Genomic DNA, 57671 nt, shown 5'->3' with positions numbered 1-57671 from the left:
CTATTGATTGTTGTATGCATCCAATTATAGAAATCAACATCTTGAATAAGTCCATGTTTTATTGCTTCAGCAAACCCCGAACGAAGCTCTTTTTCTGGTAACGACTGCAATAAACTCCAATCATAGAATACTGCCTCAGGTTGATGAAAAGCTCCTACCATGTTCTTTCCAAGCGGGTGATTGATGGCTACTTTTCCACCAACAGCACTATCATGCGCTAATAAAGTGGTAGGAATTCCGATAAAACGAATTCCTCTCATAAAAGTAGCAGCAACAAAACCTGCTAAGTCTCCAACTGCACCGCCACCTAATGCTAATATGACTGATTTACGATTTACATTACCCTCTAAACCATCTCGATGACATTGCTCGAATACAGAAAATGATTTCGCACTTTCACCACTTGGGACAACACTTACAATAATATCTTTAAAATGCGGAGCCAAAATATCCTGCAGTTTTGCAAGATATAATGGTGCCACTGTAGCATCAGAAATAATCCAAATCTTCGATAACGGTTGTAGATTTGTGTTAATAAATGCAGGTAGTTCTTTCAATATATCGCTACCGATTACAACCGGATATGTTTTAGATGATGTTTCAATCGTTAGCTGATTCATTATTAAAACTCCTTTAATTGTTGTCGATACTGCTCAATATAACTAGCTAATCCTGAGAATGTATCACTAGGGAATTGATCCACAATGGCTGCTGCAAGCTCCCATGCGATAACAGCTTCAGCAACAACTGCCGCCGCCGGTACTGCACAAGCATCTGAACGTTCGATACTTGCTGTGAATTCTTCTTTTGTATTAATATCTACACTACGTAAAGGTTTGTATAATGTCGGAATTGGCTTCATAACACCTTTCACAACAATCGGCATACCAGAAGTCATACCACCTTCAAAACCACCGAGTCTATTGGATAAACGATAATAGCCTCTTTCCTTACTCCAAGCAATTTCATCATGTACTTCACTACCGAAGCGATCTGCAACCTCGAATCCCATGCCAATCTCTACACCTTTGAAAGCGTTAATGCTCATAATTGCAGACGCTAATTTAGCATCTAGCTTGCGATCATAATGCACATAGCTTCCAACTCCTGCTGGCATACCTTCTACTACTACTTCCACAATTCCACCAATTGTATCACCATTTGCTTTTGCATTATCTATCGCATCCATCATAGATTGACCCGCTTCTGGATCTAAGCAACGTACAGGAGATTCTTCAGTAATCTGTTGTAATTGTTCGATACTATCATAAGCGACGTTCTTCGCTTCCACTCCACCTATTTTCACAACATGAGAACCTACTTTTATCCCAAGTTGTGATAATAATGTTTTAGCTACTGCTCCAGCAGCAACACGTACAGTCGTTTCACGTGCAGAAGAACGCTCTAAAATATTTCGCATATCACGATGGCCATATTTTAATCCACCATTTAAGTCTGCATGCCCCGGACGAGGTCTTGATACCGTACGAGCAATTGTTTCAGCTTCCTCATCTGAAATAGGCTCGATACCCATAATTTTTGTCCAATGCTTCCAGTCGTTATTCTCAACAACTAGACAAACTGGAGAACCAAGAGTCTTCCCATGACGTATTCCAGCCGTAATATTAGCTGTATCCTTCTCAATAACCATTCTTCTTCCACGACCATGCCCTTTTTGACGACGAGCTAAATCAGCATTTATATCTTCAGCAGTAATTGATAGTCCTGCTGGTAAGCCTTCAATAATTGTAGTTAACTGTGGTCCGTGTGATTCACCAGATGTTAAATAACGCAATGAATTCATCCCCTTTTTAGCACTTTAAAGCTTTTATGTAACAATATAACATAAAGTAAAGTTTGCTGTAATAAAAAAGCGTAAAAATTTAAATAAATATACCTCTTTTTACCTCTTTCTATAAAAAAATGTATCTTCTGTTTCAAGATTATACTGAGTAGCACTAAATATTTGCTCTGTACTCCCTACAAAAAATATACCATCCGTCTTTAAAGCATTGCTAAACTTTACATACAGCATATCCTTTGCATCTTCGGTAAAATAGATTAACACATTTCTACATACTATTAAATCAAAATTATTCTCGAAAGAATCAGCTAACAGATTATGTTTTTTAAACGTAACCGCCTTCATAATCTCGCTATTAACTTTATAGTAGTCACCGTTCTTCTCAAAGAATTTTCTCTTCATATCTACTGGAAGCTCGTTAAGAGACCTTTCATGATATACTCCCATTTTAGCGCGAGCAAGAACTTCCTCATCTAAATCCGTAGCTAAAATAGAAACTTTCGAAAGTGGCATATGCTTCGCAAGAACCATTGCTAAAGTATAAGGCTCTTCACCAGTAGAACATGCCGCGCTCCATACCTTTAAACGATCGTTTTTCTGAATTAAGCGTGGTAATATCTTCTGATCAAGCACATCCCAACGTTTTCCGTTTCGATAGAATTCTGAAACATTAATCGTCATTCGATCTAGAAATTCATTCAAACCATTTGAATCACTTGATATGTATTGGAAATACTCCCCGAAATTACGATATCCTTTTTTCTCATAAAGTGAAGTTAATCGTCGTTTCATTTGTGCTTCCTTATATAGCTGTAAATTAATCCTAGTTAACTTCTTTACTCTCCCGATAAAATCTTGATAATCATTAATCATCAAAACCTCACTCTCCTAATCATCCAATTGAAAGTGCTCTCTATACTATAACGATAAATAAGATTTATTTTTTAAAATTTTCTATTAATTTAATCACTACCACAACTTACTATCTCTATCATAATATATTTAAATCCATTTTCGCCATATGTATTAAAGGTTTTTTAGAAATTATACTAGGAAAGCTGTCACTGTCCTTTTTACTGTCAATTAAAAAAAGAGGCTACCAAAAAGTGCACCTTTTTGGAAAGCCTCCTTTTTCGTTATAATTAATAAATCCACTCGTTCATTAATTTAGAATAATCTACTAATTCTTCTTCTTTGAAGAATAAGCCAATTTCACGCTCTGCGCTTTCTGGCGAATCAGATCCATGAATAATATTCTTTCCAACAGTTGCTGCATAGTCCCCTCTAATTGTGCCTGGTGCAGAATCTTTTGGATTAGTTGCTCCCATCATTGTACGAGCTGTAGCGATTACATTTTCACCTTGCCATACCATAGCGAACACTGGACCAGATGTAATGAATTCTACTAGTTCACCGAAGAAAGGACGCTCTTTGTGCTCACCGTAATGTTGCTCTGCTAACGCAGTAGGAATTTGCATTAATTTAGCTCCTACTAATTGAAAGCCTTTCTTCTCAAAACGTGCTACTATTTCCCCTATTAATTGACGTTGAACTCCGTCAGGTTTTACCATTAAAAAAGTTTTCTCCATGTTGATACCACTCCTTAAACAAGTATGAGTTTTTAGAAAATACGAAACAATCCACAAAAATAGTAACATTCTTTCACAATTTTCGCAACTCAGGAGGAGTATCAGCTTAAAACTTTCGTTTTCCGATATACTTCGCTATATCATTTAAATTCTTTCGAGCTTTAATATTAGGTAATCCTTCTAATTCTTTAAAAGCTTTCTGTAGATATCGTTCACTCATCTCAACAGACTGTTTTATAGCTCCCGATTTTTTTATAGCCTTAATAACGCTCGCCATCGCATCATCATCAATTCCTTCGTGCACCGTTTCTATTTGTTTTCTTAGCTCTGGATCACGAAGAGCAATTAGCGCAGGTAATGTAACATTGCCTTGCTTTAAATCCCCACCAGCAGGCTTGCCCAGCACTTTTTCTGTAGCAGTGAAATCTAAAATATCATCTGTAATCTGGTACGACATACCTACATAATACCCAAAACGAAATAACTTCTTGTGAATATCTTCACCAGCACCTGCTGCAATAGCTCCTAATTGACAACTAGTTGCAATTAATAAGGCAGTCTTACGCTTAATTCGTCTAAAATATGTTCGTAAATTTTGATCAAACATATACTTATCACGAATTTGCTCTATTTCACCCAAACATACTTCTACAATTGTTTTAGATAGTAACTGATGGGCTTCTGGTCTTCTTACCTCTGTAATCAATTCTAACGCTTGAGCAAAGATATAATCACCTGTGTACATTGCCACTTTATTATTCCATTTAGATTGAATAGTAGGAGCACCTCTTCGCATTAATGCTTCATCAATTACATCATCATGAACAAGTGAAGCCATATGAATCAATTCTAAAGAAACAGCTACTTTCTTTATCACATCAATATCATAATCCCCAAATTTAGCAGCTAATAACACAAACACTGGGCGTATACGTTTTCCTCCTGCCTGCAATAAATGCAAACAAGCCTCTTGTAAAAGGGGATCTTCCGCTTGGATGCTTACTTCTAGCTCTCTTTCTATTGTTTGTAAATCACCGTTTAAAAAAGAAGACAACATTTTATATTTCATACATTCCACCCAGCTCTAATTTCATCGAAATACATTATTTTTTTACTTTATAACCGTAGTGAGTAGCAGCTACTCCACCCGTATGTGCTTTATAAGTTACTTTTTCAAAGCCTGCTTTTTTAAACATAGCTGCTAATTCTTTCATACCTGGAAAATCCGATGCTGATTCTTGAAGCCATGAATATTCATCATAACTTTTCGCAAACATTTTTCCGAACAAAGGCATAATATGTTTAAAATATAAATAATATCCTTGTCTAAACCCAATCATTGTAGGCTGAGATGTTTCTAAACAAACAGCTAATCCACCTGGTTTTAAAACTCGATTCATCTCTTTCAATACCTGTAGATAATCTGGTACATTTCTAAGACCAAAGCCGATTGTTACATAATCAAATGTATTATCTTCAAATGGTAGTTCCATCGCATTACCATGTATAAGCTCTACGTTGTTTAATTGTAGTTGCTTAACTTTCTCTTCACCAACGCTTAACATATTCTTACTAAAGTCTAAACCCGTTACATGACCTTCTGAACCTACAGCATTTGCCATCGCTATTGTCCAATCAGCCGTTCCACAGCATACGTCTAGAGCCTTCGATCCACGTTGCACATTCATAGTTTTCATCGTATTATTACGCCATTTAACATGCTGTTGAAAACTAATTACCGAGTTCATTTTATCGTAATTTTGAGATATTTTTTCAAAAACTTTGTGTACTTTTTCTTCTTTTGTTTGTTGCATAACTTTACCCTTCCTCCGCCAATGAGTTTACTTTCCACTCATCTTCCAAAAGTGTTGTTTTGTATAAAGATAATGTACTTGCTTTTGTCGATGAAAGCACATTTAATTCTTCAACACAAGCCTGATAAATCTTGTTAATATGTTCATCTATAACAGAAACCAATGAAGATCTTTCAACTTGTGAAAGTTGTGTTTCTCCTTTAGAAAATAAAATTTCTGCAAACATGTTATACACATAAGAAGAACGATTTGATTTAAATTTTTCTTTTTCTGTTTGTAAACGATTTAATAACAAGAACTGTTCAATAAATCTTGTATTGGAGGTAATCTTGAAGCACTCCGCTACTTTCACAATAAGTGATGACTCAATTACCTGAATAGTTTTTAGCAATGCTTCTTCATCAGTAAAATGATGCTGATGATATACAATCTTTTGTTGATTAATATCTTTCGTTCCTTCTGCTAATGAACGAATCAAATTAATATTCTCTAATTGTGCCAAAATATAATAATACAAACCACTATAGTAATCTCCAGCTAATACTGTTAATTGACGATTTTTTAGCATTTCAGGATTTCCATCTACTGAAGACAGAGTCACATTATCATGCGTATCTAAAGCTGTTTGAATAAGCATTGTCGCCGTAATATATTGATCTCTTTCTTCATCCGTAATATCCAGCTCTTGTAATAACAAAATAAGCAGCAATAATTTTTTCTCTTCAATCACTGGTTCGTATAGAAAACGACGAAGATAAGGATGAAATGCTTTACTGATGATATGGTTATGTATTTGTTTACTATAATTGTAAATATTGTTCAATGATTATCACCCTTATTACCATGAAGGTATTTATTCCTATCTATTGTGAATTCCTCACATATATAACGCCAAACGACTTTTTAAAAAGGTCCCAATTATTTCATTTGAAAAGTACATGTAATTATAACATAAAAAAACCGAACCATGAAACATGCATACTTTAATCTATAAACAATAAAAAGAGCAGGGGATACCTGCTTTATTTACGCGTACTTTCAATTTCTCCAAAAGGTGTGTAAATCTGCGCATTGCCACGAACTTTTATCGCTGATGTATGTTCTGTAAATTGAGCAATCATTACTTCGCCACTATCAAGCTTTTCAGAATGATGAAATCTCGTATCTGACCCACGCGTTAATCCAATGACATTCACTCCATCTTCTTTCGCTTTTATAATGACATATTCCGTATTTTTGTCCGCCACTTTCGTCACCTCTTCTGCTTATAATTCCTCTAAACTCCATTGTACAACAACTGCACTACAAGAATGAAGTTTTCTTCTTTACAAACTGAAACTTTATCTATGTATTACTCATGTATTTCACTTTCAATCTAAAAAACGAAATACATGAGTAAATGTAATTTATTTAATTAATGATAACACTTCAGCACGCGCTCTTGCATCACTTGCAAAAATGCCACGTACAGCCGATGTAATTGTTTTAGCACCTGGCTTTTTAACGCCTCTCATTGTCATACACATATGCTCAGCTTCGACAACAACCATAACACCATGTGGCTCTAACATTTCAAGAATACTATCAGCAACTGTTGAAGTAATCCGTTCCTGAAGTTGAGGTCTTTTAGCTACTGCTTCGACAGCTCTAGCTAATTTACTCAATCCTGTTACTCTTCCATTTCTCGGGATATATGCAACATGAGCGTTACCATAAAAAGGTACTAAATGATGCTCACATACGGAGTGGAATGGAATATCCTTTACTAATACTAGTTCTTCATGTTCTTCCCCAAAAACAGTCGTAAAATATTCTCTTGGATCTTGATGCAATCCTGAAAATATCTCCTCATACATACGTGCTACTCTTTGAGGTGTTTCTAAAAGTCCTTCTCGATTCGGATCCTCTCCCACTGCTTCGAGTATCATCTTAATTGCTTCTTCTATTTTTGCGTGATCTACTTTACTCAATTGTATTTGCCTCCAGAATTAATAAACAAAAATTACACTCTCCCCATTTTAAAATATTCATAAATGAATTAATACTATAACGCACACGATTCTAACAAGGAGAGGTCAAAATATTATTTTTATATTAACATATTTATTCCATTAACAAGAATAGAATATTTCAACTATTTGTCTTCATTTACAAATAAATGAACAATATATATAAAATACAATAAAAAAACAACTTATAAAAGAATTGACTTTATAAGTTGTTTTTTATTCACCTAATTACAGTCGCGCTATCTAGTTAATGATATATTTTTACGCTTATAAACCTAATGCGTGTGTTAAAAGTGGAATAGAGCATATTGCGATTAAAATATTCACCACTCCACATACTTTTGTAAGTGCAGGATATTTATCATACCATGCGAATGGTAATAAAATTGTTAAAACATTAATTAATAATAATACCGTACCTAATGGCCATCCCTTTCCAATCTCAAATGCTTTATATGCATACGCTGCAGATAATAAGAAGATTGCTAAAAAGAAATGAGCATAAACTTTTTTATCTCCTGGATTATAAAAATGCATCGCGACTACAACCCAGAAAGCTCCATAAGTAGCAAAAATCATCCCTAAAAATTGTCTAGTTCCTGGATCGATTCCTAAATCAAAGAACCATAATGAAAGCGCTGTAAATAGTTGACAAAAACCACCAAAGATTAGTGCGATATTTGCTAAAGAACGACTTACTTTAGTCATATCACTATTCTTATTTACCCCGATACCTATTTGCTCAAGACCAAAAACAAAAACTGTTACAATTAGACCAAAAACACCGATTGCTTCCGGATTTACCATATTAAACAAATAAATTCCCCCTTTTTGAAAACCTTTCCCCAATTTCCCTTTGTACTTTAATCTAGATAGCATACAACTTTTAAACATTTTAATAGATATTTCAACAATAATCTACCTATTTTTAGAATTTTTAATTTTTTTCAAAATAAGATGGTTAAACCTTGATTTTTACACTAATTTACTTCTTGTAAACGTTCTCTCTCTGTTTTAATAAACTTTTATTCTTTTTCCTAAAAATATAATAATGATACATACACGATTTATGAAAGACTTATAGCTATAGTAAAACTCAGAATCGCAATATATATCAAAATCCATACTATACCAAACAACAAAAAAGCCTACCGTTTAATAAAACGATAGGCTTCTCGTTCTAAGTGAAATCACCTTTACAATCGAGGTACAAAACCTCAAATCATATTAGCTACTTCACTCATACATATTAAGTTAATATGTAAATTATTTAACTGCGTCTTTAAGTGCTTTACCTGGTTTGAATGCAGGAACTTTGCTTGCAGCGATTTCGATCTCTTCCCCAGTTTGTGGGTTACGACCTTTACGTGCAGCACGTTCACGTACTTCAAAGTTACCAAATCCGATAAGTTGTACTTTATCACCAGATTTTAACGCGTCTAAAATAGTATCAAAAACAGCATCAACAGCTTTAGTTGCATCTTTCTTAGAAAGTTCACTAGCTTCTGCAACTGCATTAATTAGTTCTGTCTTGTTCATGCCATTCACCTCCTCCCAACGGGAATTTCATTTTCAACATACTCAATCATTCTTTGCTCATGTTGCTTAATGAAAATTGTATTGATTAATTGATTTATTTCTAACTTTTGAACAATCTATATTACAAAAGCCGTTTTTTCATCCTACTCTATCTTTCGCAAGAAATCAAGAAGAAAAAAGAAATGGCGAATGTACAAAAGCTAAAACACTGTAGTAAAACGGCAGAATGGCGTCTTCTTAGCTCATTTACTGTAAGTAGATTATCATAATCATTTATCGTTATCAAGAGAATTCAATAAATAATGGTAATCTTTTAATGAATTGTTACATATATTTTTAATTTACAACGTTTATTAGCAATCGTGTCCAATTTTCTTACATAATATACCCTATTCTATTACATTTTTGTGACAAAAAAAAAGGCGTACCAAAAGTGATAAAAAAATCACTTTTGGTACAACCTTTATAAAATAATAGCAATTAAACCGCCAGATCCTTCATTGATGATTCTTTCTAACGTTTCTTTCAATTTGTATCTTGCATTTTCTGGCATCAGCGATAGTTTTGCCTGTATTCCTTCACGAACTAGGCTACTTAAAGAACGACCGAATATATCTGAACTCCATATAGAAAGAGGATTATCCTCAAAATCTTGCATTAAATAGCGGACTAGTTCCTCACTTTGCTTCTCAGTACCTATAATTGGCGCAAATTCAGACTGCACATCCACTTTAATCATATGAATAGACGGTGCAACTGCTTTTAAACGAACGCCAAATCTAGGCCCTTGACGAATGATTTCCGGTTCATCTAAACTCATGTCAGCAAGTGATGGAGCAGCTATTCCATATCCTGTTTGTTTGACCATTTTTAAGGCATCAGCTACTTGGTCATACTCGGCTTTCGCATGGGAGAAATCTTGCATTAATTCTAATAAATGATCTTTCCCTCTAATTTCAACTCCAACAATTTCTTGCAAAATCGAGTCGTACAGCTCATCTGGCGCGAATAAATCTATTTCAGCAATACCTTGCCCCATCTCCATACCAGCTAGGCTTGCATCCTCAATGAATTCAAAATCTTTAAACTGATGAACAACTCGATCCACATCTCGCAAACGCTTAATGTCTTTAACCGTTTCTCTAACTGCATCTTGATAACTTTCTCTTAACCAATGATTTTCTCGTAATACCATTACCCAGCTTGGTAAATTTACATTCACTTCAAGAACAGGGAATTCATATAGCGCTTCTCTAAGTACATTCATGACGTCCCCTTCACGCATGCTTTCAACACTCATTGATAACGCAGGTATATTATATTGTTCTTGAAGCTGCACGCGTAATGCTTCTGTATCAGGATGATACGGTTGCACAGAGTTTATAATCATAATGAAAGGCTTGCCAACTTCCTTCAATTCTTCAATAACTCTCTGTTCTGCTTCAAGATAATCACGGCGTGGAATTTCCCCTATTGTTCCATCTGTTGTAATCACAACTCCGATTGTAGAATGATCCTGAATAACCTTTCTAGTACCTATCTCTGCCGCTTCATGAAACGGAATAGGTTCTTCATACCAAGGCGTACTAATCATTCTTGGACCATTTTCGTCTTCATAACCTTTAGCCCCAGGAACAGTATAACCAACACAATCAACTAGGCGAATATTTACCTCTAAACCATCTTCAACCTTTATAGATGCAGCCGCATTCGGTACGAATTTCGGCTCAGTTGTCATAATTGTTTTGCCAGCTGCGCTTTGAGGAAGTTCATCTAAGGCTCTAGCTCGATCTGCTTCATTAGCCATATTTGGAAGTACTACTAATTCCATAAATTTCTTTATAAATGTAGATTTGCCAGTTCGAACCGCCCCCACCACACCTAAATAGATGTCACCGCCAGTCCTTTCTGCAATATCTTTGAAAATATCTACTTTTTCCACGAGATTCCCTCCCGATATTAGAGTGCTTGGGATATAATATCCATTTGTATAAATTAAGACATCTTATATTTATGATGTTGTCCGATAAAAATATGCTATTTTTATAATTTTTTCTCCTTTCTTTCAGAGAGTCGTGTATAGTTTCAGCATTTGCGTAATTTTCAAATGACGTTTCTTATTTTTTCATAATAAAGATGCTGAACCGTGGTAGATTAAATTCTTCATCTTAGAATTACAAAAAATAAAACCCTTCTCCTACAATATATTTTGTAAGAGAAGGGTTATGACTATTTTGTCATAAAAACCGGTTCATCATTTTCATTAACCGTATAAGGAAGGGAAAAAGCAGGGGCGAAAATTGAATTTTCAGTCAATAAAACTCTGATATCGTCTCCTGGTTTGAACTTACGATCGCTTTCTTTTAATGCATTCATTAAGTCTGGCGTATAGTCAATATACAATTCGCTTTTTGAATTCATTATTATCCCTAATTCAGCTTGTGAATACGGACTGTTCACAACTGGCAATTGATTAAAGCCTAATTTTTTATAATCCAGAGTAAAAACATATGTATCTAATTGATCTTTATACGGTGGATATTTATTCTTATCCTTAAACATTTGTAATCGTAAACCATACTCTTGAATGGAATCAACCATTCTAAGATCAAAAATTTTCACAGTTGGGTTCGTCTCTACATCAATCAGTACATATTGAAATACGCCCCCACTTTCATAAGCATTTCCTGGAGGATCGGACATGTATTTACCCACTAATTTAGTAAAATCAATTGGATATTTTTGATAAATCGGCACGGTTGCTTCATTGGTTTTTATCGGTAATAATCCATTTTGATCTTTACGATATTGATCCACTGCTTGTTGGACAAGTTGTACTTGATCTTCGTAAGGTATTTTATTTTCTGTTCTTTTACTTTGTGGATACATACAACCCGAAAGAACGATGAAAGCTATCAACATTATACTAATAATTTGAAGTATTTTTCTCATTTTAGCTGCTCCAATTTATGAATTTGTCGGTCCACTCAATACTACAAGAAAAACAATAATACCGGCTAATACCATTAAGACAAATGCAATAATTGTCGTTACTGCTTTAAAAAACCCCTTGAGCTTAAAACGACTAAAATAAATTGAAACGATCGAAATGGTCATGAATATCATGGCCGCAAATGAAATCCACATTTTTTGCAATGCTGGTGTCATTTCTCCTCTTCTCTCCCATCGTTGTTTTTTTATGTATTCTTTCTCACCTTTTATATATGTACTTTTCTATTATAGTACAATCCTTCTTTTAAGAGTGATTAAAATGCTAATTTTTTGTATAAATGTTAAAAAGCTTCAATAACGGAAAGTATTTATTTCGAAAAAAAAAACAGAAGAAGGCAATAATTGCTTTCTTCTGTCTAATGACTAAATTACCATTATAGGTTTTTAGGTCTTGTTTCTTCCCTAGCATTTTATGCATACATTTACTCCGCGTATCATCAAATGCCTATTTTTTAAAAATATTTTCACGAATTATTTAGTAGCTTGTAAAATATTGACTAAATCGTCCATCTCTGACTTTCGATCTCTCGACATCAAAGCATCTACTGCACTTCTTACATCTTGATTATTAAATAACACATTGTATAAAGCCATAGTAATAGGCATTTTCACGTTATACTTCTCTGCCAGCTGATAAGCTGCTTTTGTTGTGCGAACGCCTTCTACGACCATTCCCATGCTATTTAACACATCTTCAAGCTTTTGCCCTTTACCTAGCATATTTCCAGCTCGCCAATTACGTGAATGAACACTAGTACATGTAACAATTAAGTCACCAATACCTGTTAATCCCGCAAAAGTTAAAGGATTTGCTCCCATTACTGTACCTAATCGAGCAATTTCTGCTAGACCACGTGTAAGAAGAGCTGCTTTCGCATTGTCTCCATAACCAAGACCATCTGTAATACCTGCAGCTAAAGCGATAATATTCTTTAGTGCCGCGCCGATTTCCACCCCAATAATATCAGGATTTGTATATACTCTGAAATTATGATTGATGAATAAATCTTGAATCTCCTCAGCCGCTTTCATATTTTTCGATGAAACAGAAACAGTTGTAGGATGTCTAAGACTTACTTCCTCAGCATGACTAGGACCAGATAGCACAACGATGTCTTTTAGAATATTAGAATCACCATCTTGCTCAATCATTTCAGATATGCGCATAAGCGTATCTGGTTCAATTCCTTTACTCACATGCACAATTGTAATAGGTTGTTTCGCAGTCGCACATATCTTCTTGACTACTTCTCGAATAGCTTTCGTAGGTACTGCTAGAATAACTGTCTCTACACCTTCTAAAGCTTCATCAAGTGAAGTTGTACCGATAATTGCTTCAGGAAGCTTAATGTCAGGCAAATAAGTCGAATTCATATGATTTTCATTAATATCGTTAATTTGCTTTTCATTATTACCCCACACAAATACGTTATGACCATTATCAGCAAGAACCATAGCAAGTGCCGTTCCCCAGCTTCCAGCACCAGCGACTGTGACCTTTTTCTGTGTTTCCATGCTCATCACTACCTTCTTATTTTCTTTGACGTGCAAATATTTTAATAGGAGTACCTTCAAATTCGAAAGCTTCACGAATACGATTTTCTAAGAACCTTGTATATGAGAAATGTAGAAGTTCAGGATCATTTACAAACACAACAAATGTAGGTGGTTTAATCGCTACTTGAGTTGTATAGAATATTTTTACACGTTGACCTTTATGTGTTGGTGTTGGATTCATCGCAACAGCATCCATAATTACTTCATTCAATATATTCGTTGGTACACGTAACGCATGATTTTCATTTACTTTATCGATGATTGGCATAACTGAATGAATACGCTTCTTTGTCAGTGCTGATAAGAAAACAATTGGTGCATAATCTAAGAATAAGAAGTGCTCACGAATATTTGTTTCGAATTCTTTCATCGTCTTCTCGTCTTTTTCAATAGCGTCCCACTTGTTTACAACAATAATAACGCCTCGTCCTGCCTCATGAGCATATCCAGCGATTTTCTTATCTTGCTCACGAATACCTTCTTCTGCATTTAGAACAACTAAAACAACGTCTGAACGTTCAATAGCACGTAGGGCACGTAATACACTGTATTTCTCAGTGCTTTCGTACACCTTCCCTTTCTTTCTCATACCAGCAGTATCAATGATGACATACTCCTGTCCATTATATTTATACGGAGAGTCAATTGCATCTCGAGTTGTTCCTTCTACATCACTAACAATTACACGGTCTTTCCCTAATAATGCATTTACTAAAGAAGATTTTCCTACATTCGGTCTTCCAATTAAAGAAAACTTCGTGATTCCTTCATCATACTCTTGACCATTAAACGTAGGGAAATGTTTAGCTGCTTCATCAAGTAAGTCACCTAGTCCAAGACCATGAGTACCTGAGATTGGGAATGGCTCTCCAAATCCAAGTGCATAGAAATCATAAATTTGTTCACGCATTTCAGGATTATCAACTTTATTTACCGCTAACACAACAGGCTTTTTAGAACGATACAAAATTTTTGCCACTTCTTCATCAGCTGCTGTTACACCCTCACGACCATTTGTCATAAAAATAATAACATCTGCTTCATCAATAGCAATTTCTGCTTGTTGACGAATTTGTTCTAAGAAAGGCTCGTCTCCTAAATCAATTCCACCAGTATCAATAATATTAAATTCATGAGTAAGCCATTCTCCCGAACTATAAATACGATCTCTAGTTACTCCCGCAACATCTTCGACAATCGATACGCGTTCTCCTACAATTCGATTGAAAATAGTAGATTTTCCTACGTTTGGTCTACCTACTATAGCAACTACAGGTTTCGGCATCACAATCACCCTTTCATTGTATTCCTCATACATCCACTCTTTTTTTAGCACATGTACAGTAATCTCTAGTTTTAATTTTTACGAACTTCCTTCTTACAATTACAATCAAAATCGATTATCTATAATTATATAAGCATTTTATCTATTTACATTTTTACTTCTTTTATAAAAATCTCGGAAGGAAGTATCAATTTGTTACATGCTTTACAGTTTGTCCTCTATATCTACATAATAAATATGTATTACTTTGTCCATAAAATCAAATAATGGTCGCATCTGCAAAACAACCCTTCTTATTTATTAAGAAGGGTGTAACTATCCTATATTAACAAATTTTTTTCTATCCAACAATAACATCACAACTAATGCTTAACGATTATATAGACATCATCGCTTAATTTATGAGCAATTCCGTCTAATATAGCTTCTAAATTAGCAGCAAAACTATCCATTTCTTCTATTGTATCACAGTGAAATAATGCGGGCGCTATTGGTACTTTAGATTTATTCATAGTAACAGCCGCTAATATATATTTTTCGAGAACCATCTATAGAATTCCTTTCTTATCCACATCTATTTTACTCGGTAATCGAATTGCATTCTCCAATGTTGGGACATTACCTATTACTTTTCTTGCTTTTTCTATATTTTTTTCTTGCGGCAAAATAAAAACACCTACTCGTCCATCATCTAAATCTCTTTTTGCTAATGGCACAAGTGCAGGTGTGCCCGAATCACGATAAACACCCATCGCCACAGATACATCATGTAGTATAGCTTGACGTTGTCCTAGATTAGCAATCGTCGTTCGTACGTTAAAGTTCTTTGGCTTTAATATAAATCCCATACCATTTCGTAAAATCTCTTCTTGACGCTGTGGAAGCCCAATATTCATTATATAAATATTATCGATATAAAGACCCGCTCCATCAAAGCGTAGTTCACAATACTCAATATCACAAATATCTCCTAACGTTGAACCAGACATCAATACACGGCTTATAAATATGCACAATATAACGACTCCGATTGAAGCCCATATATTGATAAATAAATAAGCGGCAGTCGTTAACATACTAGTAAAGATAACTAAATAATTTCTACCTTCAAATGCAATTGCGATTCCTTCTATATATGTATTACCACGTTTCACTAATTCATATTGATCCAAGCCAGTAAGCGTGTTTCTCTCCATATTTCGAACGTCCCTAAACTGAGAAGCAGCCAATGTTAAAAAAGTAATCGCTGTATAATCTTTCAAAAGTAATGCAGGCACAATAATACTTCCTAAACCAGCCGCAATGACTCCAAGCGCTAAATGAATAATTTTCCCATGCAAATATGTTGGATATTGACGATAATCACTCTTTAACATAAAAACTCTCGTAATGATACCCGCACAAATTCCAACTACAATAGGTAAAAAGTAGTTATCCATCCATATCAAACCTCTTTCTTATGGTAATGTTTACTCTCATCAAATAAATAATTCCCAATCGATTCAATCGTATACCAAACGAGAAGAGCTAACGCTACAATCGCAATATGATCAAACCATGATAAAGAAAATAATTCATACGGTAATCCTATTCGAAAATAAACAATAAACAGTAATAAATCACTTATTACCATACCCATAAAGAGAGCCATCATACGCTGCCCATTATCCTTTAGAAGTAAAATACTAATGTATAACATCAAGAAACTACTACCCCACATCGGAATCCAAGCAAACCATAGCGGCTCCAAAGTTAAAAAGAAATAATAACTTCCCTCACATAAAGCTAATATAAACGAAGCAATCATAACATGAAATTGTGCCTTATATGGTAAACATCCAATATATCTACAAACAATAATGACCAAATAAATAAATGCAGCATTCAAAAAAATAGGGTCTAATGACACATAGAACTGAGAAAGAAAAATCATAATAAGTAAATGAGCGATTAACGGAGAAGATACTTTATGATGTAGAAAGAAAACAAATACTACAAGTAGAATCCAACTTCCCCAAATGAAAATTAAACCTTCCATTTAATCAACTCCTTTCTATCAACCAGTATTGACAGGAAGAGTGGAATTAAACAATGCTATTAGCTTATACGAATAATTTCAATAAACAATGAAAGATTAATACTAAGAGGAGGTGTAAACGATGGGCAAAGACCGACAAGAAAAAAAGCTAAAAAACAGCAGAAGAGTAGAATCCGATCGTGATCAATCTCTCCATTACAATGGTGCAGCGAGACTAGACACACCAGAAGAAGCACGACAGCAGAACCAGCATAACTAGAAACAGTGTTAACCCCCTATTAAGTAATTCACAGAGATTAGACACCTTGGACCCGTTCAATCTCAGGAGTATGAAATAATCCATCTGCGTTTATCAATACTTTACCTGCCCTATTTACTCATGACACACAAAGAGGCTGACCAATGGTCAACCTCTTTCAATCATATACTTTTATATTTATAAGGTGTCATCAAGGGGAATTAATGGCATCAGATAAAATTCTAAATTACTTACTACTTTTTATCAAATAACTAAGATTATTGAACGAAACGTCCACGTTGACGTTGTAATTCACGATATAACTCTGTGTTCTTTTCGAACGCTGCACGTCCATGTAACCAGAATAGATTATTAACCATTACTAAGTTTCCTACTGGTAATTTCAATTCGATAACAGCTTCGTCTGCTTCCATTGAATCAGATAGATTACTTAAGTATTTAGCTTGTTCAATTGTTTCTGGATAAACGAATTGATCGATAAAGCAAATACATGGTTTATTGTTTTGTTTAAAGAAAGTTGTTCTGTCAATTTCTTGACCTACATTTTTTGAACTTGGCGCTTTGTATGTGAATTTATGTGAACCAATTGTATCATTCGCATATTTATCAAGCTCTTTCCAATCATCAAGGTGTAATAGACGTGATTCTCCACCTACAGCATTTCTTTCTTCTAGCTTCATCATTAATAACCAATCAGTTGGCTCATCTACGAAAGTACCATCTGTGTGAAGTGTAAATAAACGATAAGCTTGACGAAGGTAAGAGTCACTGTCATCAGTATCTTTAACGCTGAAGTTAGCGTAATATTTACCAGTCATTGAATCAAAGTTTGGCATACCTGCCATGTGAGAGAATGCAGTTGAGAAGAATAAGAACTCTTCTTTATCTTCAGTTACATCTTGCATTCCAACAGTGAATCCGCCAGAAGCACGATCGTTAAGGATTTCTCTTACGATGTCTCCTAATTCATAACCTGTAAGTGTTAATAGACGATCCGTTACTAATTGACGTGCAAACGGAGTATACTCAAGGCGTTGAGAAGATACGCCATCTTCTTTCATGATTTCTAAAAATTTCTTCACAATGTCAGCGCTAATTTCAATATGATATAAGCGATTACTTTGTGGATGTGGTAGGATTTCAAACCCTTCTGTTTTTTGAACAAATTTCATTGCACTTTTTTCGATAACAGTCATTGATAAAACCTCCAGTGTGATATTATAGTGTCTGTTAACTTTTTAGAACAAAAAATAGCCAGCTATACCATGCTTAAATAAGACATAGTACAACTGGCTATTATTTACTGTCTTGCCCTAGACAAATAGAGTCATAGTAAATATTACAGTTTAAGTATAATTGTTTTAATGTTGAACAGCTCTATAAAATATTATTCACGTTTTTGAAAAGGAAAGTTATTCAGAAGGCGAATATATATTTTTTAACTATCCATAGTTTAACACAAAGTTTTCATTGTGTAAATATTAAAAACTTTTAATCTACTATTTTTATTTCAGCTTTTTTTTGATGGAAATGAAGATCTAAATCTTTTAGCGCTGCCACTAATGCATTTGTTGCTTTACCACGATAATAATGCTGAACTAATTCAATCGGCTTCTCAATTCCATCATTCAAGCTAATCCCTCTAAGTAGCTGATTAATAAAATTTCTACCATGATCTGTTGCCAAAGTACAAGATGCCTCTAATATTACACCATATTTCAAATCCACTTCCGCTGTAATTGTTAACGTATCAAATACACTTTTGGCTGCCATCCCTTGTGGTAATCTTGCGTGACCAGCAATAAACATGATATTTGGATTCATTATAAAATACACCCCTTTAACTTGTTCGCTAACGAATAGTACTACTTCGCATTCCCATTTTACTACTCGTACCTATTATGCCTCAATTAAATGAGCTTGAACCGGAATACGTCTTACTACTTCTTTCCCAATTTCAATAGAAGCTGTCGCTGCTGGTGAAGGTGCGTTACATACGTGAATACTGCTTGCACCTACAATAATATGGAAATCATCCACCATTTTCCCGTCATCAGATAATGCCTGTGCACGCACACCTGCAGGTGCCGCGATTAAATCATCCGCTTGAATTTCAGGAATTAATTGTTGTAAGCTTTCAACGAATTTAGCTTTACTGAATGAACGAACATACTCATCGAATCCTTCCTTCACAAAACCGCTTGCCATCTTCCACAATCCTTTATAAGTTACAGATTCAGTGAAATCTCTTAAATTGAAATCTGTTTTCTTATATCCTTCTCGTTTAAAGCTAAGTACCGCATTCGGACCAGCATCTACTTCACCACTAATCATACGTGTAAAGTGAACGCCTAGGAATGGGAATTTAGGGTTAGGTACAGGATAGATTAAATGTTTAACAAGATGTCTTTTCTCAGGAACTAATTTATAATACTCACCACGGAAAGGAAGTATCTTCATGTCTGTTTTATAGCCTGCAGATTTCGCAACGCGGTCACTATGAAGACCCGCACAATTGATGATCATACGTGCTTTGATCGTACCTTTACTTGTTTCAATTGTTACATCATCTTTTTTCTCATCTATTTTTTCAACTTTTGTTCCAAGTTTGATTTCTCCACCATTTGAACGAATAATTTCAGCAAACTTCTCACTAACTTGGCGGTAGTTTACTATACCAGCCATCGGAACACGAATTGCACCTAATCCATTAACATGAGGCTCAATTTCATGAAGTTCTCCTGCGCCAATTTTTTGAATTTTTAGTTCGTTTTCAAGCCCACGTTCATACAAGTTATCTAATAATGGTAGTTCTTCTGGTGTTGTAGCAACGATAACTTTACCACAAATATCATGATCAATATCATGCATTTGACAGAATTCAGTCATTGATTTACTTCCCGCTTTAGCAAATCGAGCTTTGAAACTGCCTGGCTTATAATAAATACCTGAGTGAATAACGCCACTATTATGACCTGTTTGATGATCAGCAACTGCATTTTCCTTTTCAATAACTACCACTTTAGCATTAGGAAAACGCTCATATAATGCCATCCCTGTAGATAAACCTACAATTCCCCCACCAACAATCGCAAAATCGTACATAAAAAAATCCCCCATCTATTTATACATTTTTATTATTTACTAGTTAGTTCTACATCATTTTTCGCATTTTTTAACTGCTCCATATAGGAGATTAAGTTATTTTTCGTTCTAAAAATATGATATTCTGTTACAGCACGTAATTCTGCTGCATCATTTCTCATAACAGCTTCATATATTAGCCGATGCTCCTTTTGTGTTTCCTCATAATAATCAATCAATATACTAGGTGCTATCGGCAAAATCCCAAAAGTTTCAACCATATTTCTAACTCTAGACCACGGACAACCTTCACTTAACTTCTTGTGAAAACGATCATTCAAATGAATATAGAGATCATTCGTATCTTCTGTGAAGTCCAAATTCTCCATCTCTACTAATAAAGATTCAATTTCACGCTTGTCCTCTTTCGTTAAGTGTGGCAACGACTTCTCCACTGCTACTCCTTCTAAAATCGAGCGGATATAATATATTTCCTCAATATCTTCAGTAGTAATTGGCGTCACAACGGCTCCTTTATGTGGTTCAATCTTAACTAGACCTTCCATTTGCAGTTGTCTTAAAGCTTCTCGAACAGGCATACGACTAACATTTAGCTTCATTGCCCATTCTTCTTGAATTAACCGCTCTCCCCTTGTTAATGTTCCATCAAGAATTGCTTGCCTTAAGTTTTTTGTTACGTAATGAAGAACCATAACTTTATCTTTAGGCAAATTTTCTCCCATAGCGGCACCTCACTAACACAAATAGTTGAAATATTGGATACAATCTGAAGTTTATCATATCCAAAAACCATTTTCAAGAATTATTAGAAGATTTTAAATTAAATGAATAATTTTAGGATTTATTGTTATTTCAAGGGTTAAAGACACATGATACGTCGTATTGAAAATAAATTCTATAGATTTCTGTATCCAATCTACTTTTCATTTGGATACAATGTTACATTTCATAAAAACACAAACGTTACTTTTTATTTTTAATAGAATCATTAATAAGAGAAGATTATTCAGAGTTTTTCATCCCATTCAAACTGTCACTCACATCAAATCCCCAACATGGTAGTAAAACATAGATTAAACGAAAGTCAAGAACCCTAATATACATGAAACGGAGAAACACAAGAATATAGAATAATGAGGTTTTTTCAAAAGACATCCAGGTTAGTAGGTAAAATCGAAGTCACTTAACCTACTTTTAAATACTAAAAAAAGCATAAGAGGCGTGCAAAAAGTGATTGAAACACACTTTTAACACGGCTCTTTAGCTCTCTAAATATTATTTAGTAGTAATAGTTACTGTTTTGTATGCTGTAAAGAATTCCATAGCGGCAGTACCTTGCTCACGTGTACCAGAACTAGATTCTTTCATTCCACCAAACGGCGCTTGTGGTTCTGCTCCACCAGTCTCACCATTGATTTGAACTAAGCCTACTTCGCTGTTTTTAGCAAAGTGGAATGCTTTATTTAAGTCAGTTGTGAATAAAGAAGCACTTAAGCCATAAATCGTATCGTTAGCCTGAGCTAAACCTTCTTCATAATTTGCTACTTTAATAACAACAAAAACAGGTCCGAAGATTTCTTCTTGAGCAATTGTCATGTCATTTGTAACATTTTCAAAGATTGTTGGCTCAATAAAGTAACCACCATTATACTCAGGTGCATCAAGTGTTTTACCACCATAGAATAAAGTCGCACCTTCCTCAAGACCCTTCTTAATATAAGAAGTAACCGTCTCAAATTGGTTTTTAGATGCAACAGGTCCCATTGTAATAGCCTCTTGAATTCCATCCCCAACTTTAATATCTTGAACAAATCCAAGAACTTTGTCCATGAAAGCATCATAAATCGCTTCTTCAACAAATACACGACTTGTTGCTGTACATCTTTGACCAGATTGTTTCATACAACCTTCAACCGCTGCTTTTGCTGCTGCATCAAGATCAGCGTCTTTTAAAACAACAAGTGGGTTCTTTCCGCCTAACTCAAGTTGATATTTTTTTCCTGTTTCAACAGCCTTAGAAGCAATTGTCTTACCAACAGCATTAGAACCTGTAAATGAAACTGCTTTAACATCAAGATGCTCAACAAAAGCATTCCCAATTAAGCTTCCACTACCATTCACTAAATTCAGAACACCTTTAGGAAGGCCTGCTTTTTCAAAAATCTCAGCAATTTTAACAGCAGTAATAGCTGTTTCTTGCGAAGGTTTCCACACTACCGTATTTCCATACACTAGTGCAGGAGCAATCTTCCATACAGGAATCGCAACAGGGAAATTCCAAGGTGTAATCATTGCCACAACACCAAGTGGCTCACGAACTGTATATAATGTATTATTAGGATTCGAAGATGGAATTACATCTCCAATTTTTCGTGTACCCTCTTGTGCATAATAACGTAAGATAGTGGCAGCACGAAGAACCTCACCACGCATTTCAACAATACGTTTACCCATTTCTTTCGTAGCACAAGCCGCAATTTCTTCTACATTCGCTTCTAATAAATCCGCAGCTTTACGTAAATATTCTCCACGTTCTACTGATGAACGATTTTTCCAATCAGCAAAAGCAGTGTTAGCTACTTTTACCGCCTCTTCCGCATCTCCAAGAGATGACATTTCAGTAAACCCAAGACTTTCAGATGGATTAGCTGGATTAAAATGCTCGTATCTATTTCCAGTAGAACCTTCAGACCAACGTCCGCCGATATAATTAAGATTATTCACCATTATTACCCCCCTATTAAATTATTACTTTAACTTTGCAGCTTCTTGAACTAGAACGTTTTCTAAAATAGATAATCCTTTATCAAGTTGCTCTTCCGTAATCGTTACAGGTGGTAAAAAGCGAAGAACGTTGCCATTAATACCAGCACTTAAAGAAATTAAACCTTGTTTCCAAGACTCTTTAACAACAGCATCTACTAATTCTTTATAAGGTTCTTTCGTTCCTTTATCTTTTACTAATTCAATAGCGCGCATTGCACCTAAACCACGAGACTCCCCAACGAAGTCGAATTTAGCTTCAAACTCATCAAATTTAGCTTTGATTTTCTCTCCAACCCAAGCTCCTCTTTCAACAAGCTTTTCTTCTTCAATAACTTCAAGAACAGCAAGTCCAGCAGCACATGAAAGTGGGCTACCTGCGAAAGTACCACCAAGTTGTCCAGCAAGAGGCGTATTCATAATTTCTGCGCGACCTGTTACTGCACTTAAAGGCATACCAGCTGCTAAAGATTTAGACATTGTCATTAAATCAGGAGCTACATCAAAGTTTTCAATTGCAAATAATTTACCTGTACGACAGAAACCAGTTTGGATTTCATCAGCAATGAAAAGGATATTGTTTTCTTCACAGATTTGTTTTAACCCTTGAACAAAACGAGTTGAAGGAACGATGAAACCACCTTCACCTTGTACTGGTTCTAAAATGATTGCAGCAATATCATCTGTAGATGCTTCTGCTTTGAAGAAGTGTTTGAAATCTTCTAGAATCATATCATCTACACGGTCATTGCTGATTCCTTCTTCACTACGGTAGTAGTAAGGATATGGCATACGATAAGTATCAGTTGGGAATGGACCAAAACCATGTTTGTAAGGTCTTACTTTACTTGTTAAACCTAATGTTAATAATGTACGACCATGATAAGCACGATCAAAAGAAATAACACCTTTTTTACCTGTATAACTACGAGCAATTTTGATTGCATTTTCAACAGCTTCAGAACCACTGTTTACAAACAATGTTTTCTTTTCGAAATCTCCTGGTGTTAATTCATTTAATTTTTCAGCTAAAGCTACATAGCTTTCATAAGGCGCTACATGGAAGCATGTATGAATAAATTTATCTAATTGATCTTTAACTGCTTTCACTACTTTTGGATGGTTATGACCAATATTTTGGATACCGATACCACCAGCGAAATCAATATATTCATTTCCGTCCACGTCTTTAATAATTGCACCTTGTGCAGTCTCTGCATAAAATCCTGTTACATGATATGGACCTTGTGGTACAGCTTTCTCACGTCTTGCCGCTAATTCAGCCGATTTTGTTGTAATATTTGTATTTCCCATATTTAAACCCTCCTAAAATAAATAAAAGCTTCGCAAAAAATAAAAAAACCAATTACACCAACAAATAAAGCACCATATTTATGGTGGGTTATTCATTAATATAACTGGTCCTTGATCTAGGCATGCCCTGCTTATCCAACAGAGTCAATTAGATTTGACAGTTAATTATATTAATTAGATTAAAAACAAAGCACGATATGTACCAACAATGTTTTTAACATCTTAATGTTATTAATATAACAACTATCAAACCAAATTGTCAATAATTTTCTGACTAAAAAAAATAATTTAACCGCATATAATCCTAATTGCATTGGTTTTATTGTAGTCCTCTACATTTTCATTTACCAAATAGAATTTTATACCAAAATATCAAAATAATCAGAATGTTCATTATTTAAACTGAGACATTTTATCATCCCTATTTATTTACTTTTTCCGTTACCTTTACTTGAATTTTTGCATCCTCCACAATTTTTGCAACCAGCAGCAAGTATACTTTGACACATAGCTTTTTCCTCCTAATTATTAAAGATTTTGTATGATTAACCTTCTACATTAAGAAAAACTGGTTCAAAAAAAGCCAGTAATATCCCGTCTTATAAAAGATAGAGATATCACTGGCCTTGTCTCTGCGGATATGCTTCGATTTCTCGAAAGTTTAACAGATTAAGCAGTCTTTTTTAAAGTTCATTACGTTCATTCATTTTACTTGATCTGATAAAAGGCTATTTCTATCAGAAAGTAAATTTAATATGTTTATTAACTCTATAACCATAATAAGGTAATGCAATCAAAATGTCAATAGTTTTTCTCATTTTTCTAAATAGTTAATTTCAAATACTATAACGTTAGCTTTCTTTCCTTTAACCAATGGTAGGTGTCACCTTTGATTACTTTTTGTACTTGTTTAAACTCATCAATACCTTTAATACCTAGAGCAGTCATAATAATCGCTAAATCTTCGTGCACAGTGTTGATTTCGTTCACTAATGCCTCTACACCCTCATCCCTATATACTTTAAGGAAATATCCAGCAATACCAACTCCATTCGCTCCAAGCGCTAAACACTTGGCAACATCCATTCCATTTTGAATGCCACCAGAAGCAAGAACATGAACGGACGGAATTTGAGTAGCTTCCACAATTGATGCAGCTGTTGAAATCCCCCATGAATTAAAGTAATTAAGTAGACGCGCTCGACGTTGATTTTCGATTTTTGCAAAGTTCGTACCGCCAAAGCCACTTATATCTACATACTTAACACCGACATCCACTAATGAAGCGACTGTTTCACGACTCATTCCAAAACCTACTTCTTTCACTATAACAGGAACTTGAAGTTGTGAAGTAATGCTTTCGATATTCTTTAAAACATTAGTAAAATCTCGATCACCTTCTGGCATAACGAGTTCTTGAATGACATTGATGTGAATTTGAAGTGCATTCGCATCTAACATTTCCACCGCTCTTTTGGCTTGCTCTAAATTTGCTTCACCACCAAGATTACCAATTACTACTCCCTTTGGATTCTCTTCGCGAACAATACGATATGAAGATTGTTGAGAATCATCCTTGAGTGCCGCCATTTGTGAACCAACAGACATAGCAATTCCTGTTTCTCTAGCTGCTATAGCCATATCACGATTGATTACTTTTGTTTGTTCTCCACCGCCACCCGTCATCGCATTTACAAAAATTGGTGAACTCAAAGTAAGTTCACCAATTTTTGTACGAAGATTGACATCATCAAGAGACATTTGCGGTAAGCTAACGTGAACGAATTGTATATCATCCAAACCTGTTAATCTACTTTGCCCCGTTTGAAGGGCATATTCAATATGTTCTAACTTACGTCTCATTCTTGACAAATTAAATCACCATATTATTTTTTGAATTTTTTCAATTGGTCTCCAATAACGTCACTGAATTGGAAACCCGTTGTTTCTTCAGGTAGCTCATAAGAAAAATTTTCTTCTGAATCATTTTCCTCTAATGCTTTCATACTTAGAGATAATCTTTGTTCTTGTTCATTTATTTCCAATACTTTCACTTGGACAACTTGACCCTCTTTCAGTACTTCATGAGGAGTTGCGATATGCTTATGTGAAATTTGTGAAATATGAACAAGTCCTTCAACACCTGGGAAAACCTCAACAAATGCACCAAACGAAACAATTCGTTTAACTGTACCTTCTAGAACTGTATCTTTTGCGCATTTTTCGCTAATTTGATCCCAAGGTCCAGGTAAAGTATCTTTAATCGATAACGAAATTCTCTCTTCTTGAGGATTTACAGCTAATACTTTAACTTTTACTTTGTCACCTTTAGCAACAACATCTGATGGTTGATCTACATGTTGATATGATAGTTGAGAAATATGAACAAGACCATCTACTCCACCAATATCAACAAATGCACCAAAATTTGTTAAACGTTGAACTGTACCTTCAAGAACCTGCCCTACTTGAATTTCTTCTAATCGATGTTTCATTGATTTATGCTTTTCATCTTGTACAACAGCACGATGAGACAAAATCAAACGATTATTTTCTTTTTCTATTTCAACAATTTTAAATGTTAACGTTTTGCCTTTATAATCAGTAAAGTCTTCAACAAAATGATCTTCAACTAATGAAGCAGGAACAAATCCTCTTACTCCAAGATCAACGACTAAACCACCTTTAACAACATCTTTCACTTCGGCTTCAATAATTTGTTGTTGTTCAAATTTTTGATAGAGAGTTTCCCATGCTTTCGCAGCATCAACTTTACGTTTTGAAAGGATTAAGCTTTCTTCTTCAACCTTCGTGACTTCAAGCTCTAATTCTTGGCCTTCAGAAACTACTTCCGACGCTTTCTCTACATGTAGACTACTTAATGCACTAATTGGAATAATACCATCACATTTACTGTTTTCAACTGCAACAATAACTTGCTTATCCTCCACCTTAGTTACAATACCCTTTACAACTTCGCCTACTTGATAGTCTTTCACTACATATTGTTCATCCATTATATGTACTCCTCCTTACCCATGACTGCTAAAAGTGTTTTCAATACTATTGATTTTGTTTTATCTCCTAACACCAACAAGTCAAATTCTTAATCGGCATGTTACATTCTCTAGTATAAACTAAAAAATGAGAGATTGCTTCAATAGCTGTCATATTTATCGGAATCAACATCCTATTGTTTAAAATTCTTATACTTTAGTATTTTTGTCAAGTGAAGTGACTCACTTATTCGTCTTTATTAGTATGGCAATTTCATTCATAATAATTTCAGTAGCTTCTTCTGCATTTAATTTTTTACCTTCTTTTTTATAAGTAGATAAGTCAATTGGTTTACCATAAACCACCTTCAATCGCTTAAAACGTTTATACGGTCCAATGATTGCACAAGGAACTACAACTGCATCTGTACGTAAAGCAAAAAAACCTGCGCCAGCCAGCCCTTTACCTAATTCTCCAGTCTCACTTCTCGTCCCTTCAGGAAACAACCCTAATACTTTCCCTTCTTTTAACAACCCTAAACCTTTTCTTAGCGCTTCACGATCACTCATCCCCCTTTTTACAGGGAAAGCGTTTAAGCCTGGTAACAATTTTCCTAAAACAGGTGCAGAAAACAATTCTTCTTTCGCCATAAAATGAACAGGTCTTGGAGCATTAATTCCAACTACAGGTGGGTCTAATGCAGAAATATGATTCGAGCAGAGAAGAACACCGCCCTCTTTAGGAAAATCTTCCTTCCCAATCACCTTGAAACGATAAATCGGCTTTAGAAGTGCGTACACTAAATTTTTAGCAAAAGAATAAAGATTCATATTACAAAGCCCTTTCTTTTATAAGAGACTTAATATACTCCGCAACTTCTTGAATATTTAAAGAAGTAGTATCAAGTAAAACAGCATCTTCCGCTTGCTTTAATGGAGCAACTTCTCTTTCAGAATCGAATTTATCACGAGCAGCAATTTCTTGCTTAAGCTGGTCTAAATCAGAAGGAAATCCTTTAGATACATTTTCTTGATGACGTCTTAACGCTCTTTCGTCAACACTTGCTACAAGAAAGACTTTTAGTTCTGCGTTCGGCAAGACATGCGTTCCAATATCTCTTCCATCCATAATAATTCCACCACTTGTTGCTAATTCCTGCTGAACTTTGACCATTTCTTCACGTACAGCTGCGTGTTTAGCCACAGCTGAAACAGAATTCGTTACTTCAGCACTACGAATTTCATTAGTAACATCCTTGCCATCCAGGAATACCAATTGACCTGATTCACTTGGTTTTAAATCAATTTGACTGTTAAGTAAAACTTTATACAATGCTTGTTCATCATTCACATCTATATTATTTTGTAGAGCCTTTAAAGTAAGAGCTCTATACATAGCACCTGTATCAACATACACAAAAGAAAAATACTCTGCTACAATCTTAGCTACAGTGCTTTTACCAGCTGCAGCTGGTCCGTCGATAGCTACTGATATATTTTTTTTCATAATTCCTCCTAATGCCTAATACCTAATAAGGTAATCTTAAAAAATCCTTTATCTATTCTAACATAAAACTATATTTTCATCAGTGCGTTTTTCAAAACACTTATGATGAGCTTATTATTAATATAACCAAATAAAGCCTCAGCAGTAACTTCGCTGAGGCTTTATTTATCAACATTATTTTGCAAAACATCTACAATTAAAGAATAGTTATCAATGTAAACGCCTTCATATTTCGCCAGCTTTTTAAGTTCAAGAAAGGAGTCAGTACGGTGAAATACAAGTTGAAAAAACAATAAAAATAGAAATTGTATAATGATTAGCTTTGCTATAATAGCTTCGATTTTTTTCACGTCTTCACCAACTTTTTTACATTTCAGTATGGTAAAGAAACGTTGTTAATATACACTTATCTGCGCGCTTTATTTCGCAACTCCAATTGTTTATCAAAACAAAAACGAATTAATAATTGCTGGTCGTCATATTTGTTATTCAAAAATTGAACTGCAAGCACATTCTTTTTATAATCTGTTTGCTCTACTAATCTAATTACTTTACAATCAACTTCGATTGTTTCCGTTTTACCTGATTTCATTGGTAATAAAAAAACAACTGAGATAATTGTATCAGGATGCAAGCGTAGGTTTTTTGAAATATAAATTGCAGCTCCTCCCGCACTTATATCTTTCGTTATACTTTCGAAGGTTTTAAATCCACTGTTCTTACTGCTTACTATTGCCTCTACGGGTGTTTCTACTCTTACAAATTCCCTAAGCTTGACAGCATCCGCACTATTGATATTATTCTTTTCTTTCAGTCTTCTTAGCACATCGGTATCAAACATATACATTGATTCATCCGAATTACTATATGACACCTTCTCTGGATACTTCAAATGAACCATAGGAACCGGGGATGTCATTCTTCCAATTACCACCGTATCAAATTCATAAATAGAACCATCTTCACCCGTATAACTTACTTGTAATTGTGTCCCATCAATCAAAAACATAACATTATGTGTCAAAATATTTATCGGATATTCTATAAAAAACGAATGATCACTTATTTCCAATATTTTCGATCGATATTTTTCCGTTTGCGAAGAAAATTTCGGCACAAGTAGTAAGCTATCTCCAATTTTCATTCTATTCCCCACTCTTCCTAGTCTAAAATAACTAACCTCCATTTTCTATATTATGACAGAAATAAAAAAAAAGGAAAAGTACTGTTATACCTCTCCTTTCCAAAAAAAGCAAAAAATCTCAAATTTATATCATATCTTCATAAGAGGATTCGTGTTCATCCATCTTTTCAACTAACTCTTCGTCATTAGTCATAGCATTAATAAATATGCGATACGTATCATCGTTCATTGTACCCATAAATTCGTAGCATAGTACTTCTTTACCTAAATCATTTGTAATGATGGCAAGTCGATCTTCCATTATCTTTAATTTCGGACTTAATTTCTTTTTCGCTTGTTCTAATGGAATTTTCGGCTTTAGTAATTCTCTCTTTTTATTTGTTTGTAAATATTCTTCAGCTGAATAGCCAATAATTCCGCCATTATCTAATGCTACTTTCACTTTAATCGAATCAGAATATACACGAATACCATTCTCAACATAAACAAAGTTGAAAACCCCTACAGAATCATACTGTGTACTTTCGAACAATTCCATCGATGTATAGTTTTGCTTTTTCAAAAACTCCATCGCTTTTTCTGATGCCTCGTTTAGACTAATCTTCGCTTCTCCTACTTTTCGATTATTCATGAAAATAATTGGATACCCAACTACTTTTGTTAAATCTAAATCTAATTGAGTATTTGATTTCGGGTCTGAAAGAGTAACACTATAAAATTTAAAATCAGATCCTTTTCTACTTTCCTCAATGGTCACCTTGGCATCTTTACCAAACGGGACAAACTTTCTAGCGATTTCAATTGCTTCTTCTTTACTTATCTCTTTACCTTTAATATTTCGAAAGCGCTCATCTTTTTGTTTATTGCTTACATGTGTAGGGCCAAATTGAGACGCTTCTGAATAACCACTAACTTTCTTTTCTACCGTTTGAAAACCATCAATAATTGTGTTATCACTCGCTTCCTTACCAGAAGCTAAAGCCATTTCAACATCCATCCATCTTAAGTTATTCTTCATAACAAGATGCTGAACTTTTCTAAGTTCCTGTTGAATGTCGCCTGATTGCTCATACAATCTTTGCAGTAATTTGTACTCTTCATCAGAGAGAGGCTCTTTTTCAAGATCTCTTACAGCCGTGCGATACGTAAAATCTCCAATTTGCGAAAGAAATTCTTCGGTTTTATTAAACGGCACTAGCGATAAAGGTAGTGTTCCTACATCACTTTGCGCTTCAGAAGTAATACGCCAAACATCCGTCAATGCTGGAGATAAAGACTTTCTAGAGTTCATCGCCAAAGTAGTTCCAATCTTATCGTTCAATAAATCCATTTGATAATTTAAATCATGAAATGCACGTTGATAGTTGTTTTCTGCTTGTACTAATATTGCATTTTTCTCTTTATGTTCTTGATAGCCCCAGAATGCCGTTCCTGCACAGACAACAACAAGAACTGCAATAAGTATACCTCTGACCATAATCGTGACACTCCTTTCTACTTACAAAAAATATGTTTACCTATTTTTTTGATTTGTGGTCTCGACCATATCCATTTACTTGTAGCGGTTTCTGGATTAAAGTAATATGTTGCATTTCCAGATGGATCCATACCGTTAATCGCATCAATAACAGCTTTTTTCGCTTGTTCATTTGGTGCTAACCATATTTGCCCGTCTGCAACCGCTGTAAATGCTAATGGCTCAAAGATAATATCAGAAATTGTATTTGGAAACGATGGACTTTCTAATCTATTAAGAATGACTGCAGCAACTGCAACTTGTCCGTTGTATGGCTCACCTCTTGATTCACCATATACCGCTTGCGCTAATAAATTAATATCATTTTCCGAAAATCCAGCAGGGATATTGGCTGCTTTTTGATTAGTTTTCTTTTCATTTGTTGCTTCTTGTTTATTTGTATTCTTCTTAGCAGTTTGATTATTATTATTTTGATTTGTTGACGTTTGTTTTCTTGGTATAACTTGTTTTTCAATTGGAACATTTCCATAATACGTAAATGTATTACCTTTATTTATTTGCTCATGCACAAACTCCTTATTAAAGTTTGATGCTTTTACTAACTTATTTTTCGTTGCCTCTCCTGCTAGGCCATCAACCGGTAAACCAAAATCATTTTGAAAATTACGCAATGCCCAATAAGTACCCCATCCAAACACTGCATCAATTTTGCCATGATAAAAACCAATATTTTGCAATCTAGCTTGTAATTCAATAACATCATCACCAACCGCACCTTTTTGAATCACTTGTTCCGTAAAGGCTTCGGCATTGTTTGATGTATAACTAAACGAACATACTAATAAAGCCAGTAAAGCTATGCTTATTCCTACATACTTCATTTTATTTTTACTCAAAAAAGGACACCCCTAACTTAAAAAATGGAAGTAAGCCTATTATTTTTCAATACCAACTTTTTTATTCTAAAAAAAGATGAAGTACCTCATTAAGAGCTGAATCATTAAGAAAAGCGCAAGCGCCCGTTAAGCGACGTATAGATTGGAGCACTTCGACTGAGATAAAGGAAACACGAAGAGGCGGTAGCTGATTCGATGTTGACTTATCGTAGGGAGATGGGCGAAATCTACTAGTCGCTGGGCGCTGAAGCTAGACACCGCACAAAATTATATACATTCTTATTTTATAAAAAAAACGTCACCGATCTTTTTGGATTAATGTTTATGCTTCTTGTACTACTCCAAATCAAAAAAAGAGGCTTGTCCAAAATAGAATCTTGGACAAACCTCTTCTTAATTAATCATTTGTGATGCATGAATATCAGATAAAATTCTTGCTTTCTTAACCTTACTTAATCCGAGCCACCATAAGAAAATCATAAATGGAACAATAAAATACATCCAATGAGTTTCTTTTAATAAAATATAATCATATAAACCGTGCAAAATAAATGGCACTAGGAACGCAAGAAATAAAAACATACGTTTTTGATTTACAGTAAACTTTCCTTTACCAAAATAGTATCCCATTATCACACCGAATAGGGCATGACTTGAAACCGGCAAAAGCGCTCTTCCAAACGCAAACTCAACGCCGTTTGCAAGTAGATAAAATAAGTTTTCAGCCGTAGCAAAACCAAGTGAAACAGCAGAGCCATAAACAACACCATCATACGGCTCGTCAAAAGAAACATGATGGTATATCGTATACATTAAAATAAACCATTTAAAAAACTCTTCCAAAAATCCAGTTATAACAAAAGAGTTCATAAAATCATTAACAATAAGTCCTTCTGCATCTAATACGTATTGCAAGAACATCAATGGAAACACAAGAAAGGCACCGAATAAAAATGTCCTTAAAACAATTGAAACAGGTTCTGTTCCATAGTAATCTCTTAAATAAAAGTAGCTTAGCAATGCCAGTCCTGGGGCAATACCAGCAGTAACTATGACCAGCATGTGCTGACCTCATTTCTATTTAGCGTTTATAATATCGTATCACGATATGCAAAAAAATGCAGTAACCTTTCCTTCCTATTTTTCAGATAAGCATTGCATTTGATTCGAAACTATGGTTACATTTCCTTGTCAAAAGAATTATTTCGTATTTACATATCATTATATTAGGAGGATTGTCATGAAGAAAAACATCCTTGTTATTCATACTGGTGGAACTATTTCTATGTTTGAAGATCAAGCAACTGGAGCTGTTAAACCATCTGAACAAAACCCAATGACAATGGCATCTACTCAATTACAAGAGGACGCATGTTTAATTATTGAAGAACCATTTAACTTACCCTCACCTCATATTACTCCAAATGAAATGTTGAGGATTAAAAATATAATAGAAGAAAAAATTGAACAAACTCAAATTGATGGTGTTGTAATTACACATGGTACAGATACACTTGAAGAAACTGCTTACTTTTTAGATCTACTATTAAATATAACGATACCTGTAGTTTTAACTGGTGCAATGCGTTCTAGCAATGAAATTGGCTTTGATGGACTTCACAATTTTATTTCATCTATTCGCGTAGCTTGCACTGATGAAGCTGCAAATAAAGGTGTGTTAGTCGTTTTAAATGATGAAATCCATACGGCTCAAAACGTTACAAAAACGCATACTAGTAATGTTTCCACGTTTCAAAGTCCACAGTTTGGACCAATTGGTATTGTAACAAAACAAGGTGTCATTTTTCACCATCAACCAATAGCAACGAAGAAATTTAATGTAACTTCTATTACGAAGAATGTACCACTCCTCAAAGCACACGCTGGAATGGATTCATTACTTTTACAAGCACTTAGTCAATTAAACATAGATGGTCTTGTAATAGAAGCGTTAGGTCAAGGAAACCTACCACCGAGCACACTCGCAGGAATTAAAGCTCTTATTGAACAAAACATTCCTATTGTCATTGTATCTAGATGCTTTAATGGTATCACGCAAGATGTGTATGGCTACGAAGGTGGAGGTAAACATTTAAAAGAACTAGGAATAGTATTTTCAAATGGTTTAAACGGTCAAAAAGCGCGATTAAAATTATTAGCGGCACTAGAAGAAGGAAGAAAAAAGGAAGAAATGAATACATTATTTCATGCCTAAAAAAACAGGAAAAGTGTTTAACACTTTTCCTGTTTTTTTATCTTGAATATGTTTAGCAATTAAGCCACCGTGAAATCTTCCATTTTCAATAAAAATTTCATTAGCATTATTACCTGCTGCAATAACTCCAGCAATGTAAAGCCCTTCGACATTCGTTTCCATCGTATTAGTATTAAAAGTCGGTCGACCTGATTCTTGGTCAATTCCTACACCCATATCACGCAAGAATTGATGATCTGGATGATAACCAATCATCGCGAAGACAAAATCCGCTTTCACCTTGAACTCTTCTCCTGCAACTTGATAGGTCACTTCATCCGAAGAGATTGAATTAACGTTTGCATTAAATTCCATAGAAATTGTGCCGTTTTTCACAAGAGCATCGAATTCAGGCAGAATCCATGGTTTAACACTTGGGGAATATTCACTACCTCTATACAGAACAGTTACACGAGCTCCTGCTTTTACTAATTCTAACGCTGCATCAACACTAGAGTTTTTACCACCTAATACGGTCACATCACAATCAAAATACGGATGTGCTTCTTTAAAATAATGATATACATGTGGCAATTCTTCACCAGGTACATTAAGTAAGTTTGGCTGATCATAATAACCTGTTGCAATAATGACATAAGGTGTAGCATATGTAGCTTGATTTGTAGTCACAATAAATTTATTATCTGAAACTTTTTCGACTTTCTCTACCTTTTCAAACGATTGAACATTAACCTTTTTACGAAGTACTACTTCACGATAGTAGGCAAGCGCTTGATTTCTAACAGGCTTACGATTTTCTGTAATAAATGCTACATCACCAATTTCTAATTTTTCACTTGAACTGAAAAAAGTTTGATGAGTAGGATAATTATACAATGAGTTTACAATATTACCTTTTTCAATAATCACTGGTTGTAAGCCAATATCTTGCAATGCAATCGCAGCTGCTATCCCACATGGACCTCCACCGACTATAATAGCGTCTTTTTCAAGCACAGTCTTCACTCCAATTCCATTTTAAATTCACATATAACTTCATAATATATAAAAACCCCTATCTTTAAAGGATAGGAGTTTTTCATACATAATTCAATAAAAATGACTATTATTGCTCACACGGAATTAAATCCAACCACGGAAGCGAGAAGCTTCAGCCATTTTTCTTACACCAACCATATAAGCTGCTAATCTCATGTCTACATGTCTTGATTGTGCAGTCTCATAAATAGCATTAAATGACTTCACTAATATCTTTTCTAGTTTTTCTTCAACTTCTTCTTCTGTCCAATAATAACCTTGATTGTTTTGTACCCATTCAAAATACGATACCGTTACACCACCAGATGATGCCAATACATCCGGCACAATCAAAATACCACGGTCAGTTAATATTTGAGTAGCTTCTAAAGTTGTTGGTCCATTTGCAGCTTCAACGACAATTTTCGCTTTAATATTATGAGCATTGTCTGCTGTAATTTGATTCTCAATAGCAGCTGGAACTAATATATCGCATTCTGATTCTAATAATTCTTTATTCGTAATTGTATTCTCAAATAGTTTTGTAACTGTACCAAAGCTATCACGACGATCAAGTAAATAATCAATATCTAAGCCATCTTTATCATACAAAGCGCCATATGCATCGGAAATACCTACAACTTTCGCTCCTGCATCATGCATAAATTTCGCTAAGAAGCTACCAGCATTTCCGAATCCTTGAACGACTACTTTCGCTCCCTTAATGTCAATATCCCTTTTCTTTGCTGCTTCATTAATACAAATTGTAACGCCTTTAGCTGTCGCTGATTCTCGACCATGAGAGCCACCTAATACTAATGGTTTCCCTGTAATAAATCCTGGTGAATTAAATTCATCCATTCTACTATACTCATCCATCATCCATGCCATGATTTGCGAATTTGTGAATACATCAGGTGCTGGAATGTCCTTAGTTGGTCCAACAATTTGGCTAATAGCTCTAACATATCCACGACTTAAACGCTCTAACTCACTAAATGACATATTACGAGGATCGCAGACAATACCACCTTTTCCTCCACCATATGGTAAGTCGACGATACCACATTTTAAACTCATCCAAATTGAAAGCGCTTTAACTTCTCTTTCCGTAACATTTGGATGAAAACGAATTCCACCCTTAGTAGGTCCAACTGCATCATTATGTTGTGCTCTATAACCGGTAAATATCTTAACAGAACCATCATCCATTTTAACTGGTATCTTAACAGTTAACATTCTCAATGGCTCTTTCAGCAGTTCATACACCTCTTCTGGATATCCTAACTTTTCTAAAGCTTTATGAATGACTGTCTGAGTTGACAGTAATACATCATTATTATCTTTTTCGTTTTTTTGTTCTACAGTATTTTTAGTTTCCATACTTAAATCCCTCCTAGAAAAGTAACATATTTATATAAATGACCTGAATTCAGTGTTAGTATACACCTTGTCACAAGTAATGCAAAGCAATTAATGAAATATTCAGAAATGAATAAAGCAGTTATATATGCATATATATTATCATACTGTTATTGATTCTATTTGTTGCTTCTTATTTTATGCCAAAAGCAAAAAAGCCACGGGCAGACATAAGATGAGCTGTTCTCGAAAACACTCTCTTTGTTTTCAAAACAGCTACACTTACGACCGAGCATGGCAAATGTAAGGTTAAACATTATTAAAAATATATGCTTATTATGCTAAATCTTGTTAAAAATTCCCCTTTAGATAAACTCCGAAGCTATTTTTGTGATTGCTTGTTGATGAACAATACTTTTACCATATTCCAATAACTGATGGACGGTAAGTGTACTTATAGAACCATATTCAGCAGCAAGTGAAATCACATTATCATACTGCTTATTCACTATTCTTTCAATACTTAAATAATAAAAATCATTATAATAAAAGACCGAACTAGTCTGTACAACTTGCAATCGATCTAATATTTTACATAATTGAATTAAATCTTCAAAGCTTTGAAACTTATATAGGATCTGCAATTGCTCTTCCATAGTAACTTGAAGATTAAACCATTCATCATCCAATAGAAAAATTTCCTCATCCCTTGTAATAATCATCATTAACCCTTGAGTATGGAGAGAGTAAATCTCAATTTCAATGGCACCCTTCATTTGAAAGTTGATTTCATCACAAGCACTTTCAACCATCCTTTGAATTTTCGCATGTACTTTTAACTCATTTCTCTTAATATCATCCACAGTAAGTCCATGTTCATATAAATCATCGAACGTTAAAAAAATTCTGATTTTATTATAATTTAGTCTCTCAAGCTTCACTTAAGTGGCCTCCTACGATGAAAACACTTTCTACATCATATGAACAACAATCCCCCCGGTGCATATCCATAAGAAAAACCGTCACCGGTCTTTTTTGATTGATGTTTATGCTCCTTGATTTACTCCCAATCAAAAGAGCTATGCGGGAGAAATAAGCCAATCTGTTCTTGAAAACCTGCACTTGGTTTTCAAAACAGATTGGCTTATTTCCGAGCATAGCAGGTGTAAGGTTAGACAGAGAAAAACCGTCACCGGTCCTATTAGCTGGATGTGCTAACTCCTTGTTTTCCTTCAAAGCAAAAAGGAGCCATGCGGCAGACATAAGGCATGCTGTTCTTGAAAACCTACTCTTGGTTTTCAAAACAGATATACTTACGACCGAGCATGGCAGGTGTAAGATTAGACACTATTATCCTTTTTTCAAAAATGAGATTGCTCCAAAGTGACTCCAAATCACTTTTAGAACAATCTCATTTCTCAGGATCACTTGAAGATATTGTTATTAGATGGGTTTCTGCTCGTGCACCTAATCGTAGTGGTAACAGACTAGTTCCATAACCATTACTAGTTAACATTTTCGTTGTAGCATATGATTGTAAACCACCTAGCTTATAAGGACCAAAACCTAAAAATCTAACTTGACCACCATGGGTATGACCAGCTAACACGAGGGAAATACGATGTTTTGTTTCAATCTTTCTTATTATACGAGGACAATGACTTACAAGGATTTTAAATGAAGATTCCGCACTATCTAACAATGCTAAGTCTAAACGGTCTCTTGAACTACCAACATAATCAACACCTAATAAAGAAAGCTTATCTCCATTACCCGATTCAAAAACAACTGCAGTATTATCGAGAATTTTCACACCTAAATCTAACAATGTTGCATCCAATTCATGATAATCTAATTCATAATCATTATTTCCCCATACAAAGTACACAGGACCAATCGTTTTAAGCTTCTTTATATTTTCCTTAATTCTTTCAAAAGGCACATTTTTTTCAGCTAAATCCCCACCAACAATAACAAAATCCGCCTTAACCGATCGAATCATTTTAGAATTAACTATTCTCCTATGAATATCAGAAATAAAATAAATTTGCACAGTTCCAAAACTGTTTGGGAACTCTTCAAACTGAAGATCATGTTCAACGACACGATTTTCATTTGCAAGTTTCAACATATAGAGAGCAAACAGCATTAGAACAAATATACAACCTAAAAAAATATATAGCATGCTAACTCCTTGTCATATTATTTTTACAAAAAAACATATTGAAATCATACCACAATTCCAATTATTTGTATGTGTTAAGACACTTCAATTACTTCTTTAAGAAAGCTAAAAAAGAGGAAAAGGGCGTGTCAAAAGGTATTGAAATTACTTTTAACACTGCCCTTTTATATTACTTATTTTCATGAAACAGATTAATATCATATTTTTCTTTCATTACTTTAAAAATGATATGTCTTTCTTTCCATGCATGCTCTTGCTTCCACAGGTCCTTACTCTTATCCACGATTTCACATCTTAAGGCATGAAATTCCTTTTCAGCTTTGTCAGCTTTCTTTTTAAGAACAAGCATATATCCATAGGTTCCAAACACTGCTGCAAAATACAAAAAAGAAGTAGGTTTACTTATAAAATGCGAAAACATATCAAAGAAAGAATAAGAATAAGGTTGTACAACAAAATAATACATATATACGACAAGTAAAAATCCAAGAACAAGCGCAACAATAGTTGTCCAAGTATGTTTCTTCTTTAAATAATCAAACTTTCTCTTTCTTTCAATCACATTTTGAAGCATTTTCTTGGTTGCCTGATCTGTCATTTTATCATCTAGAATCGAAATCGAATAATCCATATATTTCACTCCCTAATTCCTTCGTTAGAGAGTATATGAAAAATACGCGAAATTAGAACTTAATCCATCGGGATTTTCAAAACTTGTCCAACTCGAATATCATTGCTCGTTAAACCATTTGCTCGCTTAATAATATCAATACCCGATTGAGATTTATAATAATTCATCGCAATTCGAAAAATAGTCTCTTTTGGTTTAACAGTATGTTCAATTACTTTAGGTGTACTTTCATTTTGATTTGGCACAACTGGCTTCTTTTCAGGCTCCTTTGGTTCATTCTTCACAGGTACCTGATGGGTTGTATTATTATTATTGTTATTCTTGTTATTATTACTAGTTGGTTCCTCTGACTTCACATTAGGCCCTGAACTCGATGAAGCACTTGTTGACGGAATCTCTTTTTTCGCATCTTTTTCACTTTCTTTTTGTTCATTAGCACTTGCTAACTGCTTTTCTTTAGATTCCTTTTCTTTAGAAGCCTTATCCTTGGAATCCTTATCCTTAGAAGAATCTTCTTTCTTTTCACTTCCAACTACATACTTATCATCTACATTAACTTCTGATGAAAAGCTTGATTCGTCTTTTTCCTTCGTATAAGTTGGTTTATCATCTTTTGTAAAGTATGTATAAAATGCAAAGATAGCTACAGGTAATAGAACAAAGAATGCAGCTAGTAATTTAACCAATGGAAATTTTATTTTCCAAACAGTTTTTTGTTTCTTTTTACTATGTACTTCTTTGCGAGATGGTAATGAATCTACACTAAACTCAGCTTCACTATGATTAGAATCAACCTTTTTCCTCAATAGTTCCGCTTGGTCTTTATGTTCTTGGTTAGTCATAAGCAGTCCTCTCTTTCACAATCTGTCTTTTTTTCTCTTACATACTTAATCTTGATGATGATTCCTAATAAGAAATCTATAATAAAATGGGCAATGATTGTAACCATCAAGTTATTTGTTAGCTCAAATAACAACCCAATAAATAAACTAAGTAACGTTATATTCAGCAACAAAAATGGCTTGAATAAATAACGATAATGAACTAATGCAAAGATAGCACTCGCCACCCAAAGATTCGTATTATACTGAATTACACCTCGAAATAAAAGTTCCTCACAAATAGCGATTACTAAGGTTAAAAAGAAAATATGTAGATAAGGTAAATTTCGGAATATCCTTTCATTAATACCACCATCATCATAAAAAGAAGTTGGCAATATTTTCATTAAGATTACGTCTATCATTACAACAAGTAATCCAGCAATGATTCCCCATACAAGCTTGCCATCTATAAAACGAAATAACGAAAGAAACTCTGATAATGAATCAAATAAGAAAAATGCCAATATTGTAGAAACTGCAAGAACAATTCCTTGTGTTACCCACACATTTAATACGAGTACTTCATCTGAGATATACTTAATTAATTCAGCCTGCTTATTCTTCATCATCCACAGCTCTTTTCGGTAATAAAAATGCAGCTAACTCTTCTTTCCAATCCATTTCCTCCAAAGAAAATGATTGTTCCCCTTCATCTTCACTATAGTAACTTGCAATTTGATCACCACAATTACTACAACATAGAGATTGCTGAATATCCTCATTTTCATCAAAATAATGCAGAATACCTCTTCGGTAACAGCTTTTTTGTAAAATCCATTTAAAGAATAGTTGCCATTTCATTCGTTTTCTTTCTGTTGTATTACGAATATGTTCTATAAGTCCAGCTTGTATCTCTAGCAAAGTACCTTCTTGCTGCAAATAATGACGAATAAGACGCTCTTGTGTTTCCGTAAAGCCCATCCTATCGATTACTTGCGGGACTGGCAGCAATGATACATCCAATCTATTTTGAGCTACTAACTCATCAAAAAAATCATTCATTTGCCCTTCTGTCGGCAATTCCCTTTCTAACAAAAACAAAGGTAAACTCTCATCACCTTCACAATATAAAAGAATTGCAGCACTCGGCTGTCCATCTCGACCTGCTCGCCCAATTTCCTGCAGATACGCTTCCATATTAGGTGGCAAATGAAAATGAATAATAAATTTTACATTTTCTTTGTTAATTCCCATACCAAAAGCACTTGTTGCACATATTATTTGCAATTGATTCTGCAAAAATTGCTGCTGAATAAGTACTCTCTGTTCTTGCTCCATACCAGCATGGTATACACCTACTTGGTCAATACCCCTACTTCGTAATAGAACACTTGCCTCTTCAGCCGCTTTTTTACTTAAAAAATAAATAATGCCTGGCTTCTTTAATCTTTTTACTAACTCTACTAATCGTTCTTCTTTCTCATCATAAGAATGCACTTTTTCAACAAACAAACCGATATTACTTCTATTTACAGATGTAACGATTTCCGTACAACTTTCAATTTGAAGAAAATGTTTAATATCCTTTCGAACTTGTTCAGTAGCAGTAGCTGTTAAAGCTAAAGTTAGCGGATAATTTAACCTTCTTCGTATACCCCCAAGATTTAAGTAATCAGGTCTAAAGTCAAAACCCCATTGTGATATACAGTGCGCTTCATCAATTACAAATAAACCAATTTGTAATTGACTGATTGCCGAGATTACATTAGACATCATTAACATTTCAGGAGATAAAAAGATAAAACGATACCTATTCATGTTTTGTAATGCTTCATATTTCTCATCTTGGGTTAAAAAAGAATTCAATGCGATGACTCTTTTTTCTCCATTTAGTTTTAATTGTTCCACTTGATCTTGCATAAGTGAAATTAAAGGGGAAACAATCACTGTAGGTTTGCCAATGATCTTACTTGCTAATTGATAACATATTGATTTTCCTGTTCCAGTTGCCAACATAGCCAATGTGTTATTTCCTTCTAATAAGGATTGTATTACCTCTTTTTGACCACTTCGAAACGAATGATAGCCAAAATGAGTATACAATTCTTGTTCCAGATTCAATACAATGCCCCTCCTTTTGCAAGAGCTAAACGTATTTGAAAATAACTGACACGATCCGATAGCGACTGTTTAATTAGCTTTAATTGACGAGTGTTATTTTCTTTAGCAATTTCATTAATTCGGGTAACCCATTCATCACTTACATATCGTGAAACATCTGCGATAGTACCATTAATAACCAACTCGACAATATGGTCTTCAATCGTACTTTGTTTTAATCGTCTTTTATCAGCAATTTCCTCAGTAGAAAAACCATTTTTCACATACTTAAAGGTAATCATAGAACTATTGGTAATCAGACTAGCTCCCTCTACTGATAAATTCTCGCCTATTGAAGCTAATATGCTATTAGGTCTAACCTCCATAGCCTGTATACATAGATGAATTGTATCCAAAAACAGACAGTAAACATCACTTTCATGCAAAATATACATATCAGCTATTTGCTTATTACTATATCCAATCCGTAAACCCCCGGAGAGCTTTAGCAAAAAAATTCTCGCCTGTAAATCTGGCACTATTCTTAATACTTCATATAGCTCATCATGAAGCTGTTGTGTTAGAAATTCTCTATTTGGGTGCCGTAGTAAAAATCTTTTCGTCCAACTTTGTATTGATAAGTCCCGTTGAACACCATAATATTTAGCATTCTGATGTGCATAATTTGATAACACTTGAAACAAGAGAGAGAATCGCTTCCAAAATAACGCTACTTGATTGTGGTACTTAAATCCATTTATATGTGCTAACCTTGGTTTGCTTATATAGAATTCTTCTAGCGCTCTCTGGCTTTTGGATGTTACGACATATTCACCTTTTTCACCTTTAAGCTGAATCCATTCATTTTCATTGAAGTATTCGATAATCAATTGAAACTCTTCACGCTTTATTGTTGGAAATGTCCTAAAAAATCCATGGATTTTATAAAGGTGAATGTCTTGAATCGTTTGCGAGGATTTCTTGCCATAAAGCACATGAAATACAGAATACACGGTTCTTTCTCCATTGATTTGAATAAGGCTTTGTAAAATAAAAGCTTCTAAATACGAGCGCAACATAATAATCACATTCCTATATTATATCGTCTTAATCTTTATACCATTTTATCAAAATTTATCGCAATTTGGTGAAAAACATTTCGACTGTAAATTAACATTAAACTTTTAAAACAACTATACTAGTCTTTCATGTTTTTTAAAGTAATAGTAAATACTATTGAAAAGTTACCCTATGACAAATACAATAGAGTGTAGTAGAATATATTTTCGTACAAGTATTGTACATAAGTAAGGAGGTTTTATCATGGCTAAGTATACGATTGTTGACAAAGACACTTGCATCGCTTGTGGAGCTTGTGGAGCAGCAGCGCCTGATATATATGATTATGATGATGAAGGTATTGCTATTGTTATTCTAGATGATAACCAAGGTACTGCTGAAGTTCCTGAGGTTTTAATAGATGATATGATGGATGCTTTAGAAGGCTGCCCAACAGAATCAATTAAGATCGCCGAAGAACCATTTGATGGTGACGCATTGAAATTTGATTAATTGACAATACCACTAAAGGAGTTGTTCAACCAAATTCTTATTTATTTGGTCAGAACAACTTCTTTTCTTATTCTTCCCAAATAAACAATAAAAGCCAGTAATCGTTTGACCTAAACAATTACTGGCTTTACATTTATATTAAATATATTTAGCTTTTAGCTGGCACTAATTTAGTTAACCAACCTTGCAGACGGCTAAATAACAAGATGAATATCGCAGTCATCATTACACCTTTAATTAGGTTAAATGGCAAAATAGCTGTTGTAACAAGCGTTTTTGCATCTCCCATATCCCAATTCATGAAGAATGTATAGGCTGGAAGAATAATTAAATAGTTCATAATTGCCATAAATACAGCCATAACTACTGTACCTGTTACAAGACCAACAACTAATCCTTTTCGGGAGCTTGTTTTCTTATAGATGTAATATACAGGTAAAATATAGGCTAAACCAGCAATAAAGTTCGCAAAGTTCCCAATCGGTACACCAACTTCACTGCCCGTCATTATATAAGCTAAAATATTCTTCATTAGCTCTACGACAATACCAGCAACCGGTCCAAAAATAATCGCAGCAATTAAAGCTGGAATGTCGCTAAAGTCGACATTAAGAAATGCTGGAAATGGAGGCAATGGAAACTCTAATAACAATAATACATAAGCAATACTACTAAACATACCAATCGCTACAAACTTTCTAAGCTTTTGATCCTTCATAAAAAACTCTCTCCTTCTTTTGTGATCTCCTTCACGAAAAGAGGATAGGTCCCCACCATGGCATAAAAAAACCCTTTAGTTTAGTACACTAAAGGGAGAAATTTACCAAGGTTAAATAAACGTGTTACTATACTATTTTAAAAAATAGAGTAAACGCTCGAACCTCCACCTTCTCCCATCCAGACTATACTGTCGGCTTTGGATTTTCACCAAATCAGCTGTGTAACAACGCAGTTGTTGCACAGGTCACGGGCTTAGAAGATACACTCTTCAACACCGTCGGTCGGGAATTTCACCCTGCCCCGAAAGTAGATCTATTATTATTTTATTCGTGACCACTTGTATGGAAAGCAGTATTACTTCAGTACCCTAATCACTAGTTGACTGTCTGCCGCTTCCTCAAATCCCTTCGAGAAAACTTAAGATCTAATGTTATTCTACTAAAATACTACTACTAACTATACAATTAGTCTCTATAATTTTAACATGCTATAAAATCGAAGACAAGAAAAATGTCTATTTTCATCTAAAATTAACAGTTTAAACTATTATTCACATATATTATTATTCTTAAACTTTTTGCTTAATATATACAGATTGCACTTTCGATAAACCTAAATTTCCTCTTAAAGTCATTCCTTCATATTCTTTTCTAAATAAGCCTCTTTGTTGTAAAACAGGAATAACTAAATCAACAAAATCCTCTAAGCCATTCGGATAAAATGGTAGCATTAAATTAAAACCATCCGCTCCTTTATTTACAATCCACTCTTCTAATTGATCAGCTATTTGCTCTGGACTACCAAATATAATACGATGTCCTCTAGAACCAGCGATTCGCAAATATAGTTCCCTTACCGTTAAATTTTCTCGTTTAGCTAAATCAATTATAAGTTGTCTTCTACTTTGGTTCCCGTTTGTTTCTGGTATATTATTTGGTAATCGCTCATCTAAATTAAACCCTGATACATCAAAACCACCTAAATACTCTGACAAGAAATCCAAGCCAATTTCCGGAGTAATTAACTTTTGTAGCTCTTCATATTTGTGACGAGCTTCCTCCTCTGTACGTCCGATATATGGTGATACTCCAGGCATTATTTTCACATCATCTGGAGAACGACCATATTCGACTACTTTTTGTTTTACTTTATTATAAAAACTTTTCGCTTCCTCTAATGTTTGCTGTGCCGTAAATATAACATCCGCTGTTTTGGCTGCTAAATTAATACCATCATCTGATGATCCCGCTTGAATAATCACAGGTCTCCCCTGCGGTGAACGAGATGCATTTAAAGGACCTGTAACAGTATAATATTTCCCCACATGATTCAATGTGTGTAATTTTTCTGGATGAAAATAGATGCCCGCTTCCTTATCACGGATTAAAGCATCTTCCTCCCAACTGCCCCACAGCCCCTTAACTACCTCAACAAACTCTGACGCCTTATCATAACGAAGGGAATGATCTAAATGTGATTGTTTCGTAAAATTACTTGCTTCTGTTTGATAATAAGATGTTACAACATTCCAAGCAGAACGCCCACCACTTAAATGATCAAGAGAAGCAAACTTACGAGCAATATGAAATGGCTCATTATATGTTGTTGTAGCCGTAGCTGCTAAACCAATATGAGTCGTAACAGCTGATAACGCTCCTAATAGTGTAAATGGTTCAAATCTTACTAATTCCGCTGGATGTGAAAGTTGATTAAACGATAATCCATCGCTTAAAAACAACATATCCAACTTTCCTCGCTCTGCTATTTCAGCGATTCTTTGAAAGAAACGAAAGTCTTCACTACCATTTGCTTGCACATCCGGATGACGCCATGATGCAATATGATGCCCCGTCCCCATTAAAAACACACCTAGCTTCATATTTCCAACCCTCCCATAAAGTGAAACTTTAATCGTTTGGGGCGTTCATTCCCCCTACCGATTATTAGTTGAACCAATCGAGTTCTTGACTTGTGCTTAATTCCCCTTACACATCTACGTTTTTTTCTGCTATATCTAAGTGGGAGACATAGCACGAGTTTAAACGTGATAACGTTTAAACCGCTTGCTTGTTCGCTAACAATGCCCGAACCCTCGGAATAATAAGTTCCCCTACTTGTTCAATTGTCTCCAAATGAGGAAATCCTCTTAATAAAATTTTATCTACACCCAGTTCAACATACTCAACAATGCGCTGCGCCACTTGGTCAGCTGATCCAACAAGCGCGATAGAATTGCCGGATAAAACTTGCGTTAAACCAGCCCATAGATTGGGAGCAATAACAAAATTATTCTCTTTCGTACTAGCCATTAAATCATGTAGACGTTTTACACCAACCGCTTCACCTTTTTGCATCTGTTCATTTTTAAGTGTTAATAATGTAGGATCTGCTTTACTTATTAATTTTTCAGCATTTGCCCATGCTTGCTCTTCTGTTTCACCTAATACAACTTGAAAAGAAACACTATAGCTTAATACTCTTCCTTTTTGTTCTGCTAATCGCTTCACTTCATCTATTTGTTGCTTTGTATTCTCTAATGTTTCTCCCCATAACATATATACATCCGCTAAATCAGAGGCTACATCTTTGGCAATTGCCGATGAACCCCCAAAGAAGATTTCTGGCTTCTGTAATGGTTTACGTGCTAAATGCGCCCCTTTTAATTGATAAAATTCACCATTATAATCAAATTCATCTTCGGTAAATAATCTATTTAACACATCAATAAACTCACGTGTACGATGGTAACGATTACTATGTTCAAGAGTATCACCATCACTAGCTAATTCTTTTGATGATCCACCTGTTACGATATTGACTTGTGCTCTCCCTTTTGACCAATAATCTAAAGTAGCAAATTGATTCGCAAAAATCGCTGGCGCTGTAAAACCTGGTCTTACCGCAAAAAGATAATTAATCCTCTCTGTATATGCCGCTAAATGTGACGCAACAACTAATGAATCAAGACAATTACCACCTGTAGGTAGCAATAATGTTGAAAAGCCACCTTTTTCAGCAGCTTGAGCAACTGCCTTTATATATTTTAACGTTGGCTTACGATCCGCCCCTTCGGAAGTTCCAGTCCAACCATTTACATTTTTCGAATCTCCAGTGACCGCACCGACATATTCACTATCACCAGAAGTTGGTGCCATTGTAATAAATTCAACCATTATAATTCCCCCATTAAGTGAATATTTTCTTTCTCTCAGCTTGCCACTATTTCTTCTTGAGGAAGAGTATCGATTACTTGTAACTCTTCATGTTCAACACGCTCTTCAAAATCATAAAATGATGTATTTCCTTCAATTCGGTAAAAACGAATTTGTTCATCTACTGCTTTTTGATAAGATAATTCACAAAACGTTTGTGGAGAAGCTACATAAACCGTTGCACCTTGTTCTATAGCGAATTGTAATGTTGCTCCTCTTCTTCCTTCTTTTAGTCCTAATGCTGGATTAGGGAAGTCTTCGTAGTATTTAGAATTTGAATCATAAATGCGAAGTACCGTTCCTTCTATAATTGGTGTAATGATTTCATCATCATTTATTACTATTGCAATTAACATGAAAAACCCCTACTTTCATCCTTAACTATTCAAAAACACAAGTTAACCACTTGGATTAATATACATTAACTGTAACCCACTTTTTCCGAATTGTATAATTGAAAAAAACGAAGAAATTATTCAGAAAAACGAAAGAGAAAAAACTTAAATTGAAATGCATTCATCAAGCTTTAATCTATTATTAATAACCTCTATTAAATGTTCAATCGCCCTGCCGCTATAGGATCGTTCAGTATTTTTCATAAATCCTACTTTCAACTCGCTATTAAAATCTTCAATTTTTTTAATTACTGTTCCAACTGGGGGTGGTGAAACAGCAATTAAAGGAACAATTGCAATTCCAAAATTACATTGAACATAATGCTTGAGAGCCAGCATATTGCTAACTTCTAAGCCATATTCCGGATTTATTCCCACTTCAATCATCTGCTGCTCAAGATTTCGACGAAACGGGCAATATGAATTAGTTGTTATTAATTGTTCTCCTTCTAAATCTCTTAGTGCAATTCGCTCATTATTAGCTAACCTATGATAAGTTGGCATTAATAAAACAACTTCCTCAGAAAAGATTGGGTCAAAAATAAGTGATTGATTCATTTCAGGTGCTGTACATAACGCTAAATCTACTTCATCTTTCTTCACCATCTCACTCAATACCTTGCTACTTTGAATATGAATACTCAGCTGGACTTTCGGAAACTTTTCAATAAACGAAGACAAGATTAAAGGAATACGAAAACTCGCTGCAGGTTCCATAACACCAAGTCGAATTTGCCCTGATTCCCCATGTACTAAATCTTCCATGGAACTTTGTAAATTCTCAAATCCCTTCAGCAATAAATCACCTTTTTCATTTAACAATCTTCCAGCCTCAGTCAGCTGCAATTTTTTCCCTCTTTCAAGCAATAAGACACCTAATTCTGATTCGAGGCTTTTAATATGCATCGTTACAGTCGATTGAGCATAATTAAGCTCTTCTGCTGCTCTCTGAAAACTCCCTAAACGTACAATTGTTTTAAAGGTTTTAATTGTCTTTAAGTCCATTACTTTACCTCCATTCTTTAAAACATAAGAAACACTATTTTCTCGTAGCTTGTTGTAACGCTTGATTTATATCAGCGAGAAGATCCTCGATATCCTCTAATCCAATTGATAGGCGAATTAATTCCGGCGTAACACCGCTTTTCAATTGTTCTTCTGGTGATAAACGAGAATGTGATGTACTTGCAGGATTGATAACTAATGTTTTCGCGTCACCTACATTTGCCACATGAGATAATAATTGAAGCGAATTGATAAAGATTTTTGCCGCGTCTAATCCACCCTTAATACCAAAGCTAAAAATGGAACCTGCCCCCTTCGGTAAATATCGTGCAGCTAGAGAATTTTGTGCATCGCCTGGTAACGTTGGATAGTTTACCCACTCAACCAACTCGTGATGATTTAAAAACTCTGCTACTTTTTGCGCATTGTTTACATGCTTCTTCATGCGAACCGATAAAGTTTCAATCCCTTGAATAAATAACCAACCATTGAATGGTGACAATGTCGCACCTAAATCATGTCCTAACTCATACCGTGCTTTGACAATAAAAGCTTTTTCTTTTGCAATTTCTAAAAAGGATTCGTTATTCAAGCTTGATTCTGGGGCTGTGAATTCTGAGAAATGGCCATTATCCCAATCGAAAGTTCCACCATCTATAATGGCACCACCAAGCGATGTTCCATGACCACCTATAAATTTGGTTAACGAATGAACAACAATATCTGCACCATGATTAATTGGCTTAATTAAGTACGGTGTAGCAAATGTATTATCAACAACCAACGGAATATGATGTTCTTTTGCTATTTTGCTTAACGCTTGTAAATCTGCTATTTGTAAGCTCGGATTCCCTATTGTTTCTGTAAATAAAGCTTTTGTATTTTCATTAATGGCAGTTGAAATAGCTTGTAAATCACTCCCCTCAACAAAACGAACCTTCACACCTAATCTTGCAAATGTTTTAGAGAAAAGAGTATATGTTCCTCCATATAATGCATTTGTCGCAACAATTTCATCTCCCGCTTTTACAATTGTTAATAAAGCAATAGATACAGCAGCTTGCCCAGATGATACAGCAAATGCACCTACACCATTTTCTAATTGCGCTAACCTCTTTTCTAATACATCGATTGTAGGGTTGGCATTCCTGGAATATAAATAACCTTGACTCTTCAATTTAAATAATGATGCAGCATGTTCCGTATCATCAAACAGATACGATGTTGTTTGATAAATAGGAACAGCTCTAGAACGATTTACAGGATCAACCGTTTGACCTCCGTGTAGCGCAACTGTATCAAAATTCACAAAATCCAATTCTTTATTTGTCATATTTCATTCTCCTTCAGCCATTATTCATATCAAAAAAACTCTCCTTACCTACGAGATAAGAAGAGTGTAAAAGTCTCACATAACACGCATCTTATCTTTCAATCATGTGATTGCTGGAATTGGCACAGTACTTATTTAGTAAGCCTTTTGCCGAGACTTCAAAGGACCAGTTCCTCCATCTCTCTTGATAAGAAAATAAATTAAATTATTCACATCATATTACTCGGTTTAAATATACTAATAATTCCAATAATTGTCTAGTGTATTTATAATTAAATTCATTTAATTACCTTTTATATTCGTCCAGAACAATAAACGTTTTCTTATCTTTTCAAACAAAAGCATAAACACAAGAATCACTATACTATTAAAAAAAATCCCTGCTAGAACATGGTCATACTGAGAGAAATCTGTATAATATTGAATGAAATATCCCATGCCAGATTCAGCACCAAACATTTCGGCCATCGTTAAAATCAGAAATGATAAACCTAACGCAGAGCTTGCTCCACTTAATATATGTGGTGAACTTGCCGGAAGAATCACTTTAAATAAATAATCCCCTCCTTTTAATCCAAGTGTTTTAGCATTATCTAAATAATGCTTTTCAATTAATATGACACCTTGAATCGTTCCTAAAAAAATGGGCCAAAAAGAACCAAGAAATATTAAAAACACAGAGGCTGACTTAAAAGTCGGTAGTAATGCGATTGCATATGGAATAAAAAGCGTTGGTGGAATCGGACTTAATGTGTGAAAATAGGGCATGAAAATTTGGCGTATGCGATCCTTTAAACCAAAATATACACCACCAACAATCCCAAGAATTAATGCAGCTGCATAACCAGGTAATAACAATCGCATCGAGCTTCCAAAACCTTGAATTAATTCACTACTTTTTTCAGAGAAAGCTTTTAAAACTGTAATCGGTTTTGGAAAAATAACTGGATTTAAAAATCCACCATACGTCGTGCATACAACCCAAATGCCTAGCACAACAATTCCAATACTAATTGTAATTGCATATCGGCGTATAAATTCCTTCATTTCTCAACCCCCATTAAGCATTTTGTGCTTTAGATTTAATTAACTGCTCTTTATAATACGAATCTGTTGGGTTTTCTTCTATTAATTCATTTAAAGCTCTTTCATATAATTCAACATTGATATATTCATTAATATTAAGTTTCTCGACATCCTTTACATAACCGATTTCTTTCATTTGCTCCCACATTTCTAAAACACCTGATTTGTTTGGATCTGCTGAATAATGGGAATGTTCTTCATTTACGATTTGATCAACTGTTTTATCATCTAATTTCAAATGTGTTTTTGCCGCAGCTACTGCTTTCTCAGGATGCTCTATTTTCGTACGCTCCGCTTGAATTAATCCTTTTAGAAAACGCTTATATGCTTCACCATTATCTTCCTTTAATAATTCCTTCTTTGTTACAACTCGGCAGCAAACATGTGTTGGATTCAAATCATTGCTCCAACCAATTGCCACAAGCCCTGACTCAAGAGCTTTTGAATATACAGAGTTAGCAGCAACAGCAACATCTACTTTCCCTGATGAAACTGCTTCCAGTAACATACCACCCGTTTTAAATTCAACTATGTCCAAATCTTTCTTCCAATCGATTCCTGCCCCCTCAAGCGCTGAACGAAAAACGATATCAGAAGTAAACAATCGAATAGTTCCTACTTTTTTCCCTTTATAGTCTTGTAATGTCTTATATTTATCTTTATTCTCTTCTTTTACTAGAATGGGATGACCACCTTCTAGATGGCCTCCAATAATAGAGAAATCTGATCCATTAGCAATAAAGGTTAATGGCCCTGCGGTTCCAAAAGACAAACCAACATCAATCTTTCCTGATTGTAATCCGTTTAAACCGTCTGCTGAACTAGCAAAAGGCACAAGATTCACTTTTACCCCTTCTTTTTCAAAGAAACCTTCTGCGACACCAACATCTAATAAAGGCGCACCACTTGCTTGGGCATAACCTACATTAATTTCATACTTTCCTTTTGAATCGACTTTACCTGTACTCTTTTCACTATTATTACCACATGCCGAAAGTAGCATAATAATAGCAATTAATAGAAGTAAGCTCCTACCTTTAACACAACTCTTCATTTTCATTCCATCCCCTTCTTAAATTCCTTCACCATATGAACGTATTTCATTCCCCTCTTCCAAATTATCTAATAATCCCCTGTTCATTACAGTCAAAATATAATCCCTGAATCTCATAAATTCTTTACTTTCAAATAATAATTTTCGATTGCGCGGCTTCTTAAAAGGCACATCCACGCTAGTTGTTATAGCTCCCTCAGCACCAAGTGAAAACATTATGATTCTATCAGCTAAATAAATAGCTTCATCTGCATCATGAGTCACAAAGACAATCGTGCGTTGTTGGTCTCGACTAATTTGCAATAATAGATTTTGCAGATGAACACGTGTTACTGGATCTAAAGCACCAAATGGTTCATCCATTAACAATAAATCCGAACCAAAGGAGAGTGCTCTAGCGATTGCGGCACGTTGCTTCATACCACCAGACATTTGCCCAGGATATTTTTTCACAGCTTGCCCTAACTGAACGAGCCCTAAATATTCACTCGCAATATGCCTTAATTCTTTTTTAGATTTCGTATTCTTTACTTTTTGTTTTAAAGCCAAAACGATATTATCTTCAGCTGTTAACCAAGGAAATAATGAATAATCTTGAAATACAACACCACAATCTGGTTGCTGATTGGTCAAAGTTTTCCCATCAATAATTATTTCACCACTTTTCGGTTCATCAAGGCCCGCCATTAGGCGAAGAAAAGTACTTTTTCCACAGCCACTCGGCCCCATTAAAACAAGAAATTCACCTTCTTTCACTTCTAAATCGATACTATTTAATATGGTTACATCATCATAGCCAAAAGTAATCGACTTGGCTTCAATCTTTCTATTTGACTCCTTTGCTTCTTCTACTATCACTTGTTTTTCAAGAATTTGAGCCATTCCAATGCCTCCTCACTATTCACCCATCTATTGTTCGTGTAATACCTTATTACCTAGCTCTTGAATCGTTACATCAACTGGAACATGCAAGCTCAGCGTACGTATATTTCTCCAGAAGCGATCGTAACCATATTCATTAGCTGTCGCTCTACTTCCCATCACTTCAAACATACGTGAAGTAATATCAAGACCTACTTTTGTACTGTATATTTTCGCCGATGCTACCGCATAATCTAATGCATCTCGTTCATCTTCAGTTACTTTCTTACCTTTATCCCATAGCCTTTGAAAAATTTTATTTGATTTTTCAACCAATAACCTAGCAGCCTCAACTTCCACGTAAAACTCACCATAATGTCTTTGAATGTTTGGATCTTCAATCGCTGATTGATAAAGTGTTGAGCGTGCTCTTGTTTTTGATTTTGTGTATCTCTTTGCTTCTTCGAGTGCTCCTTCTGCAATACCAAGATAAATATGATTTAAAACAAAATTACCAAGATTTATTCGCAGTTTGGAAAATTCATCACGGTTATAACCGCCTTGTAAAATCTCTTCGTTTTTCACTCGTACATTCGTAAACACAATCGTTCCACTATCTGTTTGTCGTTGACCAAAATTATCCCAATCATTATTTACAATCACACCTTCACGATTTGTTGGAATAACAGCAATCAGCGGATCTACTTGTTCATCTAAACGAGCTGACACAAGTAAATAATCAGAATCAACACTTCCAGAGCAGAAGGTTTTTACACCATCAAGATATACTCCGTCTATTGCTTTTCGGGCGTATAGTTTAATATCAACTGGGTTAAACGCATTTCCCCAAAACCAATTCTTTTCAGCTGTTTCACGATAATAAAATTCTTGCTGCGCTTGATTTCCGCAAAGATAAGGTGTAATCAAATTCACAAAATGATAACCGTACAGATGAGCTAAAGAGCTATCCACTTTAGCAAAAGTTCGAACAATTTGTAGTACATCTATCCAATTTCCTCCTAAACCTCCGAATTTCTCAGGGATTAGCACCTTTAATAGACCACTTTTTCGAATTAACTCTCTTTCTACCTTGGCATTTCCCCCTTGTCGATCTCTTTCTGTTGCCGTTTCATAAAAAGTTTTAGCTAATGAATTCGCAATATCTTGAACTGATGTTCTAACAACTGTTACGCTCTCCATTTTTATATCTCCCTTCCATATTTCCTCTACAATAAACCAAGTAAATCAATGTGATTAATTAAATGAATGATTGATGAATATCATAAAGCAAATTTTGGATTTTGTATAATTAAAAAAATGAAAGAAATCCTTCATTTTTTTTGAACCCATTTTGAAAGTTTTTATGTTATTAAGAAGAAATCAGAAAATGATAGATTCATCAAAGCTTTCTTTTAAAATAATTTTCAAAAATTCATGCATTTAAGCGCTTTCAGTCACCAGTAGTAAATTGACATGCTTTTTCTTGTTCTGTAGAATTAAATTTAATAGTTATATTTTTTAAAAAATTTCATATATTCATAGGATGGTGTTCTTGGTGTACAAAATATTAGTCGCTGATGCTATTAAGCCTGAGGGATTAACTCCACTTCTTCAAGCTTCTGGAATTGAATTAATTCAAGAAACTGTTGAAGAAGCAGCTGACAAGCTAAACGTTATCGATGCTATTTTAGTAAGAAGTGCTACAAAAGTGACAGAAGAATTAATGGACAAAATGCCAAACTTAAAGATTGTTGCTCGTGCTGGTGTAGGGGTAGACAACGTTGACATTCCAGCTGCTACAAAGCGTGGTATTGTTGTTGTAAATGCTCCAGACGGTAATACAATCTCAACCGCTGAACATACATTTGCCATGATGTCTTCATTAATGAGACATATTCCACAAGCTTATGCTTCTATTAAAAAAGGTGAATGGAAACGTTCAGCTTTCGTTGGAACTGAATTGAACGGGAAGAATTTAGGGATTGTCGGAATGGGTAGAATCGGAGCAGAAATTACAAAGCGTGCTAAAGCGTTTGGTATGAACGTATTTGCTTTCGATCCTTTCTTAACAGATGAAAGAGCTAAACAATTAAATGTTGTTTCTTTATCTATCGACGAGCTTGTTGAAAGAGTGGATATCATCACAGTACACACTCCACTAACAAAAGAAACTAGAGGATTAATTAACAAAGAACGTTTATTAAAAGCTAAAAAAGGCATTTATGTTCTGAACTGTGCTCGTGGCGGTATCATTGATGAAGATGATTTATATGAGTGCCTAGTACAAGGACATGTTGCTGGAGCAGCTTTAGACGTATTCGTTGAAGAGCCTGCTACTAACAATAAATTACTAGAATTAGATTCAGTTATCGCAACACCTCACTTAGGAGCTTCTACGAAAGAAGCACAACTTAATGTTGCTGTTCAAGTAGCTCATGAAGTATTAACTTACTTAAACGGAAATCCTGTTTCAAATTCTATTAATTTACCTGCTATTTCTAAAGCAGTATTTGAAAAAATTCAACCTTACTATAGCTTAGCTAAACAGTTAGGTAGCATCGCTTCACAAAGCGTTAAAGAAGGCGTTAAAGAAATTTCTGTAACATATGCAGGTTCAGTGCTCGATTTCGAAAGCAGCTTATTAACAAAGAGCATCATTTCAGGCTTCTTAGGAGCTAGAGTTGATCAACCAGTTAATGAAGTAAACGCTATGATGATCGCTCAAGAACGAGGCATCACTATCGGAGAAAAAATTTCTCAAAATACTTCTGGCTACAGCAACTTAATTACAGTTACTGTAAAAGGTGATAAACAACAATTAGAAATTAAAGGAACTTATGTTGATAACTACGGTTCACGTATCGTTAGCTTAAATGGCTTTGCGATTGATTTCATTCCAGAAGGTAACCTTCTATATATCCAACACACTGACCGTCCTGGTGTAATCGGTCGTGTAGGTAAAGTATTAGGTGATCATTCTGTAAATATCGCGACAATGCAAGTTGGACGTAAACAACTTGGCGGAGATGCTGTAATGGTTCTTTCAATCGATAAAGCTCTTTGCGATGATGTTCGTGGAAAATTATTAGAATTAGACGATATTACATTCATGCATAGCATTTCACTTTAATACAACAAAAAGAGGCTGAATCATTTCAGTCTCTTTTTTCATCGAGCTTAATTTATTAGCAGCATTTGATTTACATAAATGGCATCGGATACTAATTTGTTATTCTCTTTCAACCGTTGAACAGTTATTCCATATTTCTCACTGATGCTCCACAGTGTTTCTCCTTCTTTTACAACATGCTTATTCCTATGTAATGACATAGCCTCAACTGCTTTCTTTGATGCCCATTCGCTCTCTTGCTTATGTAAAACAATTAATGGATTAATCGCATTTTCTTTGGCAACTGACCAATGTCGTTTATGAACTTCAAAATGTAAATGAGTTCCACTTGAGTTCCCTGTATTCCCCATCTTTCCAATTACTTGACCTTGGTTCACATCATCACCTTCACTTACTAAACGTGTGTTCAAATGAGCATAAACAGTCTCATATCCTTCCTCTTGATGAAGGATAAAAACAACATGTCCATATGTATTCGAATAATATGATTTACTAACAATCCCTTTGCTCACTGCTTTTATATTAGTATTAACTACTCCAGCTATATCAATCCCTTTATGCTCTCCACCTCTACTTCCAAAATAATCACTAATAGCCCCCTCAACTGGCCAAACCCAGTTTTCAGGTAACTCCTGGATTGTTGCGGCTTTCTTTACCGTCCCTCCAACAAACATCAATCCAATACATACAGCAATAATTAGTACGACTAGAAGTCTTCTTCCATAATCGAGCATACATTTCCTCCTAAAGATCTGTTCTTCGTATATTATGTGGACTTGTCCACTGATAGAACAATCTATTGTCCCTCAAACAATTTAAGGTCACAGTTACTAGACTTCACCGAACTTTGGATAAATATAC

The 57671-nt window shown here is 34.8% G+C and carries 58 protein-coding genes and 2 riboswitches (1 of these 60 only partly in view); of the genes, 4 read left to right on the top strand and 54 right to left on the bottom strand.

Annotated features, from left to right (window positions below):
* The 19 genes from aroB to TX86_RS03670 all read right to left on the bottom strand — a co-directional run.
* Positions 1-620, bottom strand: the 5' portion of a protein-coding gene (gene aroB, locus TX86_RS03760) for a 3-dehydroquinate synthase (protein WP_042346388.1). 460 nt of this gene lie to the left of the window's left edge; the window shows 620 of its 1080 coding nt (coding positions 1-620); it begins with the start codon at positions 618-620; its stop codon lies off the left edge, out of view.
* A gap of 2 nt (positions 621-622) precedes the next feature.
* Positions 623-1795 (bottom strand): chorismate synthase, encoded by a 1173-nt coding sequence (gene aroC, locus TX86_RS03755; protein ID WP_042346386.1) that lies wholly within the window; start codon positions 1793-1795, stop codon positions 623-625.
* A gap of 108 nt (positions 1796-1903) precedes the next feature.
* Positions 1904-2677 carry a CheR family methyltransferase gene (locus tag TX86_RS03750; RefSeq protein WP_154663129.1) on the bottom strand — a complete coding sequence of 258 codons (774 nt, stop codon included), beginning with the start codon at positions 2675-2677 and terminating at the stop codon, positions 1904-1906.
* Between the two features lie 269 nt (positions 2678-2946).
* Positions 2947-3393: a nucleoside-diphosphate kinase gene (gene ndk, locus TX86_RS03745; protein WP_042346383.1), complete on the bottom strand. Its 447-nt coding sequence runs from the start codon at positions 3391-3393 to the stop codon at positions 2947-2949.
* A 106-nt stretch (positions 3394-3499) separates the two neighbouring features.
* Complete coding sequence (gene hepT / locus TX86_RS03740) at positions 3500-4462, bottom strand: heptaprenyl diphosphate synthase component II (protein ID WP_042346381.1); 963 nt, start codon at positions 4460-4462, stop codon at positions 3500-3502.
* Between the two features lie 34 nt (positions 4463-4496).
* A complete protein-coding gene (locus TX86_RS03735) occupies positions 4497-5207 on the bottom strand; it encodes a demethylmenaquinone methyltransferase (protein WP_042346380.1) in 711 nt (236 codons plus the stop codon).
* Positions 5208-5211: 4 nt separating this feature from the next.
* On the bottom strand, positions 5212-6030 hold the full coding sequence (locus TX86_RS03730) for a heptaprenyl diphosphate synthase component 1 (RefSeq protein ID WP_052343525.1): 819 nt from the start codon (positions 6028-6030) through the stop codon (positions 5212-5214).
* 199 nt (positions 6031-6229) lie between these two features.
* On the bottom strand, positions 6230-6454 hold the full coding sequence (gene mtrB / locus TX86_RS03725) for a trp RNA-binding attenuation protein MtrB (protein WP_042346379.1): 225 nt from the start codon (positions 6452-6454) through the stop codon (positions 6230-6232).
* A 159-nt stretch (positions 6455-6613) separates the two neighbouring features.
* Positions 6614-7177 carry a GTP cyclohydrolase I FolE gene (gene folE, locus TX86_RS03720; protein WP_042346378.1) on the bottom strand — a complete coding sequence of 188 codons (564 nt, stop codon included), beginning with the start codon at positions 7175-7177 and terminating at the stop codon, positions 6614-6616.
* Positions 7178-7483: 306 nt separating this feature from the next.
* A complete protein-coding gene (locus tag TX86_RS03715; RefSeq protein WP_230203561.1) occupies positions 7484-8032 on the bottom strand; it encodes an acetate uptake transporter family protein in 549 nt (182 codons plus the stop codon).
* Positions 8033-8482: 450 nt separating this feature from the next.
* A complete protein-coding gene (gene hbs, locus TX86_RS03710) occupies positions 8483-8755 on the bottom strand; it encodes a non-specific DNA-binding protein Hbs (protein ID WP_019242034.1) in 273 nt (90 codons plus the stop codon).
* Positions 8756-9218: 463 nt separating this feature from the next.
* Entirely contained in the window at positions 9219-10697 is a 1479-nt protein-coding gene (gene spoIVA, locus TX86_RS03705; RefSeq protein WP_042346376.1) for a stage IV sporulation protein A, read from the bottom strand.
* A gap of 287 nt (positions 10698-10984) precedes the next feature.
* The gene (locus TX86_RS03700) at positions 10985-11707 is read right to left on the bottom strand and encodes a YphF family lipoprotein (RefSeq protein WP_042346373.1); all 723 of its coding nucleotides are present in this window, start codon (positions 11705-11707) and stop codon (positions 10985-10987) included.
* Positions 11708-11722: 15 nt separating this feature from the next.
* Positions 11723-11923, bottom strand: a complete 201-nt coding sequence (locus TX86_RS03695) for a DUF2768 domain-containing protein (protein ID WP_042346372.1) — start codon at positions 11921-11923, stop codon at positions 11723-11725.
* A 315-nt stretch (positions 11924-12238) separates the two neighbouring features.
* On the bottom strand, positions 12239-13282 hold the full coding sequence (locus TX86_RS03690; RefSeq protein WP_042346370.1) for an NAD(P)H-dependent glycerol-3-phosphate dehydrogenase: 1044 nt from the start codon (positions 13280-13282) through the stop codon (positions 12239-12241).
* A 16-nt stretch (positions 13283-13298) separates the two neighbouring features.
* Complete coding sequence (gene der / locus TX86_RS03685) at positions 13299-14609, bottom strand: ribosome biogenesis GTPase Der (RefSeq protein WP_042346368.1); 1311 nt, start codon at positions 14607-14609, stop codon at positions 13299-13301.
* A 362-nt stretch (positions 14610-14971) separates the two neighbouring features.
* Positions 14972-15157, bottom strand: coding sequence for a capping complex subunit for YIEGIA (locus tag TX86_RS03680; RefSeq protein WP_042346366.1), 186 nt, complete (start codon positions 15155-15157; stop codon positions 14972-14974).
* On the bottom strand, positions 15158-16048 hold the full coding sequence (locus TX86_RS03675) for a YIEGIA family protein (protein ID WP_042346364.1): 891 nt from the start codon (positions 16046-16048) through the stop codon (positions 15158-15160).
* A gap of 5 nt (positions 16049-16053) precedes the next feature.
* Positions 16054-16647 (bottom strand): YphA family membrane protein, encoded by a 594-nt coding sequence (locus TX86_RS03670; RefSeq protein ID WP_042346362.1) that lies wholly within the window; start codon positions 16645-16647, stop codon positions 16054-16056.
* A 121-nt stretch (positions 16648-16768) separates the two neighbouring features.
* On the opposite strand from TX86_RS03670, the gene TX86_RS26065 reads away from it, so the two are divergent.
* On the top strand, positions 16769-16906 hold the full coding sequence (locus TX86_RS26065; RefSeq protein WP_081707550.1) for a YpzI family protein: 138 nt from the start codon (positions 16769-16771) through the stop codon (positions 16904-16906).
* A gap of 257 nt (positions 16907-17163) precedes the next feature.
* Here the strand turns inward: TX86_RS26065 and glaH are convergent, their stop codons facing one another.
* The 15 genes from glaH to prsW form a co-directional block, all read right to left on the bottom strand.
* Positions 17164-18102, bottom strand: coding sequence for a glutarate dioxygenase GlaH (gene glaH, locus TX86_RS03665; RefSeq protein WP_042346360.1), 939 nt, complete (start codon positions 18100-18102; stop codon positions 17164-17166).
* 295 nt (positions 18103-18397) lie between these two features.
* Positions 18398-18730, bottom strand: coding sequence for a DUF3870 domain-containing protein (locus TX86_RS03660; RefSeq protein ID WP_042346356.1), 333 nt, complete (start codon positions 18728-18730; stop codon positions 18398-18400).
* 75 nt (positions 18731-18805) lie between these two features.
* Positions 18806-20011 carry an L-2-hydroxyglutarate dehydrogenase gene (gene lhgD / locus TX86_RS03655; protein WP_042346353.1) on the bottom strand — a complete coding sequence of 402 codons (1206 nt, stop codon included), beginning with the start codon at positions 20009-20011 and terminating at the stop codon, positions 18806-18808.
* A 32-nt stretch (positions 20012-20043) separates the two neighbouring features.
* Positions 20044-20733: a GntR family transcriptional regulator gene (locus tag TX86_RS03650; protein WP_042346351.1), complete on the bottom strand. Its 690-nt coding sequence runs from the start codon at positions 20731-20733 to the stop codon at positions 20044-20046.
* Positions 20734-21286: 553 nt separating this feature from the next.
* Positions 21287-22738 (bottom strand): aldehyde dehydrogenase family protein, encoded by a 1452-nt coding sequence (locus TX86_RS03645; protein ID WP_042346349.1) that lies wholly within the window; start codon positions 22736-22738, stop codon positions 21287-21289.
* Positions 22739-22759: 21 nt separating this feature from the next.
* Positions 22760-24088: a 4-aminobutyrate--2-oxoglutarate transaminase gene (gabT, locus tag TX86_RS03640; protein ID WP_042346347.1), complete on the bottom strand. Its 1329-nt coding sequence runs from the start codon at positions 24086-24088 to the stop codon at positions 22760-22762.
* An 843-nt stretch (positions 24089-24931) separates the two neighbouring features.
* Positions 24932-25960, bottom strand: a complete 1029-nt coding sequence (gene fni, locus TX86_RS03635; protein ID WP_042346345.1) for a type 2 isopentenyl-diphosphate Delta-isomerase — start codon at positions 25958-25960, stop codon at positions 24932-24934.
* 14 nt (positions 25961-25974) lie between these two features.
* Positions 25975-27105, bottom strand: coding sequence for a 30S ribosomal protein S1 (gene rpsA / locus TX86_RS03630; protein ID WP_042346344.1), 1131 nt, complete (start codon positions 27103-27105; stop codon positions 25975-25977).
* 222 nt (positions 27106-27327) lie between these two features.
* On the bottom strand, positions 27328-27915 hold the full coding sequence (locus TX86_RS03625) for a lysophospholipid acyltransferase family protein (protein ID WP_042346342.1): 588 nt from the start codon (positions 27913-27915) through the stop codon (positions 27328-27330).
* 1 nt (position 27916) lies between these two features.
* Positions 27917-28591: a (d)CMP kinase gene (gene cmk, locus TX86_RS03620; protein ID WP_042346341.1), complete on the bottom strand. Its 675-nt coding sequence runs from the start codon at positions 28589-28591 to the stop codon at positions 27917-27919.
* Between the two features lie 161 nt (positions 28592-28752).
* Positions 28753-28941, bottom strand: a complete 189-nt coding sequence (locus tag TX86_RS03615; protein ID WP_042346340.1) for a DUF5359 family protein — start codon at positions 28939-28941, stop codon at positions 28753-28755.
* 56 nt (positions 28942-28997) lie between these two features.
* A complete protein-coding gene (locus tag TX86_RS03610) occupies positions 28998-29735 on the bottom strand; it encodes a flagellar brake protein (protein ID WP_042346338.1) in 738 nt (245 codons plus the stop codon).
* A gap of 124 nt (positions 29736-29859) precedes the next feature.
* Complete coding sequence (ypeB, locus tag TX86_RS03605) at positions 29860-31212, bottom strand: germination protein YpeB (RefSeq protein ID WP_042346336.1); 1353 nt, start codon at positions 31210-31212, stop codon at positions 29860-29862.
* Positions 31213-31229: 17 nt separating this feature from the next.
* Complete coding sequence (gene sleB / locus TX86_RS03600) at positions 31230-32093, bottom strand: spore cortex-lytic enzyme (protein ID WP_042350133.1); 864 nt, start codon at positions 32091-32093, stop codon at positions 31230-31232.
* Between the two features lie 408 nt (positions 32094-32501).
* Complete coding sequence (gene prsW, locus TX86_RS03595) at positions 32502-33170, bottom strand: glutamic-type intramembrane protease PrsW (protein WP_042346334.1); 669 nt, start codon at positions 33168-33170, stop codon at positions 32502-32504.
* A gap of 178 nt (positions 33171-33348) precedes the next feature.
* On the opposite strand from prsW, the gene TX86_RS03590 reads away from it, so the two are divergent.
* The gene (locus TX86_RS03590) at positions 33349-34323 is read left to right on the top strand and encodes an asparaginase (RefSeq protein WP_042346332.1); all 975 of its coding nucleotides are present in this window, start codon (positions 33349-33351) and stop codon (positions 34321-34323) included.
* On the opposite strand, the gene TX86_RS03585 is transcribed toward TX86_RS03590, so the two are convergent.
* The 9 genes from TX86_RS03585 to TX86_RS03540 form a co-directional block, all read right to left on the bottom strand.
* Positions 34309-35319, bottom strand: coding sequence for a YpdA family putative bacillithiol disulfide reductase (locus tag TX86_RS03585; RefSeq protein WP_042346331.1), 1011 nt, complete (start codon positions 35317-35319; stop codon positions 34309-34311). The genes TX86_RS03590 and TX86_RS03585 overlap by 15 nt on opposite strands.
* 126 nt (positions 35320-35445) lie before the next feature.
* Positions 35446-36723: a Glu/Leu/Phe/Val family dehydrogenase gene (locus TX86_RS03580; RefSeq protein ID WP_042346330.1), complete on the bottom strand. Its 1278-nt coding sequence runs from the start codon at positions 36721-36723 to the stop codon at positions 35446-35448.
* Between the two features lie 344 nt (positions 36724-37067).
* Positions 37068-37643, bottom strand: coding sequence for an adaptor protein MecA (locus TX86_RS03575; RefSeq protein WP_042346328.1), 576 nt, complete (start codon positions 37641-37643; stop codon positions 37068-37070).
* 470 nt (positions 37644-38113) lie between these two features.
* Positions 38114-38887: a metallophosphoesterase gene (locus TX86_RS03565; protein ID WP_042346326.1), complete on the bottom strand. Its 774-nt coding sequence runs from the start codon at positions 38885-38887 to the stop codon at positions 38114-38116.
* Positions 38888-39056: 169 nt separating this feature from the next.
* Positions 39057-39518 carry a DUF2663 family protein gene (locus TX86_RS03560; protein WP_042346324.1) on the bottom strand — a complete coding sequence of 154 codons (462 nt, stop codon included), beginning with the start codon at positions 39516-39518 and terminating at the stop codon, positions 39057-39059.
* Between the two features lie 59 nt (positions 39519-39577).
* Positions 39578-40360, bottom strand: a complete 783-nt coding sequence (locus tag TX86_RS03555; protein ID WP_042346323.1) for a LysM peptidoglycan-binding domain-containing protein — start codon at positions 40358-40360, stop codon at positions 39578-39580.
* The gene (locus TX86_RS03550; protein WP_336469845.1) at positions 40357-40971 is read right to left on the bottom strand and encodes a CPBP family intramembrane glutamic endopeptidase; all 615 of its coding nucleotides are present in this window, start codon (positions 40969-40971) and stop codon (positions 40357-40359) included. The genes TX86_RS03555 and TX86_RS03550 overlap by 4 nt, the downstream gene beginning before the upstream one ends.
* Positions 40958-42463: a RecQ family ATP-dependent DNA helicase gene (locus TX86_RS03545; protein ID WP_042346320.1), complete on the bottom strand. Its 1506-nt coding sequence runs from the start codon at positions 42461-42463 to the stop codon at positions 40958-40960. Before TX86_RS03545 ends, TX86_RS03550 begins: the two co-directional genes overlap by 14 nt.
* The gene (locus TX86_RS03540) at positions 42460-43455 is read right to left on the bottom strand and encodes a YpbB family protein (RefSeq protein WP_195892855.1); all 996 of its coding nucleotides are present in this window, start codon (positions 43453-43455) and stop codon (positions 42460-42462) included. Before TX86_RS03540 ends, TX86_RS03545 begins: the two co-directional genes overlap by 4 nt.
* Positions 43456-43765: 310 nt before the next feature.
* Between TX86_RS03540 and TX86_RS03535 the strand changes: the two genes are divergently transcribed.
* Positions 43766-44014 carry a ferredoxin gene (locus tag TX86_RS03535; RefSeq protein ID WP_042346318.1) on the top strand — a complete coding sequence of 83 codons (249 nt, stop codon included), beginning with the start codon at positions 43766-43768 and terminating at the stop codon, positions 44012-44014.
* Positions 44015-44162: 148 nt separating this feature from the next.
* Here the strand turns inward: TX86_RS03535 and TX86_RS03530 are convergent, their stop codons facing one another.
* From TX86_RS03530 to TX86_RS03485, 10 genes are all read right to left on the bottom strand, one after another.
* Complete coding sequence (locus tag TX86_RS03530; RefSeq protein WP_042346316.1) at positions 44163-44732, bottom strand: ECF transporter S component; 570 nt, start codon at positions 44730-44732, stop codon at positions 44163-44165.
* Between the two features lie 163 nt (positions 44733-44895).
* Positions 44896-45046, bottom strand: a riboswitch (FMN riboswitch).
* 256 nt (positions 45047-45302) lie between these two features.
* Complete coding sequence (locus TX86_RS03525) at positions 45303-46613, bottom strand: LLM class flavin-dependent oxidoreductase (protein WP_042346315.1); 1311 nt, start codon at positions 46611-46613, stop codon at positions 45303-45305.
* Between the two features lie 175 nt (positions 46614-46788).
* Positions 46789-47907: an LLM class flavin-dependent oxidoreductase gene (locus TX86_RS03520; RefSeq protein ID WP_042346314.1), complete on the bottom strand. Its 1119-nt coding sequence runs from the start codon at positions 47905-47907 to the stop codon at positions 46789-46791.
* Positions 47908-47942: 35 nt separating this feature from the next.
* On the bottom strand, positions 47943-48302 hold the full coding sequence (locus tag TX86_RS03515) for a NifB/NifX family molybdenum-iron cluster-binding protein (protein ID WP_042346313.1): 360 nt from the start codon (positions 48300-48302) through the stop codon (positions 47943-47945).
* A 144-nt stretch (positions 48303-48446) separates the two neighbouring features.
* Positions 48447-49346 (bottom strand): LysR family transcriptional regulator, encoded by a 900-nt coding sequence (locus tag TX86_RS03510; protein WP_042346312.1) that lies wholly within the window; start codon positions 49344-49346, stop codon positions 48447-48449.
* A gap of 34 nt (positions 49347-49380) precedes the next feature.
* Complete coding sequence (locus TX86_RS03505) at positions 49381-50679, bottom strand: O-acetylhomoserine aminocarboxypropyltransferase/cysteine synthase family protein (RefSeq protein WP_042346311.1); 1299 nt, start codon at positions 50677-50679, stop codon at positions 49381-49383.
* A gap of 88 nt (positions 50680-50767) precedes the next feature.
* Positions 50768-50873: riboswitch (SAM riboswitch) on the bottom strand.
* A gap of 88 nt (positions 50874-50961) precedes the next feature.
* Positions 50962-51726 (bottom strand): ABC transporter permease, encoded by a 765-nt coding sequence (locus tag TX86_RS03500; RefSeq protein ID WP_042346310.1) that lies wholly within the window; start codon positions 51724-51726, stop codon positions 50962-50964.
* 13 nt (positions 51727-51739) lie between these two features.
* Positions 51740-52825 carry an ABC transporter substrate-binding protein gene (locus TX86_RS03495; protein ID WP_195892854.1) on the bottom strand — a complete coding sequence of 362 codons (1086 nt, stop codon included), beginning with the start codon at positions 52823-52825 and terminating at the stop codon, positions 51740-51742.
* A 12-nt stretch (positions 52826-52837) separates the two neighbouring features.
* A complete protein-coding gene (locus tag TX86_RS03490) occupies positions 52838-53701 on the bottom strand; it encodes an ABC transporter ATP-binding protein (protein WP_042346308.1) in 864 nt (287 codons plus the stop codon).
* Positions 53702-53728: 27 nt separating this feature from the next.
* Positions 53729-54880 (bottom strand): acyl-CoA dehydrogenase family protein, encoded by a 1152-nt coding sequence (locus TX86_RS03485; RefSeq protein ID WP_042346305.1) that lies wholly within the window; start codon positions 54878-54880, stop codon positions 53729-53731.
* Between the two features lie 355 nt (positions 54881-55235).
* Here TX86_RS03485 and serA point away from each other — a divergent pair, with 355 nt between their 5' ends.
* Positions 55236-56810: a phosphoglycerate dehydrogenase gene (gene serA / locus TX86_RS03480; RefSeq protein ID WP_042346302.1), complete on the top strand. Its 1575-nt coding sequence runs from the start codon at positions 55236-55238 to the stop codon at positions 56808-56810.
* Positions 56811-56857: 47 nt separating this feature from the next.
* On the opposite strand, the gene TX86_RS03475 is transcribed toward serA, so the two are convergent.
* Positions 56858-57544 carry a peptidoglycan DD-metalloendopeptidase family protein gene (locus tag TX86_RS03475; protein WP_042346299.1) on the bottom strand — a complete coding sequence of 229 codons (687 nt, stop codon included), beginning with the start codon at positions 57542-57544 and terminating at the stop codon, positions 56858-56860.
* Positions 57545-57671: the final 127 nt, after the last annotated feature.

The sequence above is a fragment of the Bacillus massiliigorillae genome (assembly GCF_000380245.2).
GTDB classification, from domain to species: Bacteria; Bacillota; Bacilli; order Bacillales; family DSM-1321; genus Bacillus_AD; species Bacillus_AD massiliigorillae.
This window is presented reverse-complemented; position numbering and strand designations above follow the sequence as displayed.

What these genes read in the sequence shown, in the direction of transcription:
- TX86_RS03750 (WP_154663129.1), bottom strand. Translation starts at nt 2,677, where the DNA reads ATGATTAATGATTATCAAGATTTTATCGGGAGAGTAAAGAAGTTAACT.
- ndk (WP_042346383.1), bottom strand. Translation starts at nt 3,393, where the DNA reads ATGGAGAAAACTTTTTTAATGGTAAAACCTGACGGAGTTCAACGTCAA.
- hepT (WP_042346381.1), bottom strand. Translation starts at nt 4,462, where the DNA reads ATGAAATATAAAATGTTGTCTTCTTTTTTAAACGGTGATTTACAAACA.
- TX86_RS03735 (WP_042346380.1), bottom strand. Translation starts at nt 5,207, where the DNA reads ATGCAACAAACAAAAGAAGAAAAAGTACACAAAGTTTTTGAAAAAATA.
- hbs (WP_019242034.1), bottom strand. Translation starts at nt 8,755, where the DNA reads ATGAACAAGACAGAACTAATTAATGCAGTTGCAGAAGCTAGTGAACTT.
- TX86_RS03700 (WP_042346373.1), bottom strand. Translation starts at nt 11,707, where the DNA reads ATGAGAAAAATACTTCAAATTATTAGTATAATGTTGATAGCTTTCATC.
- TX86_RS03695 (WP_042346372.1), bottom strand. Translation starts at nt 11,923, where the DNA reads ATGACACCAGCATTGCAAAAAATGTGGATTTCATTTGCGGCCATGATA.
- TX86_RS03690 (WP_042346370.1), bottom strand. Translation starts at nt 13,282, where the DNA reads ATGGAAACACAGAAAAAGGTCACAGTCGCTGGTGCTGGAAGCTGGGGA.
- der (WP_042346368.1), bottom strand. Translation starts at nt 14,609, where the DNA reads ATGCCGAAACCTGTAGTTGCTATAGTAGGTAGACCAAACGTAGGAAAA.
- TX86_RS03680 (WP_042346366.1), bottom strand. Translation starts at nt 15,157, where the DNA reads ATGGTTCTCGAAAAATATATATTAGCGGCTGTTACTATGAATAAATCT.
- TX86_RS03675 (WP_042346364.1), bottom strand. Translation starts at nt 16,048, where the DNA reads ATGGATAACTACTTTTTACCTATTGTAGTTGGAATTTGTGCGGGTATC.
- TX86_RS03670 (WP_042346362.1), bottom strand. Translation starts at nt 16,647, where the DNA reads ATGGAAGGTTTAATTTTCATTTGGGGAAGTTGGATTCTACTTGTAGTA.
- TX86_RS26065 (WP_081707550.1), top strand. Translation starts at nt 16,769, where the DNA reads ATGGGCAAAGACCGACAAGAAAAAAAGCTAAAAAACAGCAGAAGAGTA.
- glaH (WP_042346360.1), bottom strand. Translation starts at nt 18,102, where the DNA reads ATGACTGTTATCGAAAAAAGTGCAATGAAATTTGTTCAAAAAACAGAA.
- TX86_RS03660 (WP_042346356.1), bottom strand. Translation starts at nt 18,730, where the DNA reads ATGAATCCAAATATCATGTTTATTGCTGGTCACGCAAGATTACCACAA.
- lhgD (WP_042346353.1), bottom strand. Translation starts at nt 20,011, where the DNA reads ATGTACGATTTTGCGATTGTTGGTGGGGGAATTGTAGGTTTATCTACA.
- TX86_RS03650 (WP_042346351.1), bottom strand. Translation starts at nt 20,733, where the DNA reads ATGGGAGAAAATTTGCCTAAAGATAAAGTTATGGTTCTTCATTACGTA.
- TX86_RS03645 (WP_042346349.1), bottom strand. Translation starts at nt 22,738, where the DNA reads ATGGTGAATAATCTTAATTATATCGGCGGACGTTGGTCTGAAGGTTCT.
- gabT (WP_042346347.1), bottom strand. Translation starts at nt 24,088, where the DNA reads ATGGGAAATACAAATATTACAACAAAATCGGCTGAATTAGCGGCAAGA.
- rpsA (WP_042346344.1), bottom strand. Translation starts at nt 27,105, where the DNA reads ATGGATGAACAATATGTAGTGAAAGACTATCAAGTAGGCGAAGTTGTA.
- TX86_RS03625 (WP_042346342.1), bottom strand. Translation starts at nt 27,915, where the DNA reads ATGAATCTTTATTCTTTTGCTAAAAATTTAGTGTACGCACTTCTAAAG.
- cmk (WP_042346341.1), bottom strand. Translation starts at nt 28,591, where the DNA reads ATGAAAAAAAATATATCAGTAGCTATCGACGGACCAGCTGCAGCTGGT.
- TX86_RS03610 (WP_042346338.1), bottom strand. Translation starts at nt 29,735, where the DNA reads ATGAAAATTGGAGATAGCTTACTACTTGTGCCGAAATTTTCTTCGCAA.
- ypeB (WP_042346336.1), bottom strand. Translation starts at nt 31,212, where the DNA reads ATGGTCAGAGGTATACTTATTGCAGTTCTTGTTGTTGTCTGTGCAGGA.
- sleB (WP_042350133.1), bottom strand. Translation starts at nt 32,093, where the DNA reads ATGAAGTATGTAGGAATAAGCATAGCTTTACTGGCTTTATTAGTATGT.
- prsW (WP_042346334.1), bottom strand. Translation starts at nt 33,170, where the DNA reads ATGCTGGTCATAGTTACTGCTGGTATTGCCCCAGGACTGGCATTGCTA.
- TX86_RS03590 (WP_042346332.1), top strand. Translation starts at nt 33,349, where the DNA reads ATGAAGAAAAACATCCTTGTTATTCATACTGGTGGAACTATTTCTATG.
- TX86_RS03580 (WP_042346330.1), bottom strand. Translation starts at nt 36,723, where the DNA reads ATGGAAACTAAAAATACTGTAGAACAAAAAAACGAAAAAGATAATAAT.
- TX86_RS03565 (WP_042346326.1), bottom strand. Translation starts at nt 38,887, where the DNA reads ATGCTATATATTTTTTTAGGTTGTATATTTGTTCTAATGCTGTTTGCT.
- TX86_RS03560 (WP_042346324.1), bottom strand. Translation starts at nt 39,518, where the DNA reads ATGGATTATTCGATTTCGATTCTAGATGATAAAATGACAGATCAGGCA.
- TX86_RS03555 (WP_042346323.1), bottom strand. Translation starts at nt 40,360, where the DNA reads ATGACTAACCAAGAACATAAAGACCAAGCGGAACTATTGAGGAAAAAG.
- TX86_RS03550 (WP_336469845.1), bottom strand. Translation starts at nt 40,971, where the DNA reads ATGATGAAGAATAAGCAGGCTGAATTAATTAAGTATATCTCAGATGAA.
- TX86_RS03535 (WP_042346318.1), top strand. Translation starts at nt 43,766, where the DNA reads ATGGCTAAGTATACGATTGTTGACAAAGACACTTGCATCGCTTGTGGA.
- TX86_RS03530 (WP_042346316.1), bottom strand. Translation starts at nt 44,732, where the DNA reads ATGAAGGATCAAAAGCTTAGAAAGTTTGTAGCGATTGGTATGTTTAGT.
- TX86_RS03525 (WP_042346315.1), bottom strand. Translation starts at nt 46,613, where the DNA reads ATGAAGCTAGGTGTGTTTTTAATGGGGACGGGGCATCATATTGCATCA.
- TX86_RS03520 (WP_042346314.1), bottom strand. Translation starts at nt 47,907, where the DNA reads ATGGTTGAATTTATTACAATGGCACCAACTTCTGGTGATAGTGAATAT.
- TX86_RS03515 (WP_042346313.1), bottom strand. Translation starts at nt 48,302, where the DNA reads ATGTTAATTGCAATAGTAATAAATGATGATGAAATCATTACACCAATT.
- TX86_RS03510 (WP_042346312.1), bottom strand. Translation starts at nt 49,346, where the DNA reads ATGGACTTAAAGACAATTAAAACCTTTAAAACAATTGTACGTTTAGGG.
- TX86_RS03505 (WP_042346311.1), bottom strand. Translation starts at nt 50,679, where the DNA reads ATGACAAATAAAGAATTGGATTTTGTGAATTTTGATACAGTTGCGCTA.
- TX86_RS03500 (WP_042346310.1), bottom strand. Translation starts at nt 51,726, where the DNA reads ATGAAGGAATTTATACGCCGATATGCAATTACAATTAGTATTGGAATT.
- TX86_RS03495 (WP_195892854.1), bottom strand. Translation starts at nt 52,825, where the DNA reads ATGAAAATGAAGAGTTGTGTTAAAGGTAGGAGCTTACTTCTATTAATT.
- TX86_RS03490 (WP_042346308.1), bottom strand. Translation starts at nt 53,701, where the DNA reads ATGGCTCAAATTCTTGAAAAACAAGTGATAGTAGAAGAAGCAAAGGAG.
- TX86_RS03485 (WP_042346305.1), bottom strand. Translation starts at nt 54,880, where the DNA reads ATGGAGAGCGTAACAGTTGTTAGAACATCAGTTCAAGATATTGCGAAT.
- TX86_RS03475 (WP_042346299.1), bottom strand. Translation starts at nt 57,544, where the DNA reads ATGCTCGATTATGGAAGAAGACTTCTAGTCGTACTAATTATTGCTGTA.